This window comes from Bifidobacterium sp. wkB344 (assembly GCF_003688305.1).
GTDB classification, from domain to species: domain Bacteria; phylum Actinomycetota; class Actinomycetes; order Actinomycetales; family Bifidobacteriaceae; genus Bombiscardovia; species Bombiscardovia mizhiensis.
In genome coordinates, this window is the sequence record NZ_NPOQ01000013.1 from 173,015 (window position 1) to 230,685 (window position 57,671).

Sequence of the window (57,671 nt, forward strand, 5' to 3'; positions counted from 1 at the left end):
ATGGTGGGCCACGGCGGCATCTTCGCCACCCCCAAGGTGGCCCAGCGGATCCTGGCTGCCGCCTTCAATGCCCCCATCAAGGTCATGTCCACCGCTGTGGAGGGGGGCGCCTGGGGCATGGCCGTCCTGGCCGACTATCTGGGTCATGCCGACCAGACTCTGGCCGACTACCTGGATGCCAATGTCTTTGCAGGTGTCCAGTCCACAACAGAGCAGCCGGATCCGGCTGATGTGAAGGGCTTCAGAACCTTCTTCGACCGCTTCACCAAGGGCCTGCCCATCGAGCAGGCCGCCGTGAAGACCATTCCCCTGCAGGGATGAGGCCGGGAGCTGAAAACGTCAAGCGGCCGGATCAGCAGGATCGGGCCGGGAAAAGGAGTTGCTGATGGTGTCCTTGGCTGATTATTCGCCCGAGGTGCGCGACGAGGTGAAACTGGTGCGCGAGCAGGTGGCCACCCTGCATGCGCAGTTGACCAGGTGGAATCTGGTGGTCTGGACGGCGGGCAACGTTTCGCAGCGGTTGCGCTCTGCCGATCTGATGGTCATCAAGCCCTCGGGGGTGCGCTATGAGCACCTGACCCCGGGATCCATGGTGGTCACCGATCTGGATGGCAATGTGGTTGACGGCGCCGAGGCTCCCTCTTCGGACACGTTATCCCACGCGTATATCTACAGACACATGCCCGATGTCTACGGCGTGGTCCACACCCATTCCACCTATGCCACCGCCTGGGCGGCCACCGGCAGGGACATTCCCTGCGTTCTGACCATGATGGGTGATGAATTCGGCGGCCCCGTACCGGTGGGTCCCTTTGAGCTGATTGGCTCCGAGGCCATCGGCAAGGGCGTGGTTGACACCCTCAAGGATCACCCAGGCTGCCCGGCCGTGCTCATGCGCAACCATGGGCCCTTCACTGTGGGAGCGGATGCGGAGGCTGCAGTCAAGGCGGCGGCCATGACCGAAGAGGTGGCCCACACGGCCTGGGCAGCCGAGCAGATCGGTACGCCCAAGCCCATCGACCCGGCCGACATAGCCAAGCTCAACGACCGGTACCAGCACGTCTACGGCCAGCACTGAGCCGGAAAGCATAAGCAAAGGAGCAAAAGTATGAGCATGAAAAATCCCTTCGAGGGCAAGGAACTCTGGTTCGCCGTTGGTTCGCAGGACCTCTACGGCGAGGAGACCCTGCGCCAGGTGGGCGTTCAGGCGGCGGACATCGCCAAGTCACTCAATGACTCGGGTCGGATCCCGGTCAAGCTGGTCTTGAAGCCCACGCTGAAGGATTCGGATTCCATTCTGAACTTCATGGTCGATGCCTCGTCGAACCCGGCCTGCATCGGCGTGGTGGCCTGGATGCACACCTTCAGCCCGGCCAAGATGTGGATCAGGGGTCTGGAGAAGCTGCGCAAGCCGCTCCTGCAGCTGAACACCCAGCACCATGTGGAGATCCCCTGGGACACCATCGACATGGACTTCATGAACCTGAACCAGTCGGCTCATGGCGATCGTGAGTTCGGCTACATCCTGACCAGGCTGGGAATCCCGCGCAAGATCGTGGTCGGCCATTACACCGACCCCGAGGTTGCCGACAAGATCGGCGTCTGGGCACGCGCCTGCGCCGGTTGGGATGCCGCCAACAACATGAAGGTCTGCCGCTGGGGCGACAACATGCGCGATGTCGCCGTCACCGAGGGCGACAAGACCGAGGCTGAGCGGGTCTTCGGCGTCTCCGTCAACACCTGGCCGGTCAACGAGCTCGTGGACCATGTGAACGCCGTCACCGACGACCAGGTCAAAGATCTGATCGAGGACTACAAGCGCAGCTATGAGGTGGCTCCCGAACTTCTGGACTCCCGGTACGACTCCCTGGTGGTGGCCGCCCGCGAGGAGCTCGGCATGCGGGCCATGATGAAAGAGGTGGGCGCCACCGCCGCCGTTGACAACTTCCAGGATCTGGGAGGCCTGCATCAGCTGCCCGGCGTTGGAGCCCAGCGGCTGATGGCTGACGGGTACGGATTCTCGGCAGAGGGCGACTGGAAGACCTCGGTTCTGATCCGGATCGGCAACGTCATGGGCTACGGACTCAAGGGCGGCTGCTCGCTCATGGAGGACTACTCCTACAACTTCGTGCCCGGCCATGAGGAGATCATGGGCGCCCACATGCTGGAGGTCTCGCCTACGCTGCTGACCGAGGGACGGCCCCGCCTGGAGATCCACCCCCTGTCCATCGGCGACAGGGAAGACCCGGTGCGTCTGGTCTTCACGGCCACCCCCTGCACTGATGCTGTGGTCGTCTCCCTGGCGGATGTACGCGAACGCTTCCGCCTGGTCATGAACGTAGTGGATGTGGTCGAGCCCGGCGGGTCCCTGGCCAAGCTGCCTGTGGCACGTGCCCTCTGGAAGCCCCGGCCCTCGCTCAAGGTCTCGGCTGAGTGCTGGCTGCGCGCCGGCGCGGCCCACCATACCTGCATGACCACCACCGTTGGCCGCGAGGCCTGGGAGGACTTCGCCCGGATGGCCGGCGTGGAGCTCGCTGTCATCGACGAGAACACCGAACCGCGCCGTTTTGAGGCCGATCTGCGTGCAGCCGAGCTCTACCACCGGCTGGACAACCGGCACTGATCGCCTCTTTTAGGACAGATTGCAAGGCCCTGCCACAGCACATGTGGTGGGGCTTTTTATATTCGGCTTGTCGGTTTGCGTTGTCCCAATTTTGTCGGTACAGTGATGATTAGGCAATGGGAACAGTGGCATGTCCCAAAGTTGACATATTGCCCACCCCCCTGAGTCGGGGAAGTGATCGGTTGGGGAGGCGAAGATGTGCCTGGCCATCCTGTGCCTATTAACAAAGAAGGGAATGCGTGCATGCACATGCAACGAGATAATGAAGGGATAAGGCTCCCTAAGCTTTTAGGCTTGGCGGTTGCCGGAGCGACGCTCCTGGCGGGCATGGTCGTTTTGCCAGCCACCCAGGCTTCGGCCGCTACTGACTATGGATTTGCTGCTGAAGATGACTTCGTAGCAGGCGATCTGGATACCACCAAGGTACCTCAGTTAACGGTTACGAAGTATATGTCACTGGGTGACAGCTATGCACCTACCGGTTCAGCCAAAGATGTCGATCAGCTGAACAAAAATAACGATCTGACTCCTGCAAAAGGCATTCTGTTTAAAGTTACGGAAGTGCAGCCATTAGCAGGCAAGAGTTGGGCTGATATCGATGCAAAAGACGACACTACTTATACCACTAAGGAAGGTACTACACCATACGCTGGTGTGACTGACGGTCATGGTGTCATTGACACGTGGTACTCGGCTAATTCAGACGGGTCAGTAACTATTGATTCCACCACTGGGAATATAACTGGTACGAAAGCGGCTTTCCCAACAGGCCCCAATCATTACTACATCCTGTCTGAGGACCAGGATCATTCTCCTGCTTTCACCGACGGCCCAAACAAGCTTGACAAGAAGAATTACAAGCCTGCGCAAAATTCTTTCTTCGGTCTGCCTTATGCAACTAATGGGTCAGATCAAGACAAGACGCGTGGTTTTATCTATCACCTGCACCTGTATCCAAAGAATATGAATTCTCAACAGTTCGCCAAGACTGTGCAAAGTGTGAAGGGTCCCGACAAGACTGTCAAGAATCAAACCACAGCAACTGCGGGTGATACGATTACCTATAAGCTGTCTCAGAAGATCTACAATGATGGTGGTAACTCTGCTACAAACGATGGAAAGCTCGATATCAAGGAGTTGGCGGGTAAAAACGCCGATGTAAGGCTTGCTGATCGTATGTCTAGCTCGCTGAAGGGCGATCCATCCACCATCAAGGCTGACATTCGGGGTATTGGTTCTGGTGCTAAGACGGTAGAACTGAAAGACACCGATGACTTCTCATCGGATACAACTACTAACACAAATCCAGCTCGTTTGAATGATCCTACACAGAAGATGTTTGCAGATGCACCTTCGAATAATGTGACTTACTGGGTATTCAACTTCTTTACAGCCAGCGGTGTTTCAAAAGCGCAGTCCGTCGGAACACCAGTGATGGAGCTTGAAGTCACCTATGATGCATTGGTCACCGGTGATGGTGATTCTACAGGTACCGGTGGTGTAGTTAACGATGCGGCATCTGACTTTAGCGATAATAGGAATACCAAAGGTGATCCACAGGATCCTGTGCCATCTCATACAAACGTCACCAATGCAGTGTTAGCTTTTGGCTCTGTGCAGAGTGATCATCAGAATCCGAAGTATGGAGCTTTGCCTGGTACGGAATATCGTCTGGTTAAGGATGACAGTTCGACAGATAAATACCTGGGTTCGGATGGTAACTTCTATGGTTCGCAACAAACACCTCCTGCGGGCGTTCAGATTTACAAGGCTACTGCCAACGATAAAGGCTTGGTAGTCTTCGCGGGATTGCCAATCTTCGAAGCTGGTACAAAGGCAGCTGATAAGACAGTCCAAAATACAAGCTGGAAGTTGGTCGAAACCAAGACTCCAGATGATTGGCGCAACCCTGGTGTCCCCTTCGGAACGGTTACTTTTGGGGACGTGGGCTTAACTGAGGAAGCTATTGTTCAGAAATATGGCAATAACGCTACTTTGCAGCCAGACTACTCGAAACTGAGCTTCGGACACTTTGATGTGCCTGTCGGTTCAGTGCCTGCTGATACTCAGATGCAGTTCAACAATGTCGCAATCTCTAAGTATCTGGCCCACTACAAGACCAATGACGCTGATTCGCCTCTGGCCCTGCCTTTGACTGGTGGTCGTGGCATTCTGCTGCTGCTGGTTGTTGGCGCTCTGCTCATGGGTGGTGCCCTCTACGCCCGCAATCGGCGCAATAACGCCGCCCGGGCCTGATGATCACGGTCACATCAAGAATCATGTGAGGTGACCCGATGGCGGACGGTTCCTCCGTGAATCGTCCGCCATTTTAATACGGAACGTTGAACTTCTGCGGTCCGCACATGTCGGGAAGCTGGTCTGGTTTTTGGATCAGCAGAACTGACGCAACCACGTCGTCGAAAGGCGGCCTTGGAAGGGAAGGTTTATGAAGGGAATTGCCTTGCCGAAATGCCTAACCCACCGGGTCCTGCCCTGTCTGATCGCGGCTTTGGCCTGCTTAGGTCTTACCGCTTTCGATATGACGCCGGCGGCAGAGGCGGAGACAGTCAACCCGACCCTGACGGTGCAACTCAAGAGAGGGCATTCAGGTCAAGGTGGTCAGAACGACATTCTGCCGAGTGCTCCTGTATCTGCTGGAGCAGGATATGTCTTTCGTGCCCTGAGGCTGGATGCCGGTACTCTGAAGAGCCGGGTGGAGGCATTAGACCACAATCCTGGCGCTGATAAGGCACAAGCGGCCATCAGTAACGAGGTGGCAGCCAACCCAGATGCTTTCAAGGACAAGACACAACCCGCAGAATACTACGGTGTGTCTGATCAAGACGGCACTATAACCAACGCATCAGAAGCCAAATCACAAGGTGTCTGGCTTACAGGAGCTAATCTTGATTTAGATGCATCCAGCCTGAACGGAGGCAGTCCCGCGGTTTTTGATGGCGACTACTTCCATGCTTCATACTGGTTGGTCACTCTGGTAGCAACACCCAAGAATGCAAAGGTAAAAACCGATCCTGTGGTCGTACAGTTGCCGCTCTACCGCGAGCAGGGTGAAGTCCATCCACTTTATGATGTGACTATAAGCCCCAAGCTTGTGGACATACCTCAGGATATGTCTCAGGTCGTGCCAGTCGTGCGACCAGGATCAGGAAAGCTTGCAGCTACTGGCGTCTCCATGGTAGCGCCTGGCATTCTGCTTATGGTCCTGGCCATGATGGGCCTCTACTTGGCGGTTGTCGCCCATTCCTGGAACAGGGATGAACACTAGGTATTCTCATGCCCATGTCGGTGTGATGCTAGCAAATGGCATCGTAGGCATCTGTGAGGATGTATAAGGACCGGCGGTATCATATAGGTGCCGCCGGTCTTTGTATGTCAAAAGGTTGTAACTGGACTATTTGAAGTGCTGTGCGAGGAAGGCTATAGATGGACCAGAACACTGACTCCGCTAGTATGAGCCCAGTTCATGCCGCCGGCAACGGTGATGTTGCATATGAGTCCATTCCGACTGAATCATCCTCGTCAGACATACCTGCTGGGCAAGCAGATATGCCGCCTGCCTATGCTCCAAGTTCCGATATACCACCCTCCTATCCGCCTTCGGCAACACCTAAGGATAGAGGAGCTTCAGCATCGGATGATTCAGATGCAATGGCTGCTCCAGTGTCTGTCCCAGGCCAAGCTGCAACGTCGGCTCCCATAATTGTGGTTTCAGGACATCATTCCCAGGACACAAGTCAACAAGGCAACGCTGGTCAGGCAGCTACGGCAGCATCCAAACAGGCCAAGAACGGTGGTAAGGCTGGCAAGTCAGGGCGTGGGTTCGGCCTCCTGGAGACCTTGGCCTTCCTGATTGGTCTGGCAATCTTCCTCTACCCGCTGTTGGCGGCATATGTAAACTATTCCAAGGATTCCTCCGCAGTAGACAACTACGATCAGATCGTGGATGCACTTTCGCCAGCACAGCGCAGAGCCATGTGGCGTGATGCCAAGAAGTACGACGAGGAATTAGGCAAGCCTACGCTGAGGGACCCCTTCAAGTACAAGGAAGTCAAGGAACCACTGGGTCGCTACTACAAAATCCTCAATGTAGACGGCAAGGGCATGATGGCCTATGTCGAAATCCCCAAGATCAACGTAAAGTTGCCCGTGCGGCACGGCACTAGTGATGCGGTGCTTAAAGACGGCACAGGACACATCGCCACGACTCACGTGCCTACAGACAACCGAACCATCCACTCCGTTATCACTGGACACACCGGCGAAGTCGGCTACATGCTTTTCGATAACCTGACGCAGCTGCGCAAGGGGGACGTCTTCCAGATACGAGTGCTCAAGCGGCATATGAGCTACAAGGTGGACCAGATTAAGATCATCTTGCCTACCGATGTCAGTGCACTGCAGCCAGTCCAGAATTCCAACTATGTGACCCTGCTGACCTGCTATCCCTATGGTGTTAATTCCCACCGTCTGATAGTGCGTGGTCACTATATCGGCGATGACGTACCTCCCACCCAACCGGAGGGGGCGCCCATTTACATGGTCTGGGTGCTTCTGGCCCTGTTCCTGGCGTGCTTGGTGGGTTGGTATCTGCTCTCACGCCGCAGGCGCAACTGCCGTCACGAGCTGGAGCAGATGGAGCATCTGGAATCTCGGGCGACAGGACCGGGGGCCATGGGGGAGCCGCTGGCTACGATCATGGTCAGCCATGAGCAGGAGACCCGTTCAGAAGCCACCCGCCGTCGCCGGTTGATCAAAACCAGACGAATCTGCAGCGCCTTCATGTGGCTGTTGGCGGTGCTCGGCCTGTTCTTCGCTTGGGGCACGGTCGGCATGATGATGAAGATCAGCCTGCTGCCCGTATTCGACCTTGGCTACCACTGGTTCGATACCCACGTGCTGTACTTCTTCAGCATCAGCAAAATATAAGCCGGTGCATGAGCGGGCAGGTTTGACCACATAGGCCTGTTCCGTTGTAACCGGGCTTTTGCCTGGCTCTAAAATGGAGCGAGCACGGCCCGGCAGACGGCTGGGCTACATCCTGGGAAGGTGTGGACTATGACAGCAGTTCCTGACATTCTATTGTCTGACGGCAATCGCATTCCGCAGGTGGGTCTGGGCGTGCTCAGGATCGACGATGATCAAACAGCCGGAGTAGTGCGCTCTGCCTTGGAACTGGGCTATCGCCACATCGATACAGCAGCGGGCTACCTCAACGAAGGCGGCGTGGGTCGTGGCCTTAAGGCCTTCGGCTGCCAGAGCGGACCTGAGCGTGCCAACCTGTGGCTGACCACCAAGCTTCGTGACTCCGAACAAGGTTATGACAGCGCTCTGCGGGCCTTCGACCGCCAGCTGGCCCTGCTGGGCACCGACTATGTCGATATGTATATGATCCATTGGCCCACGCCGTTTGATTGGCGGGCCGACCAGGTTTGGCGAGCTTTCCATCGGTTGCGTGACCAGGGGCGGGTGCGAACCCTTGGAGTCTGCAACTTCCTACCCGAGCATCTGGAACGGCTGCACCGGGAGACGGGGGAGTACCCTGCCGTGGATCAGATCGAGCTGCACCCCAGCTGGCAGCAGCGCACGGTGACCGCCTTCTGCAAGGAGCATGGCATCGCCGTCGAGGCATACTCGCCATTGGCGCGCGGTGCAGACCTGACAGCCGGTGGCGGAAGGCTGGAGCAAATCGCCCGGACCCACAGGGTAACGCCGGCTCAGGTGGTACTGCGCTGGCACATCGAGAACGGTACCATCATCATCCCCAAGTCCGTCCACCGGGAAAGGCAGGCGGAGAACCTGGACCTCTTCAGCTTCAGCCTGACCGCTGAAGAGCATGCCGCCATCGATGCCATGGACTCCCCGGTACGTGCAGGACACGACCCGATGACCTACGCCTACGCCTGACCGCTATGATGGATGATTCATGCAAGCAGTCGACATAGGAGGTATCGGCGGCAGATGAGCGGCCCGAGACGCAGAAGATATCGGTATCGAGGACGCAGCCGGTACGGTTCGACATGGAGGAATCCCGCCCCGGCCCGCTTTCGTCGCGAATCGCTCACGGAACGGGTGCTGATTCTTCTGGTAGTGGCTGTGGTGCTGGGCATCACCATCGGCCTGATATTGCCAAGGGTCAACGGTGGAGTCGGACGGCTGACCGGCCGATATACGGCAACCGGCGATGCGGCCCAGACCCTGCAGGGTCTGACTGTGGATGATCATGCCCGCCCTGGCCGCCAGTACCGGCGTGATTCCTTCGGCTTCAAGGAGACCGATGAGGATGGCAACGGCTGCAATGTACGCGAGGATGTGCTGACCCGCGACCTGACTGACCTGCGTACCACTACTCCCGGCGGGTGCAAGGTGGCCAGCGGTCGTCTGCAGGATCCCTACACGGGGCGAACCATCGAATTTGTCAGAGGCCAGAAGACCAGCTCCGCCGTGCAGATCGACCACGTGGTCGCCCTGGAGAATGCCTGGCGGTCAGGAGCCAGCAAGTGGGATACGGCCCGCCGCTACCGTTTTGGCAACGACCCCTACAATCTGCTTGCTGTGGACGGCCCCGCCAACCAGGCCAAGGGGAGTGCCTCGGCCGACTACTGGCTGCCCGAAAACAAGGATTATCAGTGCTCCTATGTGGCCCGTCAGATTGCAGTCAAGGACAAATACTCCCTGAGTGTCACCAGCTCGGAAAAACAGGCCATGCTGGCTGTTCTGCATACTTGCCCAGGCCAACCTCTTCCGCAGGATCGCTGATCGCGAGTCTACGAAGACCTATGCTTCCGCCGAAAGGGTCGACTGACAACTGGCATCATGTGTTTACCAGTCTGTCGATATTGCACCCTGCGATGAATCTGCTCGGATCCAGCGGATGTTGATGAATGACTTTCCTGTGATCAGTCCTGGGCCTTGGAGTCGGCGGGGGAGGCAGTGACGGCAGGAGCGTCAGTGTGGATGATGTGCATGTGGCGCAGGAGCATGCGGGTCATCTGACGGCCGGAGCCGGCGCCGTTTCCACGAACGCCGAAGTAGACCAGCAGAACCATGCCCAGGCAGATCAGTGCCGAGATGCGCAGGGCCCACTGTACGCCGAAGATGTTGGCTGCGATCTGGGTGGAGTGACCACCGCCCATGGCGTTGTGACGCAGGGCGGTGATGGTCTCCATGAGAATGACCAGGATGGGTGCGCCGACAGCGCCGGCAATCTGACGGGCCGTGTTGGTGACGGCCGAACCAGCTGAAACATCCTTGGGAGCCAGGTTGTTCAGGGACCAGGTGGTCAAGGGCATCAGGGTGAAGCCCATGCCGATCTGGCGGATGAACTGGCAGATGGAGACCAGGCCGATCCAGGTGTTGGCACCGATCATGCTCATGGCGATAGTGCCCAGCAGCAGCACTGAGCAGCCCGTCATGGCCACGGGCCGTGCGCCCCAGCGATCCAGCAGCCGACCGCCGAAGAACTGGGCGATGGCGGTGCCGATGGCTCCTGGCAGCATGACCAGACCGCTCATGGTGGCCGAGAAGCCGCGGTCAGTCTGGATGTACATGGGCAGGATGACGGTGACCGAGCTGAAGGCGAAGAAGGACATGGAGGCGATGATGGTGCCTACGGTGAAGTTCTTGATCCGCAGCACATGCAGGTCCAGCAGGGGCTTGTCATGGTGAAGCTGGCGTAGAACGAACCAGATGATCCCGATCAGGCCTACCAACATGAAGGGCCAGGTCATGAAGGAAGTGATGGGGAAGTTCTCGATGTTGGTGAAGCCGAACATGAGGCCGCCGAATCCGAAGATGGACAGGGCCACCGAGAAGAAGTCCGCCTTGACGCTGGTATCGCGCTGGCCGAAGTTGCGCAGGCCGAAGATGGACAGGAGCAGCGCCACGGCCCCGCAGATGCTCAGGGTCAGGAAGATGGAGCGCCAGCCGTTGGCATCGGTCTGCCAGCCGCCCAGGGTGGGGCCGATGGCCGGGGCTACACTCATGGCCAGGCCCACAGTGCCCATGGCCATACCGCGCTTGGCCAACGGATAGATGGAGAAGACGGTGATCTGCAGGACGGGCCACATGGTTCCCGTGCCTACGGCCTCCAGGATGCGGCCCAGCAGGACCAGGGCGAAGGTCTGCGACTGCCAGCTGAGCAGGGATCCCAGGGTGAAGACGGCCATGGAGGTGATGACGATCTGCCTGGTGGAGAAGCGTTTGGTCAGAAAGCCGGTCAACGGCACCATGACGCCCATGACCAGCTGGAATACCGAGGTCAGCCACTGGCCGGTGGTCAGGGTGATGTGGAACTCGTCCACAATGGTGGGCAGGGCCGAAGCCAGCTGCAACTGGGTGAAGTTGCCCAGGAAGGTGATGACGGTCAGGATGGCCAGCGACAGGAAGGCTTCATGGGTGAGCTTTCCGTTGACGAAGGCTCCATCCTTGCTGAGGGTCCGCCCTTGCCTGGCGAGCTCCTGCTTCCTCATGCACCACCACTTCCTTCGGGTTAGTCCTCGCTGCGCATACCGCTCCCTGCGGTGCCGTCCTAGAAAGCAAATCAGGGCATACCGATACCGGTGACACTATGAAAAAGAACAAGAGAGCTAAGCGTCTGACAATGACCTTATGATATACCCGGCTGTGGATTGTGATTGGTTTTTTCCACATGGCTGACGCGGATGTAACGAGTTTGTCCGACGGCCAGCGTTTCCAGTATGCTGTGTGAGGCGGGCTTCGCTAATGTGAATACGGGAAAGTCCAACACGGGCTGATAAGGACGGACGTTTGAAATGAAACGGCGGTCAAGGTAGGTAGCATGCACGCACATGGTCATGGTCGTGGTAGATTCCCGGCCCTCCTCATGTCCCTGGCAATGATTATTCCCCTAGCGGCCTGCGGTGACAACGTCCCCATTGCAAGCAGCACAACAGGCAACACTGCAAATCAGACGCTGTTCCAGGGCGAGTTCGCCGGATCCGGCGCATCCTCCCAGCAGAGCGCCGACGAGGCCTGGATAGCCGGCTTCCGCAAGCAGCATCCAGGGGCGCGTATTTCCTATGATCCGGCAGGTTCCGGTGCTGGTGTCAACGCCTTCCTTTCGGGTTCGACCATCTGGGCCGGAACCGATGCACCGCTGACAACAGAGCAGCTTGAGCGCTCGCGTCAGGTCTGCGGTTCCGGTACGGCCTTTGACCTGCCCGTTTACGCCACACCAATCGCTGTGGCCTACAATCTGCCTGATCTGTGGCCGAAGGGTTCGGGCGGCCATTTGCGGATGGACCCGGCTCTGATCGCCATGATCTTCTCCGGAAAGGTCACCAATTGGCGGGATCCGCGCATAGCGGCCCTCAACCCGGGAGCTAATCTGCCCGACCTGGACATCACCGTGATTCATCGTTCGGACAAGTCGGGCACCACAAAAAGCTTCCTGAACTACCTGCACGACACGGCCGGGTCCGCTTGGCCTTACCCAGCGGGCGAGAATTGGCCCAACGGCCTGGGGCAGGGCGCCAAGGGCACTGCTGGAGTGGTCATGACCATGAACCAGGCGAAGGGCACCTTTGGCTATGCGGACGCAGCCCAGACTACCGGGCTGGGTACGGTGGCCGTCCAAGTGGGGAAGACCTGGCAGCCGCCTACGGCCAAGACCACGGCCAACCTGCTCGATCTGGCCCAGCGGGATCCCCAGGCCAGCCAGCCTGGACGGGTGGTTCTGGCTGTGGACCATCGCACCAGCCGGGAGCATACCTATCCCATCGTCCTGGTCTCCTACGACGTGGTCTGCACCGCCTATCGACATGATCAAGACGGATCCAAGGCTCGGTTCGCCAAGGCTTGGCTGACCTATCTGCTGAGCGAGCAGGGCCAGCGTATGGCTGCGGCCAACGCGGGCAGCGCCGAGCTAGGGCAGGGGCTGCGCAGTCAGGCCATGGCTTCGGTGGAGACCATCGGGGGGAAGGCATGAGCGAGCAACCTGACGGGACCGCAACCCTGAACAAGGCCAAGCGGGTGGATAGGATTTTCAAGGCCTGTGCCACCGGGGCGGGCATCCTGATCCTGTTGGCCCTGGCTGCGGTCACCCTCTTTCTGATCCTGCGGGCCTTTCCAGCCTTCACTGGGGACCCGGATTCCCGCACCCAGGCCATCCTCTCCCTGAGCGGTGGACGGGCCAGCAGTTTCCTGGGCTATGTGGGTCCGCTGGTTTTCGGCACCATTCTGATTGCCGGCCTGGCCCTGCTCTTGGCCTTTCCTGTCTCCCTGGGCATCGCCCTCTTCATCGGCTACTACGCCCCCGCCCGCCTGTCCACGCTGCTCAGCACGGTGATTGACCTGCTGGCCGCCGTGCCCTCGGTGATCTACGGGCTCTGGGGGGCTCTGGTCCTGGTTCCCGATATCACCGGCTTTTGGCGCTGGCTGTCTGTTCATTTGGGTTGGATTCCGCTCTTTTCCGGACCCGTTGCAGCCCCGGCCCGGTCCGTGGCCACCGTGGCCCTGGTGTTGGCGGTCATGATTCTGCCCATCATCACCTCGGTCACTCGCGACATCCTGGTCCAGGCCCCTCGACTGCAGCAGGAGGCCGCCTTGGCTTTGGGCGCCACCAAGTGGGAGATGATCCGCCTTGCAGTTCTGCCCTTCGGTCGCTCGGGCATCATTTCGGCCTCCATGCTGGGGCTGGGACGCGCCCTGGGCGAGACCATGGCGGTGCTGATGATCCTCTCGCCAGGCTTCAGCTACTCCCTGCGGCTGCTCCAGGCTTCCAAAAGCCAAACCATCGCCGCCAACATCGCTGCCCAGTTCCCTGAGGCGGACTCCCAGGGTGTGGCCCTCCTTGTGGCCACCGGTCTGGTCCTCTTCATTATCACCTTTATCGTCAATTATCTGGCGCGTAGGATCACAGCAAAGGCGGGTGCATGATGGCAAGCCGCACTGATCGTGGGCCGGTTATCGATTTTGATCGTTTCAGGCCAACCAGGTCCTCCATCCGTGCGCGCAAGCGCAAGGACCGGCTGATGACCGTCCTGATCGGGCTCTCCTTCCTGGTGGCCCTGATTCCGTTGGTTTCGGTGCTTTGGGTCAGCCTGTCCAAGGGTGTGCGACGGTTGACACCGGACTTCCTCACTCACAATATGAGCGGTGTGGTAGGGGGCAACCCCACGCCGACCGGGGGCTATGGCGGTATTCTGCACGCGGTAATCGGCACCCTGGAGATCACCCTTGGATCCATGGTCATATCCATTCCGGTGGGCGTCATGTGCGCGGTCTACCTGGTTGAGTACGCCCATGGAGGTCGCCTGGCCAAGGCCATCAGTCTCATGGTGGACGTGATGAGTGGGATTCCCTCCATCGTGGCCGGCCTCTTTGCCTTCTCCATGTTTGCCCTGGTGGTCGGACCGGGTACCGTCAACGGATTGGCCGGTTCAGTGGCCCTCTCCCTGCTCATGCTGCCCACGGTGGTCAAGACCTCCGAGGATATGCTGGCCGTGGTTCCCAACGACCTGCGCGAGGCGGCCTATGCCCTGGGGGTGACCAAGCAGCGGACCATCACCAGCATTGTTCTGCGCACGGCCCTGCCTGGAATCGTCTCGGGCACCATTCTGGCTGTGGCACGGGTCATCGGGGAAACGGCACCGTTGCTGATAGCATCGGGCTTCATCGCCACCACCAACCCCAACCTCTTCTCCGGGAGGATGACCACCCTGCCGGTCTTCGTCTACAACGAGTATTCCCAGGGGCTGGCCGTCTGCGGACCGGGCGCTGACCCGGGATGCCTGACTGACGTCCACATGCAGCGGGCCTGGGCGGCGGCCCTGGTGCTGATCCTTATTGTCCTGCTGCTCAACCTGCTGGGGCGGCTGGTTTCACGCATCTTTGCTGTTGGGCGGACCCGTTGAGCGCCGCCATGAGAGGAACGGAGGCCGGAACATGGGCCAACGCATAGACATCAACCATTTGAACGTCTACTACGGCGACTTCCTGGCCGTCCAGGACGTGAACATGCGCATCAAGGCCAACAAGGTCACCGCCTTCATCGGTCCCTCCGGCTGCGGCAAATCCACGGTCCTGCGCACCTTGGACCGCATGCACGAGATCACTCCGGGGGCGCATGTCAGCGGGCAGGTGCTGCTGGAGGGTCGCGACCTCTATGGACCGGATGTAGACCCGGTCGAGGTGCGACGGGATGTGGGCATGGTCTTCCAGAGGGCCAACCCCTTCCCGACCATGTCCATCCGGGAGAACGTCCTGGCCGGCATACGGCTCAACAAGAAGCACATCGCCAAGTCTGACGCCGACGATCTGGTGGAGTGGGCCCTGCGCGGTGCCAACCTTTGGAACGAGGTCAAGGACCGCCTGGACAAGCCGGGTATCGGGCTTTCGGGCGGTCAGCAGCAGCGGCTCTGCATTGCCCGTGCCGTGGCCGTCCACCCCCAGGTCCTGCTCATGGACGAACCCTGCTCGGCCCTGGATCCTATCTCCACCCTGGCTGTGGAGGATCTGATCAACGAGCTCAAGCGGGACTACACCATTGTCATCGTCACCCATAACATGCAGCAAGCCGCCAGGGTCTCGGACTATACAGCCTTCTTCAATCTCAAGGCCGTGGGTCAGCCCGGCCATTTGGTGGAGATGGACGACACCACTACCATCTTCTCCAACCCGCACGAGCCGGACACCGAGCGCTATATCTCCGGTCGCTTCGGCTGAGACAGAACCGGTCTGCGCCCCCGCCCGTCAGGTATCATGGTTCCGGCATCCACGGAAGGAGCGAGGGCATGGGAGTACTGCTGGAACCGGCCACCCTCTTGGGCATCATCCTGGTGGGCTACCTGTTCAAGCGTTTTGGACTCTTTCGTCCGCTGGACTACCGGGTGCTGCAGACCGTGGTGTTCGACCTTGTCCTGCCCGGGGCCATCATCTACTCCTTCGCCACCAACCCGCACGATCCCAGCCTGCTTCTGGTCTCGGCCTTCGCCTTCATGGCCGCGCTGATTCCGCCCCTGGCCATCTTCCTGACCAGCAGGCATCGGCCTACCGCTCAGCGGGCTTTTCTTATGCTCAACGGATCGGGTTTCAACATCGGGTGCTTCTGTTTCCCCATGCTTCAGTCCCTGCTTGGCGCGGCGGCATTGGTTCCGGCCGCCATGTTCGACATCGGCAACTCGGTCATGGTCTCTGCGGGGACCAACGTCATGACCCAAGGGCTTCTGCATATTCGACCCGGCCAGTCCCTGGATCCCGATGCGGGGGAACCGGTCAAGCTGGATGACCCTGATGCACGCAAACTCCATCGCAAGGCCGCAGCCGTCTCCATAGCCAAGGGCTTCCTGAGCTCGCCCTCTTTCGATACCTATATGGTCATGGTGGGCTTCACGCTGGCCGGAATCTCGCTGCCGGACTGGTCGGCCCAGATCACCCGGCCATTCTCAGCGGCCAACGCCTTCTGCTCCATGCTTATGGTGGGCATGCTCATGGACTTGCCTGGCGGATGGGATGATATTAAGTCCGTACTGCAGATTCTGGCCTGGCGACTGCCCTTCGGCATCCTGTTCGCGACGGCCGCATGGTATTTGCTACCCTTCGAACCCTTGATCCGTCAGGCGGTGGCCCTGTGTTGTCTGGCTCCAACGGCGGTTTTCGCCACCATGTTCACCGACAAGGTTCTTGGCAACGCCCGTCTGGCGGGATTCACCCTGGCGCTGACTGCGGTCATCGGTGCGGTCCTCATGGTTTTGGCGCATTTACTGATGGGCGCCCTCTGAGGATTCAGTCCTTCTTGTCGTCTTTTTTATCGTCTTTGCCCTGGTCTCGACGCTCCTGCTCCTGGCGCAGGGTGCGGCCCTCGCGGGTGCGTTGTTTGTTGACTGTGGCGGCTGCGATCCGCTCAGCGGCGCGTTCATCCTGTCCACGATCGACTTCGCTGTCGTGCACATGCTGATACTGCTTCTGATCGTCCTGGTCCCAGTGATTGTTCCTGGCCATATGCCCCTCCTAAAAAGTGCCGTGCCCTTCAACTCATCCCCAGGTAAGGAAGGCTTCAGGGCCCTGCCGGTATGCCGATTATAGGTGAGTGGACAGTTCTGCGGCGGTATTGGAATTTAATAGGGGGACTTGTAACAGAAAAAGCCGAGTGCTCGTGATATTCTTTCCTTGTCTCATCGCCAAATAAGACAATAAGGAATCGAATATGCATAAGCTATTTCGGCTTTCGGATAATAATACCACAGTCTCTACAGAAGTGGTAGCAGGCATCACCACCTTCTTCGCTATGGCCTACATCATCGTGGTGAATCCCTCGGTGCTTTCTACAGCGGGCATGCCTTGGGGTGCCGTCTTTCTCGCCACCTTGATCGCTGCCATCATCGGCACCCTGATCATGGGGCTGGTGGCCAACGTGCCCTACGGCGTGGCGCCAGGAGTCGGGTTGGATGCCTTCTTCACCTTCACCGTGGTCAAGGGGCTGGGCTTCACCTGGCAACAGACCATGTGCATGGTCTTCCTGTGCGGTCTGATCAACATCCTGGTCACGGCAACCAAGCTGCGCAAGATGATCATCCAGGCCATTCCGCCTCTGCTTCAGCACGCCATCGGTGGCGGCATTGGCGTCTTCATCGCCTATGTGGGTCTGCTCAATGTGGGCATCATCAAGTTCACACCTGACAAGACCTCGGCGGCCGGCGCCAACCCTGGGCTGACCACCTTCAACACCCCTGGGGTCATTCTCTTCGTCATCGGCTTGCTGCTGACCGTCTTCCTGCTGATCTTCAAGTTCAAGGGTCACCTGGCCTTTATCAACAAGGGCGCCTTTGTCATCGCCATCATCGTGGTCACGCTCCTGGGCATTCCCATGGGGGTCACCAGCTTGGCCAAGTCGGTCGATCTGGGTCAGGCCTGGTCACAGTTGCCGCAGACCTTCCTGGCCATTTTCAGCCAGGAAGGATTCCCCGCGCTCTTCTCCGACCCGGCCAAGCTGCCAGTGGTTTTGGTGACCATCTTCGCCTTCTCCCTGTCGGACACCTTCGACACCATCGGTACCTTTGTGGGCACCGGCCGGCGCTCAGGCATCTTCTCAGCCGAGGACGAGCAGGCTTTGGAAAACGGTCGAGGCTTCAGCTCCAAGATGGATAAGGCTCTGTTCGCCGATGCCACGGCGACCTCCATCGGCGCCCTCTTCGGCACCTCCAACACCACCACCTACGTGGAGTCCGCAGCGGGCATCGCAGCTGGTGGCCGAACCGGCCTGACCTCGGTGGTCATTGCCGCCTGCTTCGCGCTCAGCGCCGTCTTCGCTCCCTTGATCTCGGCCGTGCCTTCGGCGGCCACTGCGCCCGTCCTGGTCATTGTGGGCTGCATGATGATGAGCTCCTTCGCCGAGATTGAGTGGGGCGAGCTGTCTGAGGCCATTCCGGCCTTCTTCACGGCCATCTTCATGGGCTTTGCCTACTCCATCTCTTATGGTGTGGCCGCCGGCTTCATCACCTACTGCCTGACCATGGTCTGCAAGCGCAAGGGCAAGGAGGTCCACCCCATCATCTGGGCGGTCTCTGCCCTCTTCATCCTGGACTTCGTGCTTCAGGCTGTGCTCTGAGCCAGTCTTAGAATTACGAGCTCTCCACAAGCAGCATCCTTCAGGACCATTGCTCAGCAGTGCGGTTCGTCGTCATGCTGTTGTCAGGTTGACCTGACTGTTTGAGGGTGCGCAAAGAGCAAATCAGGCACAGAGACCGCAGCAGGGCCCCGACACCTTTTAGTGGCGGGGTCCTGCTCGTTTGTGCCTGTCAGTGCTTGTGCCGAGCGGCTGCTTTTCCACCTTGTGTGCTTTGTGCTTCAAGGCGTTGCCGGTTGGCGGCCAGGCCAGCGACTGCGGCCAGCAAGCCGGTCAGGATGGTCACTAGGATGCCTGCCTCTCCAGTCAGGGGGAGGACTCCATAGTGGATGAAACGGAAGGCATTGGTCTCATCGTTTGCCTGTGGAGCACCATTGAGCGTCCAAGCGATGCTAACAGTCGTGTTGCCGGCCTGGTGGTTCGGCGTCAGCACGGTCCAGGAGCCGTTCTTCTGCCCCGTGGAGCTTAGGCTGGTTCCTGAGGTATCTCCGAATTGCACTGCGGACGGAGTACCGAGCCTGAAGGGGAAGAGCACGTTGACAGGAGAATAAGTCGTCTGTGTCGTGTTGTTCCCCAGTCTTCCTTGGCTATTGTCTCCCAAGGCCATGGTGCTGCCGTTAGATGCTATGGCCAGGGTGTGGCCAGTGCCGGCGCTGACCTTGACGAAATGGTCGATGCCTGATGGATTGCCCATCTTTGTAGGCTTGTTCAGGCTGCCCGTGCCTCCAGTCCCCAACATGCCTGTTGAGTTTTGACCCCAGCCCCAGATGTTTCCGTTCTGGTCCAGAGCCAGCGAATTGCCGCTAACTCTACTGCCTGTCAACTGCGTGAACGTGCTGACGTTTGTAGGCATGGCTACCAAGGATGGGGCAGTCCTTGTGGTGGTGTCGCCCAGGCCGAGCTCTCCATTGCTGTGCCCGCCCCAGGACCATAGGCGTCCCAGATCATCGAGGGCGGAAGAGTGGCCGCTGCCGGCAATGATCTGAACAGTCTTGAAGCCGCCTGTCGGGTTGGTGCCCGGCTTGGCTTGGACAGGTGTGAAGGTGTAGCCATTCAGCGCCACGTCGGTCGTGTTGCCCAAATCACCGTTCTGGTTCGATCCCCAGCCCCAGGCACGGCCCTGGGTGTCAGTTGCCAGAGAATGTGAGCCTCCCGCACTGACCTGTGCATAGCGGAATCCCGTCGTCTCACCTTGCGGGGTTGCGACCTGGACGGGTCTGGTGGTGATTCCTGTCATCGCCACAGTGCCAGAGGAAACACCCAGTTTGCCGAATTCATTGGATCCCCAGCCCCAGGCTCTGCCTTGCCCGTCTACGGCGAGGACATGAGTGATTCCTGCACTGATGCCGGTGAGGCTGAAGCTTGTTGCCGTCATCCCGCTTGGGGCTTGCACGCGAATCGGGCTTGAGCTGTATGCAGATGAGCCATTGGTAGCAATGGTATTGTTGCCCAGCTGTCCGGAGCTGTTAAGACCCCATGCCCAGGCGTGGCCCTGGTCATCCAAGGCCAATGAGAAGACTTTTCCTGCACTGACCTGTGTGAATCGGTTCACGCCTGTCGGCTTGGGAATCTGAACCGGGGTCAAGCGGTCCGTTGTGGTCCCATCGCCAAGCTGTCCGTATGTATTGGCACCCCAGGAATAGACGTTTCCATCCGATCCGAGAGCCAATGAATGATCATCGCCGGCACTGACCTGGCTGAACCTAATGCCTCGCGCTGCAGGTGGAACCAGGGTCACCTTGGTCTGACCACTGTCGGGACCCTGCTTGGGAGAGATGTTCCATTGCCCGGTGCCTGCCGTCCAGTGGGCTGTCAGTTTCGTGGAACCCTTGACGGGGGAAGAAAAGTCGTATGCCGCATCGCCGTTGAACCAGCCATCAAATAGGAAGCCGGGACGGGTCGGGTCTTGGTCCGGTCTGGAAGCCATCTGGTCTTCGATGACCGACTGACTGGTGGGCTGGCTGCCGTCGGCCTTGTCGAAAGTGACGACATAGGTGGGCGGGTCATAAATGTAATCCAGGATGTCATCGGGTTGCGGACCATAGAGATTCCAGGTGATGGCCGTATCCACTCGCCCCTTCCTATGAGCTGGTGTCACCACCTGCCAGTTTGTACCTGCTTTTTTGAGATTGCTGCCCAGTGTTTGGTCGAATTTGACCGCAGTAAGCTCCGGTGTAAGCGGGAAGGCCGCCAGACCCGGTGTCAGCCTCTTGGCTTTGCTGTTGTCGTAACCTGTGGGAATGGTCGGATCGCCTAGTTGGCCCCCGCAGTTCCATCCCCAGGTATACAGGTTTCCGTCTGACCCCAGGGCTAAAGATTGCTCCCAGCCAGCGTAGAGCTGAACCCAGCTGGTTTCCTCCCCGGCCACTGATGGTTTCGGCTTTTGCACAGGCCGGGGTCTGATGACGGTGCTGGTCTCGCCGGTGGGGACGTCCGGAAAGCCCAGCTCGCCATACCGGTTGACGCCCCAAATATAAAGATTGCCATCTGAACCGATGCCCATGCTGTGGTAGTCCCTGCCCATGACCTGCTTCCAGGTGAATCCCGCAGGTGTCCCAGCTGGGCGAGGTATAAGCGTAGGTACATGCCTGTCTGTTGTGGTGCCGTCTCCCAGGCGCCCGCTGTCATTCCATCCCCAACCGTAAAGATCCCCATTCGTAGTGATGGCGAAACTGTAGTCGGCTCCTACGCTGAATTGCGAGAACGTGACCCCATTGGGCTGAAGGACTTGGGTGGGCGTCAAACGATCTGTTGTGGTGCCGTCTCCTAGGCGCCCATAACTGTTCCATCCCCAGGCATACAGTTTTCCGTCGGATCCCATGGCCAAGCAGCTGTATCGTCCCGTGGTCGCCCGGGTAAGGGTGATTCCCGCCGGCCTGCTGACGGGGACGGGTTTAGTGCTGTATGCAGCTGGATTGTTAGGGCCTCTCGGGACGCTGGTATTGCCGAGTTGTCCATATGAGTTCAGTCCCCATGCATAGAGATTGCCGTCTGATCCCAAGGCCACAGTGTGGTCCCACCTGGTGTTTGCCTGCTTCCAGGTAAATCCAGGCGCGGCCCCATCCGGCTTTTTCACCGGAGCAGGTCTGCTGCGGTTTTCGGTAGTTCCATCGCCCAGCTGTCCAGAAGCGTTGAATCCCCAAGTGTAGAGGTTGCCATCCGAACCCATGGCAAGGGCTGAATGATCACCAGCGTCTACCTTCGTGAAAATGAATCCTGCTGGTACATTTGCTGGTTTGGCTACTTTTATTGGGGCTTGGTGATCGATGTTTGTGCCGTCGCCCTGTTGACCATAAGCATTTTTGCCCCAGGAATAGATGTTGCCGTCCGATCCTAAAGCCAGTGATTGGGTGGATCCTGACGTGATCTGTGAGAATTTGATCCCCCGTGTTGCTGGGGGAGTTACCGTCACGGTGGTTCCCCCTGATATAGCTCCATGTGCAGGTGCCAGGGACCAATGGCCATCGCCTGTTGTCCATTTTGCGGTCAGCTTCAGGTTGCTGGTGACGGGCTGGTTGAAGTCATAGGCTACCTGGCCAATGAACCAGCCATCAAAGAGGTACCCGTGCCTGGTGGGATCGGTCGGCCGTTTCGCCTGTCCTTCCGAAGGGACGGTCTGAGTGTTAGGGGTCGTTGTGTCAGCTTGTGCCGTGTCAAAAGTGACCGAACATTGATTATTTAGGCAGGGGCTTGTCGACCGGGTGGAAGGAGCAGGGCTTGCTGAGCCTAGTGAAGTGGGGGATGGAGAGGCGGGAGAAGGTGTTGTTTGGATAGGGGAATCCAGCCTTTGAGTTACTGTTGGCGTTGGAGCGTTAGGGGGAGCTTGGGTTGAGCCAGGTATATTAGGGGTCACCCCCTCGGCTTCATTTTCCGTGCTTTGCGATGCTGTCGGGGATGCAGTTGCATCCGCCTGCGCCAGGTCAATCCCCGAGAGATTTCCCAATATCAACACTGAGGCGATAATGGCTGCAAGAGAAGCTACGCAGCATGCACGATTCCTATATGACGATTGCATACAGTCCCCTTTGAAAGCAACGGCGCATGCAACGTGGCATCTGCATCCCCAGCTCAATCCCCATGGCCAGCGTGCATGACGTTTCAATCAAATTCAGCTTATATCATATGGCTCTGGAATACCAAGTCCTCGGTGATGCCTTTCCTTTTGCCTTGACGGTCGGATAGTCGGCAGGAAATTGGGAGTGGTTGTTTCGTATATACAAAAAGAACTTCCGGCAAACCGAAGAAGCCTGCCGGAATTTCCTGATTGAGTTTTATGAAAAGGGATCAGTACCAGTTGGATGACTGGGATTGGGCCCACGCGCCACAGGGATTCCCGTAACGGCCCTGGATGTAGCCCAGTCCCCAGACGATCTGGGTGTGGGCATCGGTCTGCCAGTTGGGGCCGGCCGATGCCATCTTGCTGCCGGGCAATGCCTGGGGAATGCCATAGGCACCTGAGGGGTTGGCTGCGTTGGTCCGCCAGCCGGACTCCTTGTTCCACAGCTGCACCAGGCAGGTGAATTGGTCCTCGCCCCAGCCGCGGGAGGTGACCAGATCATGGGCGATGCTCTGGGCTTCGCCTACAGGGGTCGTGGTGGTGGTCGAGCCGGACTGTGCAGGGGTGCCACCGCCGGTGCCCACCAGGATCACCTTGTCCACGGGGACGGTCTTGACGAAGGATGCGAAGATGTTGCTGGTCAGGTGCTTGTTGCCGGCTGCGGTAACCAGGCTGGTGGTCTCCATAACGCCGTTCTGTCCCTCGGTCTTGACCTTGGTGGTGCCTGACGGCAGGGAGTCGGTCTTCTCTTCGATGGTGTTGAAGGGGATGGGGGATTCGTCCGTCTTGACTTGGGCGTTGGCCCGGTCGATGCGGATGACGGTCTTCTCACTGACCCGGCTGGTCAGTGAGGGGGTAATCTGGTCGCCCGGCTGCAGGGTGATGTCTCCGGCCTCCAGGACCGATTTGACATTGGTGAAGCCGTTGCCCAGCACCACCTTGTTCTTCCCGTTGATCTGCACATTCACGTAAGAGGTATCGGAGTTGGCGCCGCCCGCACCGTTGCGGATAGCCTGCCTGGTGCTCCCACGGGACACTGTGCCCAGATTCTGGGTAGCGGAGTAGGAAGTTACGCCTGACTTGGCAGAGCTCTCAGTGGATGTATAGAAGTCGCGCGAGACGAAGCCCGCGCCAATAACCATGCCGAGAACGGTGACACCAGCAGCCAATCGCAGCCACTGACGCTTGGTCAGAGCCTTGACCGCACTCATCCGTCCTCTACGGTGGTTCGCCATTACTCTCCTCTGTTGGACCGACAGATCCTCAGTGATCAGTCGACTGGTCAGTTCCTATCGACCGCACGCTTTCGGCAGTGCCGAAAGGGTCACTGGACAAACACAGCTCTACTGTAGTGCAAACCTGCTTTGGAACCAACTCGACTGACTCAAACCCGCGCCGGGGTTGACACATCGGCCTTGCGTGCCTGGTCGATCAGGTCGTCCAGGTCCGAAGACCTGAGCGCGCCGGCCTGCTTGAAGATGATCTGCCCCTGCTTGGTGATCATCAGCGTAGGCACCGCCTGGATGTCGGCGGCTGCGGCCAGATCCTGGTTCTGGTCGATGTCCACCTTGCCGAAGACGATGTCGGTGTTGGCCTGCGAAGCCTTCTCGAAGATGGGGCCGAAGGCCTTGCAGGGTCCGCACCAGGTGGCCCAGAAGTCAATCAACACCAGGTCGTTGTCCTTGATGGTTTGCTCGAAGTTATCCGAAGTAATAGTCGTGGTGGCCATGATAACGCTCCTTGAAGTAGTTTGACTGACGCGCGGGAAGCTCCCGTGCTTAGCAACCGCTTTCAATCCTCAGCATTCCATCAAGGCTGGAGAAAGCGCCCGAATATGCTCTGGGTGGAGATGTCCGGCGGGGTCCTGTGGGCGGTCAAGCCTGGTACGGATAATGGAACCATGCCAGTGCTGAACGACGAGATTCCCGACGATGACGACTTCGATGCCGATCGCGACCGTGGTGCCTTCTCACACATCACCCCGGAGGACTTCAACCGAGGCTTTTCGGGTTCGAATCCTCCTGGATGGCTGGATCGAGACGCCATCGACCGTGCGCGGCGCTGTCTGCCCATGCCCTATGTGGAGGTAGTGCCGGTTCGTGTGGATGAGATGAGCGCCGTCACCCAGGTGGGTACCCTTCTGCGCGTGGATGATCAGGGCAACATCGAGCGCACCCTGATCACCGGGCGGATTCTTTACCACGAGACCATCAGGGAGGCTCTGGCCAGGAACATCGCCAAGGATCTGGGCCAGCTGGCCCTGCCTGTGCTGCCTGCCAGCCCCCAGCCCTTCACCGTGGCTGAGTTCTTCCCCACGCCAGGGGTCTCGGAGTATTACGATCCGCGCCAGCATGCCATTGCTCTGTGCTATCTGGTGCCGGTGGCCGGGGACTGCAAGCCTCAGGATGAGACCCTGGATGTGGAGTGGATAGATCCCAAGGGTGACATGCTGGAGTCCTTCATAAGCCAGATGCCCGGTGGGCACGGCAAGGTGCTGATGAGCGCCCTGACCTGGGCTGGTGCGCTGTGAGCCGTGAATCCTTGGAGGCGGGCATGACCATTGCCAATACCGTATATCGACAGGGGGAGGGGCTGCCCTTGGTGCTGGTCCATGCCTTCCCTGTGGACCACCGCATGTGGGATCGGTGTGCGGCCTCGCTGATCGACCAGGCGGATCGTGCGGGTACGGCCCCCTTCCCTGTCTATGCTCCGGATATGCCCGGGGCAGGCGATTCTCCCCTGCCTGAGCCGGCGTCCTGTGACCCAGCTGACTCTGATGGCGCCCTGCCTGGTGCCCTGGATGCCATGGCTCAGGCCTTTGTAGACATGGTCGCCGCCACGGGGGCGCAGAAGGCCATCTGGGTCGGACTTTCCATGGGAGGCTACCTGGTCGAGGCCGTAGCCAGGCTTTACCCTCAGATGGTGGCTGGGCTGGCCCTGTGCGATACCACCATGAAGGCTGACCGCCCGTCCTCCCGAGCCAACCGGCTGCAGATCGCCAGAACCTGCGAGGTGGAGGGGACGCTGGATCCGGTCATGCACTTCGCCAGGCCCCAGGAGGGCGATTCCACAGTCAAGCGTTCGCCCGCTTTTGTACTGACCATGACCGAATGGATACAATCCCAGGACCCCCGGGGCATCGCCTGGCGTGAACGGATGGCCGCGGGCCGCCCGGATCAGAGTGATCTGGTCGGCCGCATCAGAGTGCCTGCGGCCCTGGTCAGCGGCCGCTGCGATCCCTCGAGCCCTCCACGCACCATGGAGCCTCTGGCTCAGGCCATGCGCCAGGCCGGAACCGATGTCACTTTTACCGCCATCGACGACTGTGGCCACTTCAGCGCCGTCGAGCATCCAGACCAAGTGGCCGCTGCCCTGCTGGACCTGGTTCAACGCGTAGGGAGGCAAGCATGAGCGATCCTGAAACGGTCTTTTCCCCGCTGGCCCTTACCGGGCCCCTGCCCTTTTTGCCTTTGGCCCAGGGGGACGTGGACTATGACACGGCATCGCGGCAACAGCCCGGGTTGCTTGACCGTCTGCTAGATCAGGAAGGCACTAGTGTCATCCTGGTACGGGGCGGGAAGGTGGCCGTGCCTAGGGGCAAGGGGGCCTTGGCCGGTCGCACCGGGGCCAGCATCCGTCTGGCTACCCTGCCCGCTGCCTACTTGCGGGGTCCTCTGGTAGGCTCGACGGGCCAGTTTGAGCCCCCCTGCTACTATCTGGGGAAGGCCGACCGTCAGGCCTGGCTGGCCCTGGATCTGGATCTTGCCTGCGCCGGTCAGGCTGTCCAGGGACCTCTTCGTGACTTGGCTCAGGCCGCTGACCAGCGCTTCGATTGGCTGGCCCTGCGCGAGTATGCTCCTCATGGCCGTCCGCGGCAGGTGGGCCTGGCAACCTGCGCGGTCGCCCTGTCCGTGTGGCATGGACGCCAGGCCTTCTGCCCCCGCTGCGGTGCTCCGGTCCATCCCAGCCAGGCCGGATGGGCTCAGATCTGCCAGGGGAGTGCATCGGGAGACAGGCACACGCTCTTTCCCCGCATCGAGCCCGCAGTGATCATGGCCGTGGTGGACAGCCACGATCGGCTTCTGCTCCAGCACAATCGGCAGTGGGCTCCCGGTTTTCGTTCAGTCACTGCTGGATTCGTCGAGGCGGGGGAGAATCTGGAGCATGCAGTCCGGCGGGAGACCCTGGAGGAGGTGGGCCTGAACCTGGGTGAGATGCGGTACCTGGGCTCCCAGCCCTGGCCCTTCCCATCCTCCCTTATGGTGGCCTTCAGAGCCAGATCCATGAATACGGACATCCGGGTGGATGGTCAGGAGACCGATGCCGCCAACTGGTTCACGCGTGAGGAATTCGGCGCTGCTCTGGCCTCGGGCCAGTTGCGCATACCACAGGCGGCCAGTGTGGCCAGGCACATGATTGCACAGTGGTATGGCAGCGAGCTCTGACCTATTTGGGAAGTCCCGTGCTTTCAGACCTGGTCCTGTCGTAAGATATTGCAGGGAACTGTAAGCAGCGAAAGGTGTGCTATGGCCATGGAGGGGCAAGAAGAGCCTCGTATCTCGGACGTCGACCAGGCCGAAACTGTGACCATGCCGCCGACGACCGGCGACGGGCCCGACCCTGTGGACCTGTCCGCTGATAAGCAAGCGAATCGGGCACTGGGCGCAGGTCCCGCCCACGAAGCCCAGTCGAGCCGTCATCGGGGGCGTACCATCCTGGCCCTGCTGCTTCTGGCTGTGCTGATTCTGGTAGGGTGCTGGTTCGGCGCTCGCGCCTTCTTCCGCGATCGGGTGGCCCCCGGCGTCACCCTGGGCGGAAAGATCATGATGGGTCGGACCAACGACCAAGTCCGTCAGATTGTCGATCAGCAGGTGCGTGACTCCCAGGTGGAGCTCAAAGGCGAAGGGGCCTCCGCGCGGGCGGGGCTAAAGGACTTGGGCGTGAGTGTGGATCAGGATGCCACGGTCACAAGGGTCATGACTGCCAAGGGCTCTGCAGGTATTTCCCGGCTCAACCCCTTCCATAGCGAAGCTGTACCCCTGGTGGCCGAGCGGGACCAACTGGCCATGAACAAGTATCTGACCGAGCACTTCATCGACCGCCAGGACCGTTCCGTTCCCTCTACCATCGTCTTTGACTCCGGCGCTCACGCTTTCAGGGCCCAGGAGGGGCGTGGCGGCAAGGGTCCTGAGATGGGCCGTGTGCAAAATGCTGTCTCCTCTCTGATAGACAAGCCTGGCAGGCGGCTGGCCGTTGGGCTGGTTTACAAGGACGTGGGCATGCCCATCAGCCTGGATACCGCCAATCAGGTGGCTGCTCAAGCCAATCAACGGGTGGCCAAGGATCTGGTCATCAAGGGGACCGATGACGATGTCATGACTGTTCCGGCCGCCACCGTGGCCACCTGGGTCAAGCCGGTGACGGACCTGGGCAAGGGAACCATGGAGCTGGGCTTCGATCGGCAGGCAATTCAGCAGTACCTGGATCAGGAGCTGGCCCGGCATCTGGATCGGGATATGGTCACCGCCGTCAATGTCAAGAACACCAAGGGCGAAGTGGTGGCTGAGACCACCAAGGGTGTGGACGGGGTTCGGGTTTCGGATGTACCCGCCACAGCTGATCTGGTCGTCAAAGCCCTGGTCCAGGGTGACACGAACCCGGTCCAGGCGCGTGCCGAGGTCACCCCGCATAAGGAGCAGACACGTGTGGCCCGCTACGACGTGCCTGACGGCGACACCTGGATCCAGGTCAACCTGAGCGATCAGACCGCCACCGCCTACCATGGCACCACCGAGGTCAAGACCTTCCCCATCTGCTCAGGTAAGCCCTACGACGGGGACCAGTCAGATACCGGCACCTTCTTCATCAACGTGCGTTACACAGTCCAGACCATGCGCGGCCCCGGCTACGTCTCGCCCAACGTCAGATGGGTCTCCTACTACAACGGCAGTGAGGGCTTCCACACGGCCGACTGGAACTACGGGGGCATCGCCAAGGGCGACCCCACCCACTACGGATCCCACGGCTGCATCAATATGTACGAGCAGGATGCCAAGTGGATCTATGACAACGCCCCGGCCGGGACCATGGTCAAGGTGGAGGGTCAGGTTCCGCCAGGTCCGGCCCGGTAGATGCACCTGTCGCGGCAGACGGTCGAGTAGGCTGGAACCATGAGCGATGAACACAGTGATGGAACCTCCCGTTTGGACGTGCCTGACCACTTGAGGTATTCCCAGGATCACGTCTGGATCGACCCCAGTCAGTCTCCTGCGCCCATGGGCGTGACCGAGTATGCGGCTGACCAGTTGGGAGACCTGGTTTTTTTGGATCTGCCTGAGACCGGCACCCACGTCGATGCTGGCGACGAGGTCATCGAGCTTGAGTCCTCCAAGGCGGTGGAGCCGGTGGTTTGCCCAGTGGCGGGCACCATCGCCTACGTCAACAGGGCGGCCTCGGACGATCCGGAGGTCATCAATTCCGACCCTTATGGAGAGGGCTGGATAGCCAAGATCGACCTGGAGGACGATGAGCCTGATCTGATGAGCGCCGAGGAGTACGGTCAGCTACTGAAGAGCCTGAACTGACGGTTCAGACATGACCAGGCGATCCGGCCGCGATGAAAGGCCCCTGCGGGTCCGATCGGTCAGCACCACCTTCGATTCAGCCGCGCCCGGGGAGGGCATCGAGAGCAGACCTGCTCCGGTGCGTCTGCTGAGGCGCCTGGTAACGGGCGCCTTCGACCTCTGGGTGGGTCTGTCCATCAATATGACCGATCGCATGGGCTGGTCGGCCGACGTCCAACCCTATGTGGGCTACGGTACCGAGTCATACTCCCGACTGATCTGCCGCACTATTCTGACCGACGGCCGCAGACGTGAGGATCCGGCCATCCGGGGCATCCGCGGTCTGCTGACCGTACCCGCGCCCAGGACCAGGGTCAGGCTGGCCATTGACAGCACCGCCATCGGGAGGGTCCAGGTGGGCGATTCCTCGGTCTACGATGCCGTCGATCCCAGCCGCAGCCTGAGTGCGGATGCGGTCTTCTCCGACCGATCGGGCTATCTTGATCTGGTGGCCGAGCATCGGCTGACCCCAGGCGTGCACCGGGTCTCCTACCAGGTGCGGGGCCGCCGACCTGTCGACGCGCCGCTGTACATCGTGCCCAGTCAAACGCCGGTCGGTGTCATATCCGATGTGGATGACACCATCATGATCAGCCAGGTGCCCAATCATTGGAAGGCTGCCTGGAACCTGCTCCTGTCAAATCCGCACCGCAGGTCTTCGGTGCCGGGCATGGCCGTGCTCTACAACCGCATCCGCGACCTGGACCCCCGGATGCCCTTCTTCTATCTGTCGGCCTCGCCCTGGAATGTGGAGGGGTCCATACGCGGCTTCATCCGTGACCACGGCTTTCCGTCCGGCCCTCTGCTGCTGCGGGATCTGGATCCCAGGCCCAAGACCTTCGTGCCCTCCATCGTGCAACACAAGATGGAGTTCATCCACCAGCTCATGGCCGACTTCCCCCAGATGCGCTTCGTGCTTATGGGCGATGACGGGCAGAGCGACCCCGCCACCTTCGCCCAGGTGGTGCATCAATATCCGGACCGGGTCCTGGCCATCGGCATCCGTCAGCTGAGCCCCTCGGAGACCGGGCTGGGATCCTTGTTCAAGCGCACTGCCACCCAGCCGATGCCGGTGACGCAGGTGCCGGTCTTCTACGGGACCACGGGCGCCAATCTGATGCGGACCCTGTTGCCCTATCTGCGTCGTCGCGCCCGAATATAATCGCTCCATGAGTTTTTCGGCCGTCAACTCCATTCCTCCTCGTGCACAACGCCGTCCCACCGATCGATGCTTCCATGGGGATCACTTCGAAGATCCCTACGAGTGGATGCGCAACAGGGAGGATCCTGCCACCAAGGCCTATGTGCGCGACCAGAACAGCTACTGCCAGGAGCGTCTGGCCGGTCAGAAGGGTTTGCGGGCCACTTTACTTAAGGAGTTCACCGACCGGGTACAGCAGACCGACATGTCGGTGCCAACTCGGATGCACGGTTACTGGTACTTCTCCAGAACGCTTAGGGGCCAGGAGTACGGGGTGCAGTGCCGCCTGCCGGTGCGCGACCAGGATGACTGGGATCCTCCAACGGTTCAGGCCTCATCGGCGCCTGGATCCATGCCTGGCGAGGAGGTCATCTTCGACGCCAATGCCGAGGCGGAAGGCCACGACTTTTTCTCCCTGGGTTGCCTGGATCTGAGCGCCGACGGTCGGTGGATGCTCTATGGCCTGGACACCAGGGGCAACGAACGCTACGACCTGCGTATCCGGGATCTTTCCCAAGGCCGAGACCTGCCTGATCGGATCGACCAGGTCTCCTCCGGGGCAGTGCTGACCCCCGACGGCCGATGGGTCTTCTACACCGGCCTGGACAAGGCTTGGCGTCCGGACACGGTCTGGCGGCATAAGGTGGGCACTTCGGTCGACCAGGATGTCATGGTCTACCAGGAGGACGATGAGCGCTTCTGGGTGGGGCTGGGCCTGAGCTACGACGAATCCGCCATGCTGATTGCCACCGGGTCCAAGACCACCAGCGAGGTGCTCATGCTGGATTTGAATGAGCCAGAGGGCGAGTTTGTGCCCTTGATCCCTCGCAAGGAGGGGGTCGAGTACGACATCAGCCTGGCCAGGTTCGAAGATGCCGGTCCGGCAGGGGAGGATCTGCCGGTAGCTGTGGTCTACCACAATGTAAACAACCCCAACTTCGAGGTGGATCTGATCGATCTGCGCAGCCACCGTCCGCCTTTTCGACTGGGAGAAGGGGTGCGGCTGGCACAAGGCAGCCCCTATGGTTGCGAGCGCTCCGGAGACCTGGCCTCCCTGCCGCCCGAGAAGCCCTTTCGGGATCCGGGCAATCCGGCCATCCTCCAGGGCGCTCGCGGGCTGGGAATCGAAGGTCTGGGCATCCATCGCAGCTTCGTGGTCCTGACCTACCGGGCTGACAGTCTTCCTCATATGGCTGTTATTGCCAAGGATCAGGCATTTGAGGATCTGCGGGCGGGTCGGCCCTGGCGCTTCCGTGAGGTCCTGCCCGACCAGGCCAGGGACGGCATTGACCGTCTTTACAGCATCGGTCCCACTGATAACCCCTCCTACCAGGCTCCCGGGCTGCGCTACATCCGGGGCAGCTATGGGACCCCGGCCGAGCTGCGCGAGCTGGACCCGGTCCGGGGCGTGGATCGGTTGCTCAAGCGGGCCCGGGTGCTGGGTGATTTCCGGCCTGAGCGCTACGCCGAGCGTCGGGTTCTGGTCCGCGTCAGGGATGGGGCCCTGGTGCCGGTCTCTCTGGTCTGGCGGCGGGGCATGCATCCGGGGCTGGATGCCTGCGGTAGGACCGGGCCTGATGACACGATTATCCAGGCTCCCGACCATCCTGAGCGCCGTCCCTGGCCGGACCATGATCCGGACAGATCCGCACCCATGTTCATCACCGGATACGGAGCCTACGAGATCAGCCAGGACCCGGGGTTCTCCACCGGTAGGCTCAGCCTGTTGGACCGAGGCGTACTCTACGCCGTCCCCCATGTGCGCGGTGGCGGGGAGATGGGCCGCGCCTGGTACGAGCAAGGCCGTCGGCTGCACAAGGTCAACACCTTCCTGGACTTCATCGACGTGACTGCCGCCCTACAGGCTCAGGGCTGGGCGGATCCGCGTCATACCGTGGCCAACGGCGGGTCGGCCGGCGGGCTGTTGATGGGGGCCGTGGCCAATATGGCTCCCCAGCTCTATGCCGGCATCGAGGCGGACGTCCCCTTTGTGGACGCGCTGACCAGCATTCTGGACCCTGACCTACCGCTGACTGTGACTGAATGGGACGAGTGGGGAGACCCCCTGCATGATCAGCAGGTTTACCGGTACATGCGCTCCTACTCGCCCTATGAGAACGTTCCTGACGCTGATCGTCGGCGTAGGCTCTTTGGCAGCGACCATTTCCCTGCCATCCTGGTGACCACATCCATGAACGACACCCGCGTGCTCTATGTGGAGCCGCTCAAGTGGGTGGCCAGACTGCAGGAGCCGCAGGTGGGGGCCGATGCGCTGATCAGGATCGAGGTCCAGGCAGGCCACGGAGGTATCAGCGGACGCTACCGGCAGTGGGAGGAGCTGGCCTTCGAGAACGCCTGGTGCCTGTCCATCATGGTCCCTGAAAGCCGCTGAACCCGGCCTGTCCGGGATTCGGTCGGGGTCGGGAAAGGGCCCTGGCAGGCTCGTTATGCTCGGGGTATGACAAATAGCAAGCAGAAAACATATCACATTGCGGTCATTGCCGGTGACGGCATCGGCAAGGAGATCGTTCCCCAGGCTCAGGCTGTGCTGGAGAAGGTGACCCGGGGCAAGGCTGATATCCGCTATGAGGACTTCGACCTGGGCGCTGAGCGCTACCTGCGCGATGGAGCCATTCTGCCCGACGAGGATCTGGACCGGCTCAAGCAGCAGGATGCCATCCTCCTGGGGGCCATCGGCGACCCCCGTATCAAGGCCGGCATCCTGGAGCGGGGACTGCTGCTCAAAATGCGTTTCGAGCTGGATCAGTATGTCAACCTTCGGCCATCCAAGCTCTACAAGGGCGTGGTGTCGCCCCTGGCCAACCCGGGTGACATCGACTTCGTGGTCGTGCGTGAGGGCACCGAGGGGCTCTATGCCGGGGCCGGCGGATCCATTCGCCGGGGCACCCCACAAGAGGTGGCCACCGAAGTCTCCATCAACACGGCATACGGGGCGGAACGGGTCATCCGCTACGCCTTCCAGCTGGCTATGAAGCGTCGCCGTCGTCTGACTCTGGTTCATAAGAAGAACGTGCTGACCAATGCGGGAGACATGTGGCAGCGGCTGGTCGACCAGGTGGGTCAGGAGTACCCCGACGTGGAGCGCGAGTACCTGCACATCGATGCCTCCACCATATTCCTGGTGACCGAGCCCAGCCGCTTCGACGTGATCGTGACCGACAACCTCTTTGGCGACATCCTCACGGATGAGGCGGGGGCTGTGGTGGGAGGCGTGGGCTACTCGGCCTCCGGCTGCATCAACGCCTCGGGCACCTACCCATCCATGTTCGAACCCATCCACGGATCCGCCCCCGACATCGCCGGCAAGGGGATCGCCAACCCCACGGCCGCCATTCTCTCGGCCGGGATGCTCCTGGATCATCTGGGCTTTGAGGACGAGGCGGCCAGCATCGAACGGGCCGTGGAGGACGACATCGAACGCTCCGGCTCCACCCAGCGGAGCACGGAGCAGATCGGCAGAGATATCCTAAGCCGACTGTGATCGGGCCGGATGGCGGCTAGACTGGAGGGCATGACTATGGATGATGCCCCCCAGCCGGACGACCGGCAGCCCAGCGATATGCCGACAGGGAATCCCGGCTTCGGTCCCTCCCCGTCCCCGCAGGTTTCGCCCGAGCAACAGGAGCCTGCCGGGGGAGATGCCGCTGCCAAATCAGCGCAGCCGGGCCAGTCAGGTCCAGATGCCGTCGACGGGCAGCAACAGGCTTCGGGCTATCCCGCTGGCCCTGATCTTGGCGGTGGGAATCAGAATCCGTATCAGACCGGTCAGTATTCCTCCGGTCAGTATCCCACGAGTCAGTATTCGCATGGTGGGTATCTGACAGGGCAGAGAGCCAATGCCGGATACCCGTTTGCCCCTCAGAACGGTGGCCAGTATCCTGGGGCGTATCAGCCAGGGCCCTATCAGCCCAGTCAGTATCCGACCGCCGGGTATCCAGCTGGTCAACAATATCCAACCGGTCAGCAATATCATGGTGGGCAGTATTCCGGTGGCCAGTATCCTGGGGGCCAGAATCCGCCAAGGCCCTATCAGCCGGGACCGGGCTATCCCGGCCAGTACCCGTCTGGCCAGTACCCACCGAGTGGGTATCCGGGCAATCAATACCCAACAGGTCAGTATCCAGGCAATCAATATCCTGGCCGGCAGTATCCCCCGCAGGCTCCTATGCCTTGGTCCTATCCGGGCATGCCCCAGGGTGGGTATCCAGGGGCTATGCCCACCGGCAGGAGTCCCTATCCAATATCACCCACTCCGCACAGCAAGTTGGCGGCAGGTCTGCTCAGCATCTTTCTGGGCTGCTTCGGCGTGGGCAACTTCTACCTGGGCAGAACCGGCCGGGGTGTGGCTCAGCTCATGCTCACCCTGATCGGCTTCCTCTTCTTCTTCATTGGGCCGACCATCGCCATAATCTGGGGGCTGATCGAAGGCATCCTGATTCTGACATCTTCAACCGGCTCCTTCTGGCATCGTGACGCTCGCGGATGGGAGTTGACGGATTGAATCCGGCCCCTCTGCGCGGCGTCGGCAAGCAGATGGGCGGTAAACTTGCGGGCGTAACCCTGACCTTGGGCCGGGGGGCAGACTCCCGTCCAGTCATCACTTCCTGCAGGATTGACGGCGACTTCTTTACGGAGCCGGCTCCTACCGCGTCCCGTGAATCCGAGGATGATCATGGGCCGGTATCCCGGCTGGAATCCGCAATTTGCCGTATCCCGCTGCCCTTGGATCCTGGTCTGGCTCTGAAGCGGCTGGGCAGGATCATGGCAGAAGGGGATGGCCAACGGGTTGTCGGCGTGTCCCCATGGACCCTAGTGACTGCACTGGAGCGCGCCCTGCCGTCTGGGCTGGTCATCCACAGGCACGAGGAGCCCGACCAGGCGTCTTTTCAACAGTCGCAGCCGGACGAGGTCGAATGCCGCCGCCGTTGGTCTGGCCTGAAGCTGGACCTGATCAGGGACCGTCCACGTCAGCCGGCCATGCAGATGGCCATGGATCAGGCTCTCAATGATGCCGTGGCCCAGGGCCAGCTGCCACCCACCCTGCGCATCTGGAACTGGGCGGCGCCAGCGGTGATCCTGGGACGCTTCCAGTCCCTGAGCCGGGAGGTCCACGTGGAGCGGGCGCGCAGTCTGGGCTTTACCCTGGTTCGCCGCTGTACCGGCGGTGGCACCATGGTCATCCAGCCCGACCGGGCCATCACCTATTCCCTCTATCTGCCCCTGGACTTCGTCAAGGGGACCGACCTGATCGACTCCTACCGGATCTGCGACTATTGGCTGGTTCGTGGTCTGCGCATGCAAGGGATTCAGGCGGGCTGGCAGGGCATGAATGACATCGCCTCCCCGCGGGGCAAGATGGGGGGCGCCGCCCAGCGCAGACTGCCGGCAGGCTCCCGCGGACCGGGCGGACTGCTCCACCACACCACCCTTTCCTACTCGGTGGATGCCGATCTGATGGCCCAGGTACTCAACGTGGACCCGGCGAAATTCCACGACAAGGCCGTGAACTCGGTCAAAAGCCGGGTGGATCCCATCGACAGGCAGACCAGTCTGACCCGTCAATCTCTGATCGATGCCCTTCTGGACACCCTGCCCTCCCTGGTGTCGGATCTTCGCATATCAAGTCCTGCGCCCGAGGTTGAGCAACGGGCCCGCACCCTGGCCCAGCAGCGCTACGGCCGTGGGGAGTGGACCGCCCAGATTGCATGACAGGCGAGGGGGTTGATGTGTGTGGGTATAATCGTGCTCAGTCGCGTCGAACCCGGCGTGAGGTCATCAACCATGCGTGAGTCGGTGCAGACCCGCCAGACATGGCGAAAAGGAGTGCGGAGTATGGCGGTTCACAAGCCCAACGAGATTCCCGATGACGGGAACGCCCTCAGGCAGACCGCCCTATTCAAACAGGTGCCCAGGCAGGATGCCGACCAGCTTTTGGACACCATGCACGAGTCCACTTATGCCAAGGGGTCCACGGTCTTCCGGCAGGGGGACACCGACCACCGGATGTATCTGCTGGAGGAGGGCAGGGTCAAGCTGGTTCGCCAGTCGCCCGACCGCCGCATCCAGCTGCTCAGTATCCATGGACGTGGGGAGATCCTGGGCGAGATTCCCGTCTTTGACCCCTCCGGCGGGCCGCGTACCGCCTCGGCTGTGGTCATGGTCAACAAGACCAAGGTGGCTGCCCTGGATCACGATGCTCTCTTTGACTGGCTCAATCAGCACCCCAAGGTGGCTGTGGACATGCTCCAGGTGTTGGCCCACCGCCTGCGGACCGACAACGAGCGCATCTCCGACCTGGTCTTCCTGGACGTGCCGGCCCGTCTGGCCAAGACCCTGCTGGATCTGGCCACGCGCTTCGGCGAACCCTTCGAGCAGGGGCTGATGGTCCCTTACGATCTGACTCAGGAGGAGCTGGCCCAGCTGGTCGGTGCCTCACGGGAGACCGTCAACAAGGCCCTGATGGACTTCTCCAACCGGGGATGGATCTCTCGCAAGGGCCGTACCATCATCATTTTCCAGCCAGGACCGCTGATTCGACGCTCACGCATGTGAACGCCGCTGTCCGGTAGAGCCAACGGCCTAGGATGGAGACCATGCCCGAACAAAAGAAATCCATGTCGGTCAGGCGCTTTTTCACGCTGCTGCTGGCTTACCTCATCTTCTGCGTCGCAGGTGGCGTGGTCGTCTCTGGTTTTCTGTTCCCCGCAGTCTTCGGCATCAACGCCGTCTCCAAGAATCTGATGCCTGCCCTGAAGACGGAGAACATCGACTTCAACGTCAATGATCTGCCCCAGCAGTCCCGCCTTTACGCCTCCGACGGGCATACCGTCATCGCCACTTTCTACGCGCAAAACCGGATTGTGGTACCCATCAAGGATGTTTCTGACTACATGCAGAAGGCCGTGGTGGCCCGTGAGGACCGTCGTTTCTTCGAGCATGCGGGCGTGGATACCCAGGGCGTGCTCAGGGCCTTCATCCAGACCTACATCAAGCAGGGTGACACCCAAGGTGGTTCCTCCCTGACCCAGCAGTACGTCAAGAACGTGCTCATGAACCAGGCCGAGGAAAACAACGACCCCATCGCTGAGTACCACGCCCAGGAGGAGACCATAGCCCGCAAGATGCGGGAGATGCTGATAGCGGTGCAGATGGAGAAGAAGTACTCCAAGGCCGAGATTCTTCAAGGGTACTTGAATATCGCCCAGTTCGGAACCAACGTCTACGGGGTTGAGTCGGCGGCCAGGCGCTATTTCAGCAAGTCGGCCAAGGAGCTGGATCCGGGCGAGTCGGCCACCATCGCCGCCGTGACCAAGAATCCCGCACGCTTCGACCCAACCGTCAATATCAAGGCCGCTCAGGAGCAGCGGAACATCGTCCTGGATCTGATGAGGCAGGAGAACTACATCAGCCAGCGTCAGTATGAGGAGAACAAGGCCAAGCCGCTGGATCAGATGCTGCATGTGCAGTCTGCGGACGCCGGCTGCCAGGCGGCCGGGGACGCGGCCTTCTTCTGCGACTACGTGACCAAGCAGATCCTCAACTCCAAGGAGTTCGGCAAGAGCCAGGAGGATCGCAACAAGCTCCTCAAGGAAGGCGGCTTGGACATCTACACCACCATGGACGTCAATGCCAACGCCGCAGCCATGAAGGCGGCTCGGGACACCATCCCCGTGGATGATCCGACCGGCTTCGAAGTCACGATGGCGGCCATTCGCCCGGGTACCGGCGAGGTTTTGGGCTTCGGCATCAACCGCATTTACGATGCCACCCAGAACTCCGGCGGTGGCACCCGCACGGCCATCAACTATGCAGTGGACCAGCAGGACGGCGGCGGCTGGGGTTTCCCCGTGGGCTCCACCTGGAAACCCATCAATCTGGTGGCCTGGATGAAGGCCGGCAAGTCCATCAATCAGCCCCTGCGCACCTCTACCAGCTATCCGCAGACCGCCTTCGCCTGCAAGACGGCTGACGGTACCTCCTACGGATTCGGCACTGGCAGCTGGCACGTTGAGAACTCGGGCGGCGGCACCACTTCGCCGGAGAGTCCCCTCCAGGGCCTGATCCGCTCGCACAATACCACCCAGGCCTCCATGGCCCAGCAGATTGGCCTGTGCAGCATAGCGGACACAGCCAAGGACATGGGCTACCACAATTCGCCCAAGGACCAGATGGACATCCACTCAGACAACAGCTTCCAGCCGCCCATGACCATCGGATCGGTCCAGGCCTCCCCGCTGACCATGGCCAACGTCTACGCCACCATCGCCGCCAAGGGCGTGGCCTGCAGCCCTATCGCCATGACCAAGGTGATCGATAAGAACAAGCGGTCCATCAAGGTGCCCAAGGCCAACTGCCATCAGGCCATCGACCCGGGCATCGCCGAGACCACCGCCTATGCCCTCAACCAGGGCGTGGTCCAGCCCGGAGGCGAGGCGGCCGTGACCCAACTGGACGGGGGCCGCAAGACCTTCGCCAAGACGGGCACCCATGAGGACAAGTACATGCTGACCGGCGGATTCGTGCCCCAGGTGGCCTCCTTCGTCACTGTGGGCAATGCTGAGGGCCAGGTCTCCTTCAATGGCAAGGTCATCAACGGACGGTCCATGGGCACTTGGTACGGCATGTACATCGCCACCCCGGCATGGAAGGAGTTCATGAACACCTACCTGGCCGCTGCAAACATTCAACCGGACAACTCCTACGGCAACCCCGACGCTCGCTTTACCGGCGGGGTCCAGCCTCAGCAGTCGGCCCCGATGCAGCAGCGTCAGATGACCCGTGGTGTAGGCGTGCAGGAGCCGCAGAGCGAGGGGCTCACTTCGGAAGCGACTCAGAGCGTGCAAGCGGCTGACTAGTACCTGGCCTGATCCGCTTGATGGGTTCCGGCTGGGACCCGAGCGAGGCTGTGCTTACAATGGAGACCATTAGGGATTCGTCGACGGGCGGGACCACGAGGGGTACGGCCGTCCGCCGGGAGAGGCAGGAACAGATGGTCCAGGAATATTCAGAGCTGGATGACAAGGCCCCTCGGGCCGACGGCCGGGTTCATGAGGATCAGGTGATGCCGGGGCCGGTGAGCGGCTCCGGTAGGTTGGATGTTTCCAAACCGATCTGGCCCTTTGAGCCGGATGCCGCCGACAGCAAGAAGAAGACTGGCAAGGCTGCCAAGGGGATCAAATCGTCCAAGAAGGACAAGAAGGCCAAAAGAGTCAAAAAGGCCAGGAAATCAAAATCAGGAAAAAGGCGGGAGACGGCCCTGCCTGCGCTCTTCCAGCCCATGGAACTGCGCGACCAGCACATCCGCAATAGGATCTGGATGCCGCCCATGGACACCTATTCGTCCCTGCGGCATGACGGGGTTCCTACCAACTTCCACTATCAGCACTATGTATCCAGGGCCCTAGGCGGCTTCGGGGTCGTCATCGGGGAGGCCACGGCTGTAAATCCCCAGGGGCGGATCTCTCCCTGCGATGTGGGGCTATGGGATGACGAGCAGACCAGGGCCTGGCAGGGCATCGTCCGGGATGTCAAGGCCGCTGGAGCCGTCCCCATCGTCCAACTCAACCATTCGGGGCGCAAGGGTTCCTCCGGGTGCTCCTCCATGGGCTATATCAACGCCACCGTGCCCGTGGCCGAAGGAGGCTGGCAGCCCGTGGGTCCCAGCCCCATCGCCTTCGGGAGGATGGCGGTCCCGGTTCAGCTCTCGCGGGCGCAGATAGCCTCCATTGTGGCTGACTTCCGTTCCGCTGCCGTGCGAGCCGTTCAAGCCGGCTTCCTGGGAGTGGAGCTGCACGCCGCCCACGGCTACCTGCTTTCACAATTCCTGGATCCCCTGATCAACCGACGCAGCGACGAGTACGGGGGTGACCTGTCCGGCAGAATGCGCCTGCTAATCCAGGTGACCGATGCGGTGCGCGAGGTCATTCCCTCGGGCATGCCCCTGCTGGTGCGCATGTCCGCCACCGACTGGGCCACTGGCGGATGGGGTCTGGACGAGACCATCCGCACCGCCAAGGTGCTCAAGCTGCACGGGGTGGATCTGATTGACGTTTCCACCGGGGGTCTGGTGCCAGGCGTGAAGATCCCAGCCGCTCCCAACTACCAGGTGCCCTTCTCCTACCAGGTGCGCAGTCAGGTGCTGATTCCCACCACAGCGGTGGGGCTGATCACCAAGCCCAGGCAGGCTGACCGGATCGTACGCAAGGGTCTGGCCGATGCGGTCGAGATCGGTCGAGCCAGTCTGCGCGACCCCTACTGGCCGCTCAGGGCCGCCTACAAACTGGGGCTGTCCGCTCAGCAGGCCCCCTACCCTGAGCCATACCGGCGCGGGGCCTACGGCATCGCACGCTGAGAGCGGCCATGGACGCTGTTCGTGGTGGAGCAGGGACCATTGTGGTCATGCCTACGTATCAAGAGGCTGACAATATCGGAGTGACCCTTCCACAGCTGCTGGCCTGCTGCCCGGAAGTCGATGTTCTGGTCGTCGACGACAACTCCCCGGACGGCACCGGTGCCAAGGCCGAGGATATGGCCAAGCGCGACCCTCGCGTGCACGTCCTCCATCGGCATGACCGCCGCGGGTTGGGCCCTGCCTATGTGCAGGGTTTCCGCTGGGCTTTGGGGCATGGCTATGGCCTGATCTGCGAGATGGACATGGATGGCTCCCATCGACCCCAGGATCTGGCCAGGATGCTGGCGGTGGCCCGAGGTGAGGCGCATCCGGATCTGGTCATCGGTTCACGCCGGGTGCGCGGAGGCCGCACTCAACATTGGCCCTGGTATCGGGACCTGATCTCGCGTATGGGATCCTGGTATGCCCGCACCGCCCTGGGATCCTCAGTGCGTGACATGACCGCCGGCCTGCGGGTCTATCGAGCGGATGTGCTCAGGCGGATCGATCTGCGAAGGGTCCGCTCCAGCGGCTACGTCTTCCAGGTGGATATGCTGCGTCGGGTCCAGGCCATGGGTCTGAGCGTCGTCGAAGTGCCTATAGTCTTCGTGGAGCGGGTTCGCGGCAGCTCGAAGATGGATGCCGGGATCGTTCTGGAGGCCATGGTACAGGTGACCCTGTGGGGACTTGAACGGTTGACCCATCGAAACTGACATTGCATCGCCATCGTGTTCGCTTTCTCAGGCGACCCCGCAGGCCCTTGTGGGCGACTTGAAGACAGAATGTGCCTTGGTTGACAGATTGCTGGAATAGCCGCGGCAGGCCTCTGGCATATGGAAGAATGGTCGGGGTATCGAAGGAACATTGATCGTTCGCTCCTGTTTTTGGACCGCGACCACAGTCCAATGGCCGGCTTGCCAATTTGGGCGAATGTGTGCGATAATGTTCGAATGATATCGTCACAACGCCAACACCTGATATTGAACCGGTTGCGTACTCGTGGCGCAGTCCGTATCACCGCCCTCTCCAAGGAGCTGGGCGTTTCCGCCATGACCATCCGTCGGGACATTGCCGACCTGGCGGACAAGGGCCTGCTCAAGAGGGTCCACGGAGGGGCCGTCACCACCAGCTCGCTGCTGGCTGAGCCGCTCTTCTCGGTCAAGTCGCAGATGGACATGGGCCTCAAGGACACCATCGCCCGTCACGCCATCGACTATGTCTCCCCGGGCGACGTCATCGCCATCGGCGGCGGAACCACGGCCTATGTCTTCGCCCAGCACCTCCTGGAGAGCCGTCAGTGCGCCGGCGTGACCCTGCTGACCAATTCCATCCCCGTGGCCGAGCTGGTTCAGGCCATGGAGAGCAAGGACGTGGAGGTCATCGTCACCGGCGGCGTCATCACCCGGTCCAACTCACTGGTAGGCCCCATTGCGGATAAGGTCATCGCCTCCCTGCGGGTCAACACGGTCTTTCTGGGGACCCACTCGGTCTCCATCCCACGCGGCTTCCTGATGCCCAATTCCCTGGAGGCGGCCACCGATATGGCGCTGATGGACATCGCCGACCGGACCATCATCCTGACCGACCATACCAAGTGGAGCTGCACCTCCCTGTCCCTGTTCGCCTCCTTCGACCAGGTGGACACCGTCATCACCGACGACCAGCTGGACCAGGAGTCGGCCGAGGCCACCCGCTCCCTGGTCAAGCGGCTGGTGTTGGTGCCGGTCAACCCCGAGGAAGGCCAGGCTCAACCCACCGAGGGGTCTGAGGATCAGGCTCAATGAGCGGCCGGTCACACTGGGGTGCGCGGGTTGCCATAGCTGGTTGCCATGGATTGTCAATCATCACGGACGATGAAGGAGCAGCATGAAGTCAGAGCAGTATGTCCCTCAGCGGTATGTTCCCGGCGACTACGCCAGGGAGCATATCCGCATCACCCCCACCAGGCTGGCCGACGGGCGCCGGTTCTTCTACCTGGACGATGATCCTGAGTACGTCTCCGGCCGCAGGACCAGGCGTCTGGACGATCCCCGTCCGCTGACCGACCGGTTCGCCCCCCATCAGGATCAGGAGGGCAGGACGGTGCCCTTCCAGCCGCCGCAGATGCGCCGGGACCCTCTGACCGGCGACTGGATTCCCATGGCCACGGCCCGGATGAACCGGCCCATCACCGCCGGTCCGCAGGCCACCGCCAAGGGCAACCCCCTGGCCGCCAGAAAGCCTGGGGATCCCTACCAGGATGGGGAGATCCCCGATGTGGACTACAACGTGGCGGTCTTCGAGAACCGTTTCCCCTCCATGATGCAGGTGCCTAATACCCAGGCGGCCGACCAGCCCTCCCTGGTGGACGGCAACCCCCTCTGGCCGGTGCGCGAGGCCAACGGGCGCTGCGAGGTGGTCTGCTTCGACCCTGATGAGCACGCGTTGCCTGCCGATCTGCCGGTTTCCCGTCTGCGGACGGTGGTGGAGGCCTGGGCCTTCCGGACTGCTGAGATCTCGACCATGGAGGGCATCGAACAGATCTTCCCCTTCGAGAACCACGGCCAGGAAATAGGCGTCTCCCTGGCCCACCCCCACGGACAGATTTACTGCTACCCCTTCATCGCCCCCCGGCTGGAGCAGGAGTTGAGGCAGTGCGCCGACTACCGGGAGCGCACCGGCGGCAACCTCCTGGCGGATATCCTCAAGGCCGAGCTGGACTCCGGACGGCGGGTGGTCTTCCGCAACGCCACCTGGGTGGCCTATGTGCCTGCGGCCGCCCGCTGGCCCTTGGAGGTCCACCTGGCCCCCGTCCGCGACGGGATCCTGAGCCTGGACCAGCTCAACGACCAGGAGCGCTGGGACCTGGCCGTCATGTATTCCACCCTGCTCAAGAGGGGCAACGCCTTCTTTGACAAGGGCGACGGCAAGGGGATGGATCTGCCCTACATCGCCGCCTGGCACCAGGCACCGCTGCACGATCCGCGGCGGGAGGACTACCGGCTCAACCTGCAGTTCTTCTCCTTCCGTCGGGCCGTGGACAAAATCAAGTATCTTGCCGGATCCGAGTCAGGCATGGCTGCCTGGGTGTCGGACACCACCCCTGAGCGGATCGCCGACCGTTTCCGCCAGCTGGGGCCCCTGGACCTGGAGAATGGAGAGAATCAATGACGACGACAGTGGAATTCATGCAGGCCTGGACCCAGGGTGCGGACGGCCAAGGGGCCACCAAGGCCCGGGAGCTCTTCCAAAAGGTCTATGGAGGGGATCCTCAGGGCGTCTGGAGCGCCCCCGGCCGGGTCAACCTAATCGGTGAGCACACGGATTACAACGCCGGGCTCTGCCTGCCCATCGCCCTGCCCCACCGTACCTATGTGGCCGTCAGTCCCAGGACGGACAGCCGGGTCCGTCTGGTCTCCACCATGGATCCGGAGCATCCGGTCCAGGCTGATCTGGATGGTCTTCAGGCTCGGGGAGTGAGCGGATGGGCGGCCTATCCGGTAGGTGTGGCCTGGGCCCTGCAGCGGGACGGCTTCCCTCAGGTTCGAGGGTTCGACCTGGCCCTGGCCTCCTGCGTGCCCGTGGGGTCCGGGTTGAGCTCTTCGGCGGCCATGACCTGTGCCGTGGCACTGGCCCTGGATGACCTGTTCGATCTGGGACTGGGCGGCGACGAGGCTGGCCGGGTCAGGCTGGTCCAGGCTGCCATTACGTCGGAGAACGATATGGCCGGAGCCTCCACTGGTGGCATGGATCAGAGCGCCTCCATGCGGTGTCGATCCGGTTGCGCCCTGCGGCTGGACTGCCGGCCAGAACTGGATGCCATGAGCAATGTGCGCCAGGTCCCCTTCGACCTGGAGGCTGCGGGCCTGGAGCTGCTGGTCGTCGACACCAGGGCCCAGCACCAGCTCAACGATGGCCAATACGATCAGCGGCGGGCCACCTGCGAGCAGGCGGCACATCTGCTGGGGGTGGCCAACCTGCGCCAGGTGGCAGACCAGGTCAATGGCGCTGCTGATCCCCCATCCGCCCTGGCTGCCCTGCTGGAGCAGCTGCCCGATGAGACCATGCGTCGGCGGGTGCGCCACGTGGTCAGCGAGATAGGACGGGTGGACCGCTTTATCGAGGCCTTTGGCAGGGGCGATTACGTCCTGGCCGGCCGCCTGTTCAACGCCTCCCATGACTCCCTGAGGGACGACTACGAGGTCACCTGCCCGGAGCTGGATGAGGCCGTGGATGCGGCACGTCAGGGTGGGGCCTATGGGGCTCGCATGACCGGCGGCGGGTTCGGCGGATCCATCATCGCCCGGGCTGATGCCGGCAAGGGCTCCGATCTTGCCCGTGAGATAGCCGAACGATTCGCCTCCAAGGGATTCAAGGCCCCCAGAGCCCTGATCGCCCTGCCATCATCGGCGGCCGCGCGCGAATCCTGAATCGGACTGCAGACTCTTACGACCCCGCTTCTCCCGGCGCTCCTCTAAGCTGGGGGAGCGGGGTCCCGGTTTTCAGGGGTCCGGTCAAGGGCGAGGTGGATGAGGAGGACGGTCATGGACAAGGCGATCATCACGGTGGTGGGCAAGGATGCCATCGGCATCATCGGCAAGGTCTGCACAGACCTCTCCCAGCAGGGTGTCAATGTGCTGGATATTTCGCAGACCATTCTGGATGGCTTCTTCACCATGATGATGATCGTGGACTGCACCGCCTGTAAGGATGATTTCGACGCGCTGAGCCAGCGGATGGAATCCCTGGGAGAAGAGATCGGGGTCTCCATCCGCTGCCAGCGCGAGGAGATCTTCACCAGGATGCACCGGGTCTGAGGAGGTGGCCATGATCACACGCGACGAGGTCCTTGAGACCAACGACATGATCGACCGGGAGCGCCTGGACGTGCGCACCATCACCATGGGCATCAGCCTGCTGGATTGTGTGAGCGGTGATGTGGACATGCTCTGTCGGAACATCCATCGCAAGATCGTCTCCCTGGCCGGCGACCTGGTGTCCACAGGCGATGCCATAGCCCGTGAGTACGGCATTCCCATCGTCAACAAGCGCATCACCGTCACTCCTATCTCCCTGGTGGCCGCCGGCGCCTGCCACACGGTGGAAGACTATGTAGCCGTGGCCAAGGCCCTGGATCGCTCTGCCCAGGAGGTCGGGGTCAACCTGATCGGCGGCTATTCGGCCCTGGTTGGCAAGGGCATGACTCCGGCCGAGCGGCTGCTGATCAAGTCCCTGCCCAGGGCGCTGAGCCAGACGGAACGGGTCTGCGCCAGTGTCAACGTGGGTTCCACCAGAACGGGCATCGATATGGATGCTGTGGCCCTGATGGGGCGGGTCGTCAAGGCCACTGCCGAGAGCACCGCCGACTCAGACAGCTCCGGCTGTACCAAGCTTGTGGTCTTCTGCAACGCTCCGGACGACAACCCCTTCATGGCCGGTGGCTTCCACGGGGTCAGCCAGGGGTCGGCCGTCATCAACGTAGGGGTCTCCGGGCCCGGCGTGGTCAAGACCGCCCTTGAATCAGCCAAGGGAGCGGACTTCGGGCAGCTCTGCGAGACCATCCAACGTACGGCCTTCAAGATCACCCGCGTGGGTCAGCTGGTGGCCCAGGAGGCCAGCCGCCGCCTGGATGTGCCCTTCGGGATCATCGACCTGTCCCTGGCGCCCACCCCGGCGGTCGGAGACTCAGTGGGGGAGGTCCTGCAGACCATGGGTCTGGAGCAGGTGGGCGCCCCCGGGACCACTGCGGCCCTGGCCATCCTCAACGATCAGGTCAAGAAGGGCGGCATCATGGCTTCCAGCTCGGTCGGCGGGCTGTCCGGGGCCTTCATCCCCGTGTCTGAAGACGCCGCCATGATCCAGGCTGCACAAGAGGGGAGCCTGACCCTGGAGAAGCTTGAGGCCATGACCTGCGTCTGCTCGGTGGGGTTGGACATGATCCCCATCCCCGGGGACACCTCTGCCGAGTCCATCTCGGGCCTTATCGCCGACGAAGCGGCCATCGGCATGATCAATCAGAAGACCACCGCAGTCAGGGTCATTCCTGTCATCGGCAAGCAGGTGGGCGAGTGGGCCGAGTTCGGCGGGCTCATGGGCGGCGGGCCGGTCGTGCCGGTCAATACCCGTTCCTGCGCGGACTTCGTCAATCGAGGCGGACACATCCCAGCGCCCATTCACAGCTTCAAGAACTGAGTGCGCTCGCGGGGTTCAGCGACCACCTTGGAATCCCAGCTGCCGCCAGGCCTCGTAGATGGCGATGGAGGCGCAGTTGGTCAGGTTCAGGCTGCGCAGGCTGGGCCGCATGGGCAGCCTGACCTGTTCGGCCACGTGAGGGCCGGCCATGATCTCCATGGGGTCGGGGATGTCGCCCGGTTCGGGGCCGAACAGGAGGATGTCGTCCGGCCGGTAGCTGACCTCGGTGTAGAGCTTGTCGGCGTGGGCGGTGAAGGCGATGATTCGGCTGTCGGGCATGGAGCGGACCAGGTCGTCGAAGTCCGGGTGCAGGACCACGTGGGCCATGTCGTGGTAGTCTAGGCCGGCCCTGCGCAGCTTGGTGTCTTTGAGGTTGAAGCCCAGGGGCTCTATCAGATGCAGGATGGTGCCGGTCACGGCGCATAGGCGGATGGCCGAGCCGGTGTTGCCGGGGATCCGCGGCGAGTAGTAGCACAGGTGGGGCGTGGAGGTCTTGACCCGGCTGGCCTGATCGGCCTTCATCAGGGCATCCACTACCGATATGGGATTGCCGTGGGCGTCGGTGACCAGCTCGTCGGGACCATAATTCGATTTGCGGTATCCGTACTCGTACATGCTTTCGACGGCCTTCGAGGGGTCGCCGGACCGCTCCTGTTCCTGCCTGTTCATGAGGCCAACCTACCGTCGCCAAACGACAGGCCAGGCAGTGCCGGTCGGCACCGTCGGGCAGAATACGGCGGTTGAATGAGGCGCAATCGGATGGTGAAGGGCGGTGTGACCCATGGAACGTGCGGAGACGACCTTGGCGGAGACGGAGCCCATCCGTCTGCGGCTGTTCGACTGGTGGAGCCGATATGCCCGCGACCTGCCCTGGCGCTTCGGGCGAACCACGCCCTGGGGGGTCCTGGTCTCCGAGGTCATGAGCCAACAGACCCAGATGAGTCGGGTGGTGCCCTACTGGACGGCCTGGATGAAAGTCTGGCCGGATGCGGCCTCACTGGCCGCCGCCCCCAAGGCTGAAGTCATTACGGCCTGGGGCAGGTTGGGTTACCCGCGCCGAGCCCTGCGCCTACAGGAGTGCGCGCGGCAGGTGGCCAGTCAGTACGCAGACCGGCTGCCCCGGGACTACGACCAGCTGGTGGCCCTGCCTGGCATCGGCGACTATACGGCCAGCGCTGTCATGAGTTTTGCCTACGGCGAGAGGATCGCCGTCATCGATACCAACATTCGCAGGGTGCTCTCCAGGGTCTTTCTGGGACGTGAATCCAAAGGGGGCGCTGCCAGCCGAGAGGAGCGCCAGCTGGCCTGGCAGGTCCTGCCTGAGGACGAAGATTCAGAAGTTTCCGATCATCACGTGAACGGTGACGACAGCTCGGGAACGGCTGACCCGCAGATCCCGTCGGCAGCCTGGCGGGAGCCGCCCTCGGCCCGATGGAATCAGGCCGTTATGGAGCTGGGCGCCACGGTCTGTGTGGCCCGCAAGCCGGCCTGCGACATCTGTCCTCTGGCCGGCCATTGCCGTTTCCTCAAGGCTGGTCTGCCTGGTCTGGGTGCAGGCAGGACCAGGCCCCGGCAGCGCTTCGCAGGCACCGATCGGCAGATTCGCGGATCCATTCTCCAGGCACTGCGACAGGCTTCGGGCGCGCCCGTCTCTAGGAAGGATCTGAAATCCCTGTGCGACGACGAAATCCGACTTGATCGGTGTATCGCCTCCCTGGACGAGGACGGCCTTCTGGAGATCGGCCCAGATGGCCTCCTGAGTCTGCCGCAATGAAGGCCGCCCTGACGATTAGACTGGAGAAGTATGGCCAAGCGACGCATGAGCGAGAAGAAGCGGCGGATGTACCGTCGCCGGAGGATTGCGGCCGCCCTGCTGGCGGTGCTCTTCCTGCTGGTCTGCGCTGGTCTGGTCTGGGGCGTGGGGGCCGGCATCCGAGCACTGCGTGGAGGCAATGGGGCCCAGGGAACCTCGACCAGTGTCCAGCAGAGCTCGAAGACCAAATCCAAGAACAAAGACAAGCAGAAGAAGGATTCCGGCAAGAAGCGTTCCTCAGGAGCTCCTGACTGTGGCAAGGAGGACTTGGCCTTGGAACTGGCCGCGCCCGATCCCAGTACCGGGGTCGGCGGATCCATCGACTTTACGGCGACCATTCGTCACAAGGGAACGGGCTCCTGTCTGGTGGACGGCTCCGACGGCGGCCGGGTGCTGATTATCACCAGCGGCGAGGAGACCATCTGGCGTTCCGACGCCTGTCCGGTTGGGGCTCGCACCCTGCTCATGGCCACCGGCGACAAGGACGTGCAGACCATCACCTGGAATGCCGACAGCAGCCAGGACAGCTGCCTGCCCGACGATCAGCTGCCCCGCGTCAATGCCGGCTCCTACCAGGCCAAGCTGGTCCTCAAGGCCAATCCACGGGTGGTTTCCCAGCCAGTGCCGGTCATGGTCCAATAGCAGCTTTCCAAAAACGACACGCCGATTGCGTCCATGGTTATTGTCTGCTATAGTTTTGTCTTTGCATGAGGTGTGTCATATAGCGGGCATGCATCATCGAGGAGGTGCCCGCGAATAGGCATATGGCGGCCATTCGGCATCTCCCTGGGGTAACAGGAATGATCGAGTACGGCGAGCGATAAGGAACGTCCATTTTGGCTGCCAATAAAGCTGTAAGAAGTACCACCACTACGCAGGCACGCGCTGACGAACACGACATCAAACTGCACAAGGCCACCGATCGTGTCAATTTCGGATCCATCCGCGAACCCATCGAGGTGCCCTACCTCCTGGGCGTGCAGACCGATAGCTTCGACTGGTTGGTCGGCAACGACCGCTGGAAGAAGCGGGTCGAGGAGGATCAGGTCAACGGGACCCATACCGTGGCCCCTGTCTCCGGCCTGGATGAGGTCTTCCAGGAGATCTCTCCCATTGAGAACTTCGCCCAGACCATGAGCCTGACCTTCTCGGATCCCTACTTCGAGGAGCCCCGGCACACGGTTCAGGAGTGCAAGGAGAAGGACTACACCTACTCGGCTCCTCTGTATGTGAACGCCGAGTTCGAAAACGGGGACACTGGCGAGATCAAGTCGCAGACCGTCTTCATGGGCGACTTCCCGCTGCAGACCCCTCACGGCACCTTCATTATCGGGGGCCCGGAGCGCGTTATCGTCTCCCAGCTGGTCCGCTCCCCGGGTGTCTACTTCGACCGCACCCAGGACCGCAACTCCGACAAGGAGATTTTCGGGGCCAAGATCATCCCCAGCCGGGGCGCCTGGCTGGAGTTCGAGATCGACAAGCGCGATGTGCTGGGCGTGCGCGTGGATCGCAAGCGCAAGCAGTCCGCCATCGTCTTCCTCATGGCCATCGGCATGACCAAGCCGCAGATCCGCAAGGCCTTCAAGGGCTACCCGCTGGTGCTGGATGCCCTGGAGAAGGAGACCATCGAGACCCAGGACGAGGCCCTGACCGACCTCTACCGCAAGATCCGGCCTGCGGACACCGCCTCTCCCGAGGCCGGCCGCAACCTGCTGGACTCCTTCTACTTCAACACCAAGCGCTATGACCTGGCCCGGGTCGGTCGTTACAAGATCAACCGCAAGCTGGGCCTTGAGGCCGATTTCAACGACCGCAGCCTGCATCCCGAGGACATCATCGCCACCCTGAAGTATCTGGTGACCCTGCATGCCGGCGGGCAGACCTTCCCCGGCCGCCGCGACGGCCAGGACATCGAGCTGCGGGTTGACGTGGACGACATCGACCACTTCGGCAACCGCCGCATCCGCCAGGTGGGCGAGCTGATCCAGAACCAGCTGCGCACCGGCCTGAGCCGTATGGAGCGTGTGGTCCGCGAGAGGATGACCACCCAGGACGCCGAGGCCATCACCCCGCAGTCCCTGATCAACATCCGCCCGGTCAATGCCACCATCAAGGAGTTCTTCGGAACCTCCCAGCTGAGCCAGTTCATGGATCAGAACAACCCGCTGGCCGGTGTGACCAACAAGCGTCGTCTTTCGGCCCTGGGCCCCGGTGGCCTGTCCCGCGACCGCGCCTCCATGGAGGTGCGCGATGTGCACCCCTCCCACTACGGACGCATGTGCCCCATCGAGTCCCCTGAAGGTCCCAACATCGGTCTGATCGGCTCCCTGGCCACCTTCGCTCGGGTCAACCCCTTCGGCTTCATTGAGACCCCCTACCGCAAGGTCATTGATGGCCAGGTGACCGACGACGTGGTCTACATGACCGCCGACCAGGAGTCCGAGCACACCATCGCCCAGGCCAACCAGGAGATCGACGAGACCGGACACTTCGTCGAGGACGAGGCCCTGGTTCGTGATGCCGAGGCCGAGGCCAAGGATGTGCCCGTCTCCCAGGTGGATCTGATGGATGTCTCCCCCCGGCAGATGGTTTCCGTGGGCGCCTCCCTGATCCCCTTCCTGGAGCATGACGAGGGCCACCGAGCACTGATGGGCACCAACATGCAGCGTCAGGCCGTCCCCCTGGTCAAGTCCGAGCGTCCCCTGGTGGGCACCGGTTCCGAGTGGCGCTCCGCCATCGATTCGGGCGATGTCATCCTGGCCGAGAAGCCGGGTGTGGTCACCTATGTCTCCGCCGACATCATCCGTGTCATGAATGACGACGGCACCCAGTCCTCCTACAAGCTGGCCAAGTTCCAGCGGTCCAACCAGACCACCTGCTACAACCAGGTTCCCCTGATCAAGGATGGGGAGCGGGTCGAGGCCGGCACGGTCCTGGCCGATGGCCCCGCCACCCAGAAGGGCGAGATGGCCCTGGGCAAGAACCTCCTGGTGGCCTTCATGCCTTGGAACGGCTACAACTACGAGGACGCCGTCATCATCTCCCAGCGTCTGGTCCAGGACGACACCCTGAGCTCCATCCACATCGAGGAGTACGAGACCGACGCCCGCGAGACCAAGCTGGGCGCCGAGGAGATCACCCGGGACCTGCCCAACGTGGGCGAGGATGCAGTGGCCAACCTTGACGAGCGCGGCATCATCCGCATCGGTGCCGAGGTCGAGGCCGGCGACATCCTGGTTGGCAAGGTCACCCCCAAGGGTGAGACCGAGCTGACCCCCGAGGAGCGGCTCCTGCGGGCCATCTTCGGCGAGAAGAGCCGCGAGGTGCGCGACACCAGCCTCAGGGTGCCCCACGGCGAGACCGGCACGGTCATCGAGGTCAAGGAGGTCACCCGCGAGGATGCCGAGGAGGACGGCGACGAGCTGCCCAACGGCGTCAACCGGATGATCCGGGTCTACATCGCCCAGCACCGCAAGATCACCCAGGGTGACAAGCTCTCCGGCCGCCACGGCAACAAGGGTGTCATCTCGAGGATCCTGCCCGAGGAGGATATGCCCTTCATGGCCGATGGCACCCCCATCGACATCATGCTCAATCCTCTGGGCGTGCCCTCCCGAATGAACCTGGGCCAGGTTCTGGAGCTTCACCTGGGGTGGATCGCCCACTCCGGCTGGGACATCAGCCTGGATCCCAACCTGGAGGCCGAGTGGAAGAAGCACATCCCGGCAGGAGCCGAGAAGGCCGAGCCCGGCACCGCCGTGGCCACCCCGGTCTTCGACGGTGTGCGTCAGGATGCTCTGAACGGTCTGCTCAAGACCACCCTGCCCAACCGTGACGGTGAGCGCCTGGTGGGCGACGATGGCAAGGCCGTGCTCTACGACGGCCGCACCGGTGAGCCCTTCACCAAGCCGATCTCCGTGGGCTACATGTACATGCTCAAGCTCCACCACCTGGTGGACGACAAGATCCACGCCCGGTCCACCGGCCCCTACTCCATGATCACCCAGCAGCCCCTGGGCGGCAAGGCCCAGTTCGGCGGCCAGCGCTTCGGCGAGATGGAGGTCTGGGCCCTGGAGGCCTACGGTGCCGCCTACACCCTGCACGAGATGATGACCACCAAGTCCGACGACGTGGATGGTCGTGTGCGGGCCTATGGCGCCATCGTGCGCGGCGAGAACCTCCCGGCGGCAGGCATTCCGGAGTCCTTCAAGGTGCTCCTCAAGGAGATGCAGTCGCTCTCCCTGAACGTGGAGGTGCTCAACGCCGAAGGCAACGTGATCGAGATGAAGGACGAGGACGACGACCCCAACGCCGCCTCCGACGACCTGGGCTTCAACATCGGCGCCCGCCCGGACGCCGCCGCCAAGGCCGACCAGTCAGCTCCCGAGCCGGAGTACCGCTGAACCACCAGTCACAGGGATGCCCGCCTGACGGGCATCCCGCTAAAAGGCAAACTTCAGAGCAGTTACAAGATCAGAGACAGGACATAGAGTGCTGGACGTCAATGCATTTGACAAACTGAGAATCGGACTGGCCACGGCCGACGACATCCGCGGCTGGAGCTATGGCGAGGTCAAGAAGCCCGAGACCATCAACTACCGTACCTTGAAGCCCGAGAAGGACGGCCTGTTCGGCGAGCAGATCTTCGGACCCACCCGCGACTGGGAGTGCGCCTGCGGCAAGTACAAGCGCGTGCGTTTCAAGGGGATCGTCTGCGAGCGCTGTGGCGTGGAGGTCACCCGCTCCCGCGTCCGCCGCGAACGTATGGGCCACATCGAGCTGGCCGCCCCCGTCACCCACATCTGGTTCTTCAAGGGTGTGCCCTCCCGGCTGGGATACCTGCTGGACATCGCGCCCAAGGACCTGGAGAAGGTCATCTACTTCGCGGCCTACATGGTCACCAAGGTGGACGAGGAGCAGCGCCACAAGGATCTGCCCGACCTGCAGGACGAGTTCGACAACGAGATCAACCAGCTGGAGAAGAAGCGCGACCTGGAGATCGACAAGCGCGCCAAGAAGCTGGAAGAGGACCTGGCCGAGCTGGAGAAGACCGACGAAGTCAAGGGTTCCATGAAGGCTCGTCTGCGCAACGGGGCCGAGCGGGACATGACCGCCATCCGCAAGCGCTACGACGACCAGATCCAGAGGATCACCGCCGTCTTCGACCGTTTCAAGACCCTGAAGCCCGGCGACATGGAGGGCGATGTGGATCTGTGGCGGGAGATGCAGGACCGCTACGGTGACTACTTCGAGGGCTGCATGGGCGCCGAGGCCATCAAGAAGCGTCTGCAGGACTTCGACCTGGAGGGTGCCGCCAAGGAGCTCCGCCACGAGATCGACACCGGTTCCGGCCAGCGCAAGGCCCGTGCCTTGAAGCGGCTCAAGGTGGTCTCCGCCTTCCTGAACACCGGCAACAAGCCCGAGGCCATGGTCCTGGACGTCGTCCCGGTCATTCCGCCCGATCTGCGCCCCATGGTGCAGCTGGACGGCGGTCGCTTCGCCACCTCCGACCTGAACGACCTCTACCGGCGCGTCATCAACCGCAACAACAGGCTCAAGCGCCTGATCGAGCTGGGCGCCCCCGAGATCATGCTCAACAACGAGAAGCGCATGCTCCAGGAGGCTGTGGACTCCCTCTTCGACAACGGCCGCCGTGGCCGTCCCGTCACCGGAGCCTCAAACCGTCCCCTGAAGTCCCTGGCAGACATGCTCAAGGGCAAGCAGGGCCGCTTCCGTCAGAACCTGCTGGGCAAGCGTGTGGACTACTCCGGTCGTTCCGTGATCGTGGTCGGTCCCTCCCTGCGCATGCACCAGTGCGGTCTGCCCAAGCCCATGGCCCTGGAGCTCTTCAAGCCCTTCGTCATCAAGCGGCTGGTGGATCTCAACTACGCGCAGAACATGAAGAGCGCCAAGCGCCTGGTCGACCGCGGCGATCCCGAGGTCTGGGGCGTGCTGGAGGAGGTCATTTCCGAGCATCCCGTCCTGCTCAACCGTGCGCCTACGCTGCACCGTCTGGGCATCCAGGCCTTCGAACCCATCCTGGTCGAGGGCAAGGCCATCCACCTGCCCCCGTTGGCCTGCGCGGCCTTCAACGCCGACTTCGACGGCGACCAGATGGCAGTTCACCTGCCCCTGTCGGCCGAGGCCCAGGCTGAGGCACGTTCGCTCATGCTGGCCTCCGACAACATCCTCAAGCCCGCCGACGGCCACACGGTCACCATGCCCTCCCAGGACATGATTCTGGGTCTGTACTACCTGACCACCGTGGTTGACGGCGCCAAGGGGCAGGGCCGGATCTTCTCCAGCCTGGCCGAGGCCCGGATGGCCTTGGACCTGGGCGAGATCGACATGCAGGCCAAGATCCTGCTGCGAGTCCCCGCTGACTTCGTCATGCCCAAGGATTGGAAGCCCGGCGACCTCAAGGTCGTCGACCCCGAGCCCGGCAGCCCCGACGTGGTCAAGGAGGAGGTCTTCAAGGACGGTTCCAGGCTCTTCGCCACCAACTACGGGAGGGTCCTGTTCAACCGGACGCTGCCTGTGGACTACCCCTTCATCAACGAGCAGGTGCCCAAGGGCAAGTTGTCAGGCATCGTGGACGACATTGCCACCCGGTACTCGACCGCACAGGTCGCGGCCACCCTGGATGCCCTGAAGGATCTGGGCTTCACCCGGGCCCAGTGGTCCGGCGTGACCATGGCCTTCTCCGACATCGTGGTGCCGCCCGAGCGCGAAAAGATCGTCAACGAGTACCAGGGGCAGGCCGCCAAGGTCAACTCCCAGTACGATATGGGTCTGCTGACCGACGAGGAGCGCCGTCAGGAGCTGATCAACCTGTGGACCGAGTGCACCGACAAGGTGGCCGACGCCATGCAGGAGCACTTCACTCCGGACAACAACGTGAACATCATGGTCCAGTCCGGGGCACGAGGCAACTGGATGCAGATCCGCCAGATCGCCGGTATGCGAGGCCTGGTGGCCAACCCCAAGGGCGAGATCATCCCCCGACCGGTCAAGTCCAACTACCACGACGGCCTGTCGGTGCTGGAGTACTTCATCTCCCAGCACGGCGCCCGCAAGGGTCTGGCCGACACCGCACTGCGTACCGCCGAGTCGGGCTACCTGACCCGTCGTCTGGTCGACGTCTCCCAGGACGTGATCGTGCGTGAGGAGGACTGCGGCACCATGCGTGGTCTGACCATGAAGGTGGCCGAGCGCGACGAGCAGGGCAACCTGGTCCTGGTCAAGGCCGCCGACGGCGGACCTTACTCCAGGCTCCTGGCCGCCGACGTGATCGACCCCAAGGACGGCAAGACCGTGCTCTACAAGCGCGGTGATGCCCTGTCCATGGATGTGCTGCGTGACATGGTCGCCCACGGCGTGGAGGAGGTCAAGGCCCGTTCGGTCCTGACCTGCGAGTCCACCCGCGGGGTGTGCGCCAAGTGCTACGGCTGGTCCCTGGCCACCAACAAGCTGGTGGACGTCGGCGAGGCCGTGGGCATTGTGGCCGCCCAGTCCATCGGCGAGCCCGGTACCCAGCTGACGCTGCGTTCCTTCCACTCCGGCGGTGTGGCTTCGGCCTCCGATATCACCCAGGGTCTTCCCCGTGTCACCGAGCTCTTCGAGGCCCGTACCCCCAAGGGCGAGGCTCCCATCGCGGAGTTCCCCGGCACCGTCAAGGTGGAGGACACCGATCGTGGCCGTCAGGTGACCCTGACCCCCGACGACACCTCTGTTGAGGCGCTGACCTACCCGGTCACCCGCCGTGCGCCCATGATGGTCAAGGATGGACAGCACGTCGAGGCCGGCACCCAGCTGATCGAGGGTTCCGTGGATCCCAAGAAGATCCTGCGCATCCTCGGCCCGCGCGCCGCCCAGGTGAACATCGTCAACGAGGTGCACACGGTCTACCGCTCCCAGGGCGTGGACATCCACGACAAGCACATCGAGGTCATCGTCCATCAGATGCTCCGCCGCGTTACGGTCATCGACTCGGGCGACACCGATCTGCTGCCCGGCGAGCTGGTTGACCAGGCCAAGTTCAAGGCCGCCAACATGAAGGCCGTCAAGGCCGGAGGCAAGCCGGCCGCGGGACGTCCCGAGCTCATGGGCATCACCAAGGCCTCCCTGGCCACCGACTCCTGGCTGTCGGCCGCCTCCTTCCAGGAGACGACCCGCGTGCTCACCGAGGCCGCCCTGAACCAGAAGGTCGACGACCTGAAGGGCCTCAAGGAGAACGTGATCATCGGCAAGCTGATTCCTGCCGGCACCGGCCTGGCCAGGTACCGCAACGCCACCGTGGAGCCCGACAAGGCCATCCGCGACACCATCTACCCCAACTTCGGTCTGGGTGGCGGCGACGTGGATCTGAGCGACGCCGACCTGAACGATGTGGACTTCTCCAACATCGACTTCGGAGACCTGAAGCTGGGCGACGACTTCAACCCGGACGACTTCCTCAACGACCAGGGCGGCCAGAGCCATCTGGACACCCCCAACGTGCAGGATCCGTCAGCTGAGGCCGGCGATCAGACGGCTGCCACCACGAACACGGGATCTTCGGATGCCGCCGATGGCAGTGACTCCGCCCAGAATCCGTCCCAGCAGTCCGGTTCGGCCACCTTCTCCTCTTCGGAGGATCAGCACTCCAACCAGTGAGCGTCTGAACAACCGGTAGCCGCGGATCCGCTTGGGCTGGATGACCCGGCCTGGCGGATTCGGCTGCCGGATGTGATAAAGGATGAGGGCCCGTGCAATCGTAGCGATTGCACGGGCCCTCATCTTGTTTTCTTGCGGTCCAGGTTGCAGACAGGTCAGCGCAGATGCCTAGGGGAAAGCAGTGTGCGCCAGCGTCGGGTTCGCGGCAGGGATGACAGGATGGCGGATCGGAGCTTGTCTACTAGCTGCCAGCAGTCTTCGACCTCCTGCTCATCTGAAGGATGACGGTCGAACGAGGCCTGATCAGCCATGTTGCACAGTCGATCCAGATCCCGACGCAGCCCAGCCGACGAGGACCCTGGGGGGTCGGTCAGCAGGGTTTGGGCGATCAGGGCTGCCTGCTCGCTACGGGTGCCCTCTAGGGACAGGCCGGTCTGTCTTCCCAGGTTGCCGATCTGTCGCCAGCCGGCGCGGATGCGTGTCTTCGGATCGCCGGTCGACCGGGCCCGTCGG

General features: G+C 61.7%; 45 protein-coding genes and 1 pseudogene (2 of these 46 running past the window's edge). 37 read left to right on the top strand and 9 right to left on the bottom strand.

The window, feature by feature from the left end; all coding sequences use genetic code 11:
• The 8 genes from CI601_RS04180 to CI601_RS04215 all read left to right on the top strand — a co-directional run.
• Window positions 1–321: the final stretch of a xylulokinase gene (locus tag CI601_RS04180; protein ID WP_121914411.1), read on the top strand. 1,293 nt of this gene lie to the left of the window's left edge; the window shows 321 of its 1,614 coding nt (coding positions 1,294–1,614); its start codon lies off the left edge, out of view; it ends in the stop codon at window positions 319–321.
• A 64-nt stretch (window positions 322–385) separates the two neighbouring features.
• Window positions 386–1,078: an L-ribulose-5-phosphate 4-epimerase gene (locus CI601_RS04185; protein ID WP_121914412.1), complete on the top strand. Its 693-nt coding sequence runs from the start codon at window positions 386–388 to the stop codon at window positions 1,076–1,078.
• A 30-nt stretch (window positions 1,079–1,108) separates the two neighbouring features.
• Entirely contained in the window at window positions 1,109–2,623 is a 1,515-nt protein-coding gene (gene araA / locus CI601_RS04190) for an L-arabinose isomerase (protein ID WP_121914413.1), read from the top strand.
• 243 nt (window positions 2,624–2,866) lie between these two features.
• Window positions 2,867–4,879 carry a pilin N-terminal domain-containing protein gene (locus CI601_RS04195; protein WP_121914414.1) on the top strand — a complete coding sequence of 671 codons (2,013 nt, stop codon included), beginning with the start codon at window positions 2,867–2,869 and terminating at the stop codon, window positions 4,877–4,879.
• Window positions 4,880–5,069: 190 nt separating this feature from the next.
• Window positions 5,070–5,909 (top strand): hypothetical protein, encoded by an 840-nt coding sequence (locus CI601_RS04200; RefSeq protein WP_121914415.1) that lies wholly within the window; start codon window positions 5,070–5,072, stop codon window positions 5,907–5,909.
• Window positions 5,910–6,292: 383 nt separating this feature from the next.
• Window positions 6,293–7,570, top strand: a complete 1,278-nt coding sequence (locus CI601_RS04205; protein ID WP_183129744.1) for a class C sortase — start codon at window positions 6,293–6,295, stop codon at window positions 7,568–7,570.
• 129 nt (window positions 7,571–7,699) lie between these two features.
• Window positions 7,700–8,548 carry an aldo/keto reductase gene (locus tag CI601_RS04210; RefSeq protein ID WP_121914417.1) on the top strand — a complete coding sequence of 283 codons (849 nt, stop codon included), beginning with the start codon at window positions 7,700–7,702 and terminating at the stop codon, window positions 8,546–8,548.
• A gap of 54 nt (window positions 8,549–8,602) precedes the next feature.
• Window positions 8,603–9,400 carry an HNH endonuclease family protein gene (locus CI601_RS04215; RefSeq protein WP_259465311.1) on the top strand — a complete coding sequence of 266 codons (798 nt, stop codon included), beginning with the start codon at window positions 8,603–8,605 and terminating at the stop codon, window positions 9,398–9,400.
• Window positions 9,401–9,540: 140 nt separating this feature from the next.
• On the opposite strand, the gene CI601_RS04220 is transcribed toward CI601_RS04215, so the two are convergent.
• Window positions 9,541–11,112 carry an MDR family MFS transporter gene (locus CI601_RS04220; RefSeq protein ID WP_121914419.1) on the bottom strand — a complete coding sequence of 524 codons (1,572 nt, stop codon included), beginning with the start codon at window positions 11,110–11,112 and terminating at the stop codon, window positions 9,541–9,543.
• Between the two features lie 329 nt (window positions 11,113–11,441).
• Here CI601_RS04220 and CI601_RS04225 point away from each other — a divergent pair, with 329 nt between their 5' ends.
• The 5 genes from CI601_RS04225 to CI601_RS04245 all read left to right on the top strand — a co-directional run bounded on the left by CI601_RS04225 (window position 11,442) and on the right by CI601_RS04245 (window position 16,383).
• Complete coding sequence (locus CI601_RS04225) at window positions 11,442–12,590, top strand: phosphate ABC transporter substrate-binding protein PstS (protein WP_121914420.1); 1,149 nt, start codon at window positions 11,442–11,444, stop codon at window positions 12,588–12,590.
• Window positions 12,587–13,540 carry a phosphate ABC transporter permease subunit PstC gene (gene pstC / locus CI601_RS04230; protein WP_121914421.1) on the top strand — a complete coding sequence of 318 codons (954 nt, stop codon included), beginning with the start codon at window positions 12,587–12,589 and terminating at the stop codon, window positions 13,538–13,540. Before CI601_RS04225 ends, pstC begins: the two co-directional genes overlap by 4 nt.
• Entirely contained in the window at window positions 13,537–14,517 is a 981-nt protein-coding gene (gene pstA, locus CI601_RS04235) for a phosphate ABC transporter permease PstA (RefSeq protein ID WP_024627439.1), read from the top strand. Before pstC ends, pstA begins: the two co-directional genes overlap by 4 nt.
• A gap of 31 nt (window positions 14,518–14,548) precedes the next feature.
• Window positions 14,549–15,328 carry a phosphate ABC transporter ATP-binding protein PstB gene (pstB, locus tag CI601_RS04240; RefSeq protein WP_121914422.1) on the top strand — a complete coding sequence of 260 codons (780 nt, stop codon included), beginning with the start codon at window positions 14,549–14,551 and terminating at the stop codon, window positions 15,326–15,328.
• A gap of 68 nt (window positions 15,329–15,396) precedes the next feature.
• A complete protein-coding gene (locus tag CI601_RS04245) occupies window positions 15,397–16,383 on the top strand; it encodes an AEC family transporter (protein WP_121914423.1) in 987 nt (328 codons plus the stop codon).
• A 4-nt stretch (window positions 16,384–16,387) separates the two neighbouring features.
• On the opposite strand, the gene CI601_RS04250 is transcribed toward CI601_RS04245, so the two are convergent.
• Complete coding sequence (locus tag CI601_RS04250; protein WP_121914424.1) at window positions 16,388–16,603, bottom strand: hypothetical protein; 216 nt, start codon at window positions 16,601–16,603, stop codon at window positions 16,388–16,390.
• 205 nt (window positions 16,604–16,808) lie between these two features.
• Between CI601_RS04250 and CI601_RS04255 the strand changes: the two genes are divergently transcribed.
• Window positions 16,809–18,209, top strand: coding sequence for an NCS2 family permease (locus tag CI601_RS04255; RefSeq protein WP_121914425.1), 1,401 nt, complete (start codon window positions 16,809–16,811; stop codon window positions 18,207–18,209).
• A gap of 190 nt (window positions 18,210–18,399) precedes the next feature.
• On the opposite strand, the gene CI601_RS04260 is transcribed toward CI601_RS04255, so the two are convergent.
• From CI601_RS04260 to trxA, 4 genes and pseudogenes are all read right to left on the bottom strand, one after another.
• Window positions 18,400–21,639, bottom strand: coding sequence for an InlB B-repeat-containing protein (locus CI601_RS04260; protein ID WP_259465312.1), 3,240 nt, complete (start codon window positions 21,637–21,639; stop codon window positions 18,400–18,402).
• 72 nt (window positions 21,640–21,711) lie between these two features.
• Window positions 21,712–22,242: pseudogene (locus tag CI601_RS08605) on the bottom strand (InlB B-repeat-containing protein); the annotation flags it as partial.
• Window positions 22,243–22,511: 269 nt separating this feature from the next.
• Window positions 22,512–23,519: a G5 domain-containing protein gene (locus CI601_RS04265; protein ID WP_121914427.1), complete on the bottom strand. Its 1,008-nt coding sequence runs from the start codon at window positions 23,517–23,519 to the stop codon at window positions 22,512–22,514.
• Window positions 23,520–23,668: 149 nt separating this feature from the next.
• A complete protein-coding gene (trxA, locus tag CI601_RS04270) occupies window positions 23,669–24,013 on the bottom strand; it encodes a thioredoxin (RefSeq protein ID WP_121914428.1) in 345 nt (114 codons plus the stop codon).
• A 171-nt stretch (window positions 24,014–24,184) separates the two neighbouring features.
• Here trxA and CI601_RS04275 point away from each other — a divergent pair, with 171 nt between their 5' ends.
• From CI601_RS04275 to CI601_RS04310, 8 genes are all read left to right on the top strand, one after another.
• Complete coding sequence (locus tag CI601_RS04275) at window positions 24,185–24,814, top strand: NUDIX hydrolase family protein (protein ID WP_101431990.1); 630 nt, start codon at window positions 24,185–24,187, stop codon at window positions 24,812–24,814.
• A gap of 23 nt (window positions 24,815–24,837) precedes the next feature.
• Window positions 24,838–25,695 carry an alpha/beta fold hydrolase gene (locus CI601_RS04280; protein ID WP_121914492.1) on the top strand — a complete coding sequence of 286 codons (858 nt, stop codon included), beginning with the start codon at window positions 24,838–24,840 and terminating at the stop codon, window positions 25,693–25,695.
• Window positions 25,692–26,729 (top strand): NAD(+) diphosphatase, encoded by a 1,038-nt coding sequence (gene nudC / locus CI601_RS04285; protein ID WP_121914429.1) that lies wholly within the window; start codon window positions 25,692–25,694, stop codon window positions 26,727–26,729. The genes CI601_RS04280 and nudC overlap by 4 nt, the downstream gene beginning before the upstream one ends.
• 81 nt (window positions 26,730–26,810) lie before the next feature.
• Entirely contained in the window at window positions 26,811–28,415 is a 1,605-nt protein-coding gene (locus tag CI601_RS04290; protein WP_024627450.1) for a L,D-transpeptidase family protein, read from the top strand.
• Window positions 28,416–28,454: 39 nt separating this feature from the next.
• Window positions 28,455–28,868 carry a glycine cleavage system protein GcvH gene (gene gcvH / locus CI601_RS04295; protein WP_024627451.1) on the top strand — a complete coding sequence of 138 codons (414 nt, stop codon included), beginning with the start codon at window positions 28,455–28,457 and terminating at the stop codon, window positions 28,866–28,868.
• Between the two features lie 10 nt (window positions 28,869–28,878).
• The gene (locus CI601_RS04300) at window positions 28,879–30,069 is read left to right on the top strand and encodes an App1 family protein (protein ID WP_024627452.1); all 1,191 of its coding nucleotides are present in this window, start codon (window positions 28,879–28,881) and stop codon (window positions 30,067–30,069) included.
• Window positions 30,070–30,076: 7 nt separating this feature from the next.
• Window positions 30,077–32,500, top strand: a complete 2,424-nt coding sequence (locus CI601_RS04305; protein WP_121914430.1) for a S9 family peptidase — start codon at window positions 30,077–30,079, stop codon at window positions 32,498–32,500.
• Between the two features lie 66 nt (window positions 32,501–32,566).
• Complete coding sequence (locus CI601_RS04310; RefSeq protein ID WP_024627454.1) at window positions 32,567–33,610, top strand: 3-isopropylmalate dehydrogenase; 1,044 nt, start codon at window positions 32,567–32,569, stop codon at window positions 33,608–33,610.
• A 189-nt stretch (window positions 33,611–33,799) separates the two neighbouring features.
• Here the strand turns inward: CI601_RS04310 and CI601_RS04315 are convergent, their stop codons facing one another.
• Window positions 33,800–34,231 carry a hypothetical protein gene (locus CI601_RS04315; RefSeq protein WP_121914431.1) on the bottom strand — a complete coding sequence of 144 codons (432 nt, stop codon included), beginning with the start codon at window positions 34,229–34,231 and terminating at the stop codon, window positions 33,800–33,802.
• Between the two features lie 111 nt (window positions 34,232–34,342).
• Between CI601_RS04315 and CI601_RS04320 the strand changes: the two genes are divergently transcribed.
• The 11 genes from CI601_RS04320 to CI601_RS04370 all read left to right on the top strand — a co-directional run bounded on the left by CI601_RS04320 (window position 34,343) and on the right by CI601_RS04370 (window position 46,690).
• Complete coding sequence (locus tag CI601_RS04320; RefSeq protein ID WP_024627456.1) at window positions 34,343–34,630, top strand: TM2 domain-containing protein; 288 nt, start codon at window positions 34,343–34,345, stop codon at window positions 34,628–34,630.
• On the top strand, window positions 34,612–35,838 hold the full coding sequence (locus CI601_RS04325; RefSeq protein ID WP_121914433.1) for a biotin/lipoate A/B protein ligase family protein: 1,227 nt from the start codon (window positions 34,612–34,614) through the stop codon (window positions 35,836–35,838). Before CI601_RS04320 ends, CI601_RS04325 begins: the two co-directional genes overlap by 19 nt.
• A 123-nt stretch (window positions 35,839–35,961) precedes the next feature.
• Window positions 35,962–36,681: a Crp/Fnr family transcriptional regulator gene (locus CI601_RS04330; protein WP_024627458.1), complete on the top strand. Its 720-nt coding sequence runs from the start codon at window positions 35,962–35,964 to the stop codon at window positions 36,679–36,681.
• A gap of 41 nt (window positions 36,682–36,722) precedes the next feature.
• Entirely contained in the window at window positions 36,723–38,984 is a 2,262-nt protein-coding gene (locus CI601_RS04335) for a transglycosylase domain-containing protein (RefSeq protein WP_121914434.1), read from the top strand.
• Window positions 38,985–39,118: 134 nt separating this feature from the next.
• Complete coding sequence (locus CI601_RS04340) at window positions 39,119–40,480, top strand: NADH:flavin oxidoreductase/NADH oxidase (RefSeq protein WP_183129746.1); 1,362 nt, start codon at window positions 39,119–39,121, stop codon at window positions 40,478–40,480.
• Between the two features lie 8 nt (window positions 40,481–40,488).
• A complete protein-coding gene (locus CI601_RS04345) occupies window positions 40,489–41,232 on the top strand; it encodes a polyprenol monophosphomannose synthase (RefSeq protein ID WP_121914435.1) in 744 nt (247 codons plus the stop codon).
• 219 nt (window positions 41,233–41,451) lie between these two features.
• Window positions 41,452–42,303, top strand: coding sequence for a DeoR/GlpR family DNA-binding transcription regulator (locus tag CI601_RS04350; RefSeq protein WP_183129747.1), 852 nt, complete (start codon window positions 41,452–41,454; stop codon window positions 42,301–42,303).
• An 82-nt stretch (window positions 42,304–42,385) separates the two neighbouring features.
• The gene (gene galT / locus CI601_RS04355) at window positions 42,386–43,669 is read left to right on the top strand and encodes a galactose-1-phosphate uridylyltransferase (protein WP_121914436.1); all 1,284 of its coding nucleotides are present in this window, start codon (window positions 42,386–42,388) and stop codon (window positions 43,667–43,669) included.
• On the top strand, window positions 43,666–44,928 hold the full coding sequence (gene galK / locus CI601_RS04360) for a galactokinase (protein WP_121914437.1): 1,263 nt from the start codon (window positions 43,666–43,668) through the stop codon (window positions 44,926–44,928). Before galT ends, galK begins: the two co-directional genes overlap by 4 nt.
• Window positions 44,929–45,042: 114 nt before the next feature.
• Window positions 45,043–45,315 (top strand): ACT domain-containing protein, encoded by a 273-nt coding sequence (locus tag CI601_RS04365; RefSeq protein ID WP_024627463.1) that lies wholly within the window; start codon window positions 45,043–45,045, stop codon window positions 45,313–45,315.
• 10 nt (window positions 45,316–45,325) lie between these two features.
• Window positions 45,326–46,690, top strand: coding sequence for a PFL family protein (locus CI601_RS04370; protein ID WP_121914438.1), 1,365 nt, complete (start codon window positions 45,326–45,328; stop codon window positions 46,688–46,690).
• Between the two features lie 15 nt (window positions 46,691–46,705).
• On the opposite strand, the gene CI601_RS04375 is transcribed toward CI601_RS04370, so the two are convergent.
• Window positions 46,706–47,359, bottom strand: coding sequence for a tRNA (cytidine(34)-2'-O)-methyltransferase (locus tag CI601_RS04375; RefSeq protein WP_121914439.1), 654 nt, complete (start codon window positions 47,357–47,359; stop codon window positions 46,706–46,708).
• A gap of 112 nt (window positions 47,360–47,471) precedes the next feature.
• On the opposite strand from CI601_RS04375, the gene CI601_RS04380 reads away from it, so the two are divergent.
• From CI601_RS04380 to CI601_RS04395, 4 genes are all read left to right on the top strand, one after another.
• Window positions 47,472–48,464 (top strand): A/G-specific adenine glycosylase, encoded by a 993-nt coding sequence (locus CI601_RS04380; protein WP_121914440.1) that lies wholly within the window; start codon window positions 47,472–47,474, stop codon window positions 48,462–48,464.
• Between the two features lie 30 nt (window positions 48,465–48,494).
• Window positions 48,495–49,145: a hypothetical protein gene (locus CI601_RS04385; protein WP_121914441.1), complete on the top strand. Its 651-nt coding sequence runs from the start codon at window positions 48,495–48,497 to the stop codon at window positions 49,143–49,145.
• A gap of 194 nt (window positions 49,146–49,339) precedes the next feature.
• The gene (gene rpoB, locus CI601_RS04390) at window positions 49,340–52,906 is read left to right on the top strand and encodes a DNA-directed RNA polymerase subunit beta (RefSeq protein WP_121914442.1); all 3,567 of its coding nucleotides are present in this window, start codon (window positions 49,340–49,342) and stop codon (window positions 52,904–52,906) included.
• An 88-nt stretch (window positions 52,907–52,994) separates the two neighbouring features.
• Window positions 52,995–57,158 (top strand): DNA-directed RNA polymerase subunit beta', encoded by a 4,164-nt coding sequence (locus CI601_RS04395; RefSeq protein WP_121914443.1) that lies wholly within the window; start codon window positions 52,995–52,997, stop codon window positions 57,156–57,158.
• Between the two features lie 155 nt (window positions 57,159–57,313).
• Here CI601_RS04395 and CI601_RS04400 read toward each other — a convergent pair whose 3' ends face one another.
• A protein-coding gene (locus tag CI601_RS04400) for a transglutaminase family protein (protein ID WP_121914444.1) crosses the window boundary here: on the bottom strand, window positions 57,314–57,671 show its final stretch. 2,054 nt of this gene lie beyond the right edge of the window; only the last 358 of its 2,412 coding nucleotides appear in the window; its start codon lies off the right edge, out of view; it ends in the stop codon at window positions 57,314–57,316.

Coding starts and splice junctions, on each gene's coding strand:
- pstC (WP_121914421.1), top strand. CDS start 12,587: ATGAGCGAGCAACCTGACGGGACCGCAACCCTGAACAAGGCCAAGCGG.
- CI601_RS04280 (WP_121914492.1), top strand. CDS start 24,838: ATGACCATTGCCAATACCGTATATCGACAGGGGGAGGGGCTGCCCTTG.
- araA (WP_121914413.1), top strand. CDS start 1,109: ATGAGCATGAAAAATCCCTTCGAGGGCAAGGAACTCTGGTTCGCCGTT.
- CI601_RS04325 (WP_121914433.1), top strand. CDS start 34,612: ATGGGAGTTGACGGATTGAATCCGGCCCCTCTGCGCGGCGTCGGCAAG.
- CI601_RS04340 (WP_183129746.1), top strand. CDS start 39,119: ATGGTCCAGGAATATTCAGAGCTGGATGACAAGGCCCCTCGGGCCGAC.
- CI601_RS04265 (WP_121914427.1), bottom strand. CDS start 23,519: ATGGCGAACCACCGTAGAGGACGGATGAGTGCGGTCAAGGCTCTGACC.
- CI601_RS04370 (WP_121914438.1), top strand. CDS start 45,326: ATGATCACACGCGACGAGGTCCTTGAGACCAACGACATGATCGACCGG.
- CI601_RS04210 (WP_121914417.1), top strand. CDS start 7,700: ATGACAGCAGTTCCTGACATTCTATTGTCTGACGGCAATCGCATTCCG.
- CI601_RS04375 (WP_121914439.1), bottom strand. CDS start 47,359: ATGAACAGGCAGGAACAGGAGCGGTCCGGCGACCCCTCGAAGGCCGTC.
- CI601_RS04380 (WP_121914440.1), top strand. CDS start 47,472: ATGGAACGTGCGGAGACGACCTTGGCGGAGACGGAGCCCATCCGTCTG.
- CI601_RS04345 (WP_121914435.1), top strand. CDS start 40,489: ATGGACGCTGTTCGTGGTGGAGCAGGGACCATTGTGGTCATGCCTACG.
- CI601_RS04215 (WP_259465311.1), top strand. CDS start 8,603: ATGAGCGGCCCGAGACGCAGAAGATATCGGTATCGAGGACGCAGCCGG.
- CI601_RS04335 (WP_121914434.1), top strand. CDS start 36,723: ATGCCCGAACAAAAGAAATCCATGTCGGTCAGGCGCTTTTTCACGCTG.
- CI601_RS04365 (WP_024627463.1), top strand. CDS start 45,043: ATGGACAAGGCGATCATCACGGTGGTGGGCAAGGATGCCATCGGCATC.
- CI601_RS04245 (WP_121914423.1), top strand. CDS start 15,397: ATGGGAGTACTGCTGGAACCGGCCACCCTCTTGGGCATCATCCTGGTG.
- CI601_RS04275 (WP_101431990.1), top strand. CDS start 24,185: ATGCCAGTGCTGAACGACGAGATTCCCGACGATGACGACTTCGATGCC.
- CI601_RS04195 (WP_121914414.1), top strand. CDS start 2,867: ATGCACATGCAACGAGATAATGAAGGGATAAGGCTCCCTAAGCTTTTA.
- CI601_RS04205 (WP_183129744.1), top strand. CDS start 6,293: ATGGCTGCTCCAGTGTCTGTCCCAGGCCAAGCTGCAACGTCGGCTCCC.
- nudC (WP_121914429.1), top strand. CDS start 25,692: ATGAGCGATCCTGAAACGGTCTTTTCCCCGCTGGCCCTTACCGGGCCC.
- CI601_RS04300 (WP_024627452.1), top strand. CDS start 28,879: ATGACCAGGCGATCCGGCCGCGATGAAAGGCCCCTGCGGGTCCGATCG.
- CI601_RS04330 (WP_024627458.1), top strand. CDS start 35,962: ATGGCGGTTCACAAGCCCAACGAGATTCCCGATGACGGGAACGCCCTC.
- CI601_RS04385 (WP_121914441.1), top strand. CDS start 48,495: ATGGCCAAGCGACGCATGAGCGAGAAGAAGCGGCGGATGTACCGTCGC.
- CI601_RS04250 (WP_121914424.1), bottom strand. CDS start 16,603: ATGGCCAGGAACAATCACTGGGACCAGGACGATCAGAAGCAGTATCAG.
- pstA (WP_024627439.1), top strand. CDS start 13,537: ATGATGGCAAGCCGCACTGATCGTGGGCCGGTTATCGATTTTGATCGT.
- CI601_RS04305 (WP_121914430.1), top strand. CDS start 30,077: ATGAGTTTTTCGGCCGTCAACTCCATTCCTCCTCGTGCACAACGCCGT.
- CI601_RS04320 (WP_024627456.1), top strand. CDS start 34,343: ATGCCCACCGGCAGGAGTCCCTATCCAATATCACCCACTCCGCACAGC.
- CI601_RS04225 (WP_121914420.1), top strand. CDS start 11,442: ATGCACGCACATGGTCATGGTCGTGGTAGATTCCCGGCCCTCCTCATG.
- trxA (WP_121914428.1), bottom strand. CDS start 24,013: ATGGCCACCACGACTATTACTTCGGATAACTTCGAGCAAACCATCAAG.
- CI601_RS04310 (WP_024627454.1), top strand. CDS start 32,567: ATGACAAATAGCAAGCAGAAAACATATCACATTGCGGTCATTGCCGGT.
- gcvH (WP_024627451.1), top strand. CDS start 28,455: ATGAGCGATGAACACAGTGATGGAACCTCCCGTTTGGACGTGCCTGAC.
- CI601_RS04220 (WP_121914419.1), bottom strand. CDS start 11,112: ATGAGGAAGCAGGAGCTCGCCAGGCAAGGGCGGACCCTCAGCAAGGAT.
- CI601_RS04185 (WP_121914412.1), top strand. CDS start 386: ATGGTGTCCTTGGCTGATTATTCGCCCGAGGTGCGCGACGAGGTGAAA.
- CI601_RS04290 (WP_024627450.1), top strand. CDS start 26,811: ATGGCCATGGAGGGGCAAGAAGAGCCTCGTATCTCGGACGTCGACCAG.
- pstB (WP_121914422.1), top strand. CDS start 14,549: ATGGGCCAACGCATAGACATCAACCATTTGAACGTCTACTACGGCGAC.
- galK (WP_121914437.1), top strand. CDS start 43,666: ATGACGACGACAGTGGAATTCATGCAGGCCTGGACCCAGGGTGCGGAC.
- CI601_RS04200 (WP_121914415.1), top strand. CDS start 5,070: ATGAAGGGAATTGCCTTGCCGAAATGCCTAACCCACCGGGTCCTGCCC.
- CI601_RS04255 (WP_121914425.1), top strand. CDS start 16,809: ATGCATAAGCTATTTCGGCTTTCGGATAATAATACCACAGTCTCTACA.
- galT (WP_121914436.1), top strand. CDS start 42,386: ATGAAGTCAGAGCAGTATGTCCCTCAGCGGTATGTTCCCGGCGACTAC.